The sequence below is a fragment of the Bacteroidota bacterium genome, from assembly GCA_016718825.1.
Classification (GTDB): domain Bacteria; phylum Bacteroidota; class Bacteroidia; order J057; family JADKCL01; genus JADKCL01.
The window spans coordinates 230,686-288,356 of record JADKCL010000065.1 but is presented as its reverse complement, the minus strand read 5'-3'; the positions used below and the strand labels follow the sequence as shown (position 1 = coordinate 288,356).

General features: G+C 50.2%; 55 protein-coding genes and 1 tRNA gene (2 of these 56 only partly in view). 24 read left to right on the top strand and 32 right to left on the bottom strand.

Features of this window, described 5'->3' with window-relative positions:
* The 5 genes from IPN95_30260 to IPN95_30240 form a co-directional block, all read left to right on the top strand.
* Positions 1-461, top strand: partial view of a hypothetical protein gene (locus IPN95_30260; GenBank protein ID MBK9453597.1) — the 3' portion only. Its footprint begins 58 nt before the window's first position; only the last 461 of its 519 coding nucleotides appear in the window; its start codon lies beyond the left edge, outside the window; its stop codon occupies positions 459-461.
* A gap of 177 nt (positions 462-638) precedes the next feature.
* The gene (locus IPN95_30255; protein MBK9453596.1) at positions 639-908 is read left to right on the top strand and encodes a hypothetical protein; all 270 of its coding nucleotides are present in this window, start codon (positions 639-641) and stop codon (positions 906-908) included.
* Positions 909-936: 28 nt separating this feature from the next.
* Positions 937-1,098, top strand: coding sequence for a hypothetical protein (locus IPN95_30250; GenBank protein MBK9453595.1), 162 nt, complete (start codon positions 937-939; stop codon positions 1,096-1,098).
* Between the two features lie 128 nt (positions 1,099-1,226).
* Positions 1,227-1,634 carry a hypothetical protein gene (locus tag IPN95_30245; GenBank protein ID MBK9453594.1) on the top strand — a complete coding sequence of 136 codons (408 nt, stop codon included), beginning with the start codon at positions 1,227-1,229 and terminating at the stop codon, positions 1,632-1,634.
* A gap of 264 nt (positions 1,635-1,898) precedes the next feature.
* On the top strand, positions 1,899-2,378 hold the full coding sequence (locus IPN95_30240) for a hypothetical protein (protein ID MBK9453593.1): 480 nt from the start codon (positions 1,899-1,901) through the stop codon (positions 2,376-2,378).
* A 568-nt stretch (positions 2,379-2,946) separates the two neighbouring features.
* Here the strand turns inward: IPN95_30240 and IPN95_30235 are convergent.
* From IPN95_30235 to IPN95_30225, 3 genes are read right to left on the bottom strand one after another with little or no spacing between them, the layout of a single operon-like run.
* Positions 2,947-3,801 carry a hypothetical protein gene (locus IPN95_30235; protein MBK9453592.1) on the bottom strand — a complete coding sequence of 285 codons (855 nt, stop codon included), beginning with the start codon at positions 3,799-3,801 and terminating at the stop codon, positions 2,947-2,949.
* Complete coding sequence (locus IPN95_30230; protein ID MBK9453591.1) at positions 3,783-4,184, bottom strand: hypothetical protein; 402 nt, start codon at positions 4,182-4,184, stop codon at positions 3,783-3,785. The genes IPN95_30235 and IPN95_30230 overlap by 19 nt, the downstream gene beginning before the upstream one ends.
* Positions 4,181-4,864 (bottom strand): serine/threonine protein kinase, encoded by a 684-nt coding sequence (locus IPN95_30225; GenBank protein ID MBK9453590.1) that lies wholly within the window; start codon positions 4,862-4,864, stop codon positions 4,181-4,183. Before IPN95_30225 ends, IPN95_30230 begins: the two co-directional genes overlap by 4 nt.
* Positions 4,865-4,936: 72 nt before the next feature.
* On the opposite strand from IPN95_30225, the gene IPN95_30220 reads away from it, so the two are divergent.
* Entirely contained in the window at positions 4,937-5,179 is a 243-nt protein-coding gene (locus IPN95_30220; protein ID MBK9453589.1) for a hypothetical protein, read from the top strand.
* 503 nt (positions 5,180-5,682) lie between these two features.
* Here the strand turns inward: IPN95_30220 and IPN95_30215 are convergent.
* The 6 genes from IPN95_30215 to IPN95_30190 all read right to left on the bottom strand — a co-directional run bounded on the left by IPN95_30215 (position 5,683) and on the right by IPN95_30190 (position 10,587).
* A complete protein-coding gene (locus IPN95_30215) occupies positions 5,683-5,847 on the bottom strand; it encodes a hypothetical protein (protein MBK9453588.1) in 165 nt (54 codons plus the stop codon).
* A 167-nt stretch (positions 5,848-6,014) separates the two neighbouring features.
* Positions 6,015-6,521 carry a hypothetical protein gene (locus IPN95_30210; GenBank protein ID MBK9453587.1) on the bottom strand — a complete coding sequence of 169 codons (507 nt, stop codon included), beginning with the start codon at positions 6,519-6,521 and terminating at the stop codon, positions 6,015-6,017.
* A gap of 331 nt (positions 6,522-6,852) precedes the next feature.
* On the bottom strand, positions 6,853-8,067 hold the full coding sequence (locus IPN95_30205) for a serine/threonine protein kinase (protein MBK9453586.1): 1,215 nt from the start codon (positions 8,065-8,067) through the stop codon (positions 6,853-6,855).
* A gap of 88 nt (positions 8,068-8,155) precedes the next feature.
* Positions 8,156-8,671: a hypothetical protein gene (locus IPN95_30200; protein MBK9453585.1), complete on the bottom strand. Its 516-nt coding sequence runs from the start codon at positions 8,669-8,671 to the stop codon at positions 8,156-8,158.
* Positions 8,672-8,708: 37 nt separating this feature from the next.
* On the bottom strand, positions 8,709-9,602 hold the full coding sequence (locus tag IPN95_30195) for an LEA type 2 family protein (protein MBK9453584.1): 894 nt from the start codon (positions 9,600-9,602) through the stop codon (positions 8,709-8,711).
* A gap of 100 nt (positions 9,603-9,702) precedes the next feature.
* Positions 9,703-10,587: a M48 family metallopeptidase gene (locus IPN95_30190; protein ID MBK9453583.1), complete on the bottom strand. Its 885-nt coding sequence runs from the start codon at positions 10,585-10,587 to the stop codon at positions 9,703-9,705.
* A gap of 24 nt (positions 10,588-10,611) precedes the next feature.
* On the opposite strand from IPN95_30190, the gene IPN95_30185 reads away from it, so the two are divergent.
* From IPN95_30185 to IPN95_30165, 5 genes are all read left to right on the top strand, one after another.
* A complete protein-coding gene (locus IPN95_30185) occupies positions 10,612-12,987 on the top strand; it encodes an FHA domain-containing protein (protein ID MBK9453582.1) in 2,376 nt (791 codons plus the stop codon).
* Positions 12,988-13,051: 64 nt separating this feature from the next.
* Positions 13,052-13,666 carry an FHA domain-containing protein gene (locus tag IPN95_30180; GenBank protein ID MBK9453581.1) on the top strand — a complete coding sequence of 205 codons (615 nt, stop codon included), beginning with the start codon at positions 13,052-13,054 and terminating at the stop codon, positions 13,664-13,666.
* Positions 13,667-13,671: 5 nt separating this feature from the next.
* Positions 13,672-15,234 (top strand): FHA domain-containing protein, encoded by a 1,563-nt coding sequence (locus tag IPN95_30175; GenBank protein ID MBK9453580.1) that lies wholly within the window; start codon positions 13,672-13,674, stop codon positions 15,232-15,234.
* Between the two features lie 11 nt (positions 15,235-15,245).
* Positions 15,246-16,379: a Stp1/IreP family PP2C-type Ser/Thr phosphatase gene (locus tag IPN95_30170; protein MBK9453579.1), complete on the top strand. Its 1,134-nt coding sequence runs from the start codon at positions 15,246-15,248 to the stop codon at positions 16,377-16,379.
* Between the two features lie 868 nt (positions 16,380-17,247).
* Complete coding sequence (locus tag IPN95_30165; protein MBK9453578.1) at positions 17,248-17,670, top strand: hypothetical protein; 423 nt, start codon at positions 17,248-17,250, stop codon at positions 17,668-17,670.
* Between the two features lie 812 nt (positions 17,671-18,482).
* On the opposite strand, the gene IPN95_30160 is transcribed toward IPN95_30165, so the two are convergent.
* From IPN95_30160 to IPN95_30135, 6 genes are all read right to left on the bottom strand, one after another.
* A complete protein-coding gene (locus IPN95_30160) occupies positions 18,483-18,968 on the bottom strand; it encodes a DUF416 family protein (GenBank protein MBK9453577.1) in 486 nt (161 codons plus the stop codon).
* 87 nt (positions 18,969-19,055) lie between these two features.
* The gene (locus tag IPN95_30155) at positions 19,056-19,556 is read right to left on the bottom strand and encodes a hypothetical protein (GenBank protein ID MBK9453576.1); all 501 of its coding nucleotides are present in this window, start codon (positions 19,554-19,556) and stop codon (positions 19,056-19,058) included.
* Between the two features lie 1,122 nt (positions 19,557-20,678).
* Complete coding sequence (locus IPN95_30150) at positions 20,679-21,077, bottom strand: hypothetical protein (GenBank protein ID MBK9453575.1); 399 nt, start codon at positions 21,075-21,077, stop codon at positions 20,679-20,681.
* A 250-nt stretch (positions 21,078-21,327) separates the two neighbouring features.
* Positions 21,328-21,588: a hypothetical protein gene (locus IPN95_30145; protein MBK9453574.1), complete on the bottom strand. Its 261-nt coding sequence runs from the start codon at positions 21,586-21,588 to the stop codon at positions 21,328-21,330.
* Positions 21,572-21,748, bottom strand: coding sequence for a hypothetical protein (locus IPN95_30140; protein ID MBK9453573.1), 177 nt, complete (start codon positions 21,746-21,748; stop codon positions 21,572-21,574). The genes IPN95_30145 and IPN95_30140 overlap by 17 nt, the downstream gene beginning before the upstream one ends.
* A gap of 353 nt (positions 21,749-22,101) precedes the next feature.
* On the bottom strand, positions 22,102-22,833 hold the full coding sequence (locus IPN95_30135; protein ID MBK9453572.1) for a hypothetical protein: 732 nt from the start codon (positions 22,831-22,833) through the stop codon (positions 22,102-22,104).
* Between the two features lie 1,066 nt (positions 22,834-23,899).
* Here IPN95_30135 and IPN95_30130 point away from each other — a divergent pair.
* Positions 23,900-24,331 carry a hypothetical protein gene (locus IPN95_30130; GenBank protein ID MBK9453571.1) on the top strand — a complete coding sequence of 144 codons (432 nt, stop codon included), beginning with the start codon at positions 23,900-23,902 and terminating at the stop codon, positions 24,329-24,331.
* Positions 24,332-24,704: 373 nt separating this feature from the next.
* On the opposite strand, the gene IPN95_30125 is transcribed toward IPN95_30130, so the two are convergent.
* From IPN95_30125 to IPN95_30105, 5 genes are all read right to left on the bottom strand, one after another.
* A complete protein-coding gene (locus IPN95_30125) occupies positions 24,705-25,982 on the bottom strand; it encodes an IS4 family transposase (GenBank protein ID MBK9453570.1) in 1,278 nt (425 codons plus the stop codon).
* Between the two features lie 407 nt (positions 25,983-26,389).
* Entirely contained in the window at positions 26,390-26,722 is a 333-nt protein-coding gene (locus IPN95_30120; protein ID MBK9453569.1) for a hypothetical protein, read from the bottom strand.
* 55 nt (positions 26,723-26,777) lie between these two features.
* Positions 26,778-26,851, bottom strand: a tRNA-Asp gene (locus IPN95_30115).
* A 168-nt stretch (positions 26,852-27,019) separates the two neighbouring features.
* Positions 27,020-27,874: a T9SS type A sorting domain-containing protein gene (locus IPN95_30110; GenBank protein MBK9453568.1), complete on the bottom strand. Its 855-nt coding sequence runs from the start codon at positions 27,872-27,874 to the stop codon at positions 27,020-27,022.
* A gap of 25 nt (positions 27,875-27,899) precedes the next feature.
* Positions 27,900-29,285 carry a hypothetical protein gene (locus IPN95_30105; GenBank protein ID MBK9453567.1) on the bottom strand — a complete coding sequence of 462 codons (1,386 nt, stop codon included), beginning with the start codon at positions 29,283-29,285 and terminating at the stop codon, positions 27,900-27,902.
* A gap of 197 nt (positions 29,286-29,482) precedes the next feature.
* Here IPN95_30105 and IPN95_30100 point away from each other — a divergent pair, with 197 nt between their 5' ends.
* Positions 29,483-30,511 (top strand): acetyl-CoA carboxylase carboxyltransferase subunit alpha, encoded by a 1,029-nt coding sequence (locus IPN95_30100; GenBank protein ID MBK9453566.1) that lies wholly within the window; start codon positions 29,483-29,485, stop codon positions 30,509-30,511.
* Positions 30,512-30,543: 32 nt separating this feature from the next.
* A complete protein-coding gene (locus tag IPN95_30095) occupies positions 30,544-31,050 on the top strand; it encodes a hypothetical protein (GenBank protein ID MBK9453565.1) in 507 nt (168 codons plus the stop codon).
* A 57-nt stretch (positions 31,051-31,107) separates the two neighbouring features.
* Here IPN95_30095 and IPN95_30090 read toward each other — a convergent pair whose 3' ends face one another.
* Together IPN95_30090 and IPN95_30085 are read right to left on the bottom strand one after the other, a co-directional pair.
* On the bottom strand, positions 31,108-31,488 hold the full coding sequence (locus IPN95_30090) for a hypothetical protein (GenBank protein ID MBK9453564.1): 381 nt from the start codon (positions 31,486-31,488) through the stop codon (positions 31,108-31,110).
* 496 nt (positions 31,489-31,984) lie between these two features.
* The gene (locus IPN95_30085) at positions 31,985-35,410 is read right to left on the bottom strand and encodes a T9SS type A sorting domain-containing protein (protein ID MBK9453563.1); all 3,426 of its coding nucleotides are present in this window, start codon (positions 35,408-35,410) and stop codon (positions 31,985-31,987) included.
* A gap of 129 nt (positions 35,411-35,539) precedes the next feature.
* Between IPN95_30085 and IPN95_30080 the strand changes: the two genes are divergently transcribed.
* The 8 genes from IPN95_30080 (at position 35,540) to IPN95_30045 (ending at position 44,488) form a co-directional block, all read left to right on the top strand.
* The gene (locus tag IPN95_30080; GenBank protein MBK9453562.1) at positions 35,540-36,325 is read left to right on the top strand and encodes a diaminopimelate epimerase; all 786 of its coding nucleotides are present in this window, start codon (positions 35,540-35,542) and stop codon (positions 36,323-36,325) included.
* Positions 36,318-37,229: a hypothetical protein gene (locus IPN95_30075; protein ID MBK9453561.1), complete on the top strand. Its 912-nt coding sequence runs from the start codon at positions 36,318-36,320 to the stop codon at positions 37,227-37,229. Before IPN95_30080 ends, IPN95_30075 begins: the two co-directional genes overlap by 8 nt.
* A 122-nt stretch (positions 37,230-37,351) precedes the next feature.
* A complete protein-coding gene (locus IPN95_30070; GenBank protein MBK9453560.1) occupies positions 37,352-38,899 on the top strand; it encodes an acyl-CoA carboxylase subunit beta in 1,548 nt (515 codons plus the stop codon).
* Between the two features lie 220 nt (positions 38,900-39,119).
* Positions 39,120-40,190 carry a M42 family metallopeptidase gene (locus IPN95_30065; GenBank protein ID MBK9453559.1) on the top strand — a complete coding sequence of 357 codons (1,071 nt, stop codon included), beginning with the start codon at positions 39,120-39,122 and terminating at the stop codon, positions 40,188-40,190.
* A gap of 10 nt (positions 40,191-40,200) precedes the next feature.
* On the top strand, positions 40,201-40,788 hold the full coding sequence (locus tag IPN95_30060; protein ID MBK9453558.1) for an RNAase: 588 nt from the start codon (positions 40,201-40,203) through the stop codon (positions 40,786-40,788).
* The gene (locus IPN95_30055) at positions 40,785-42,620 is read left to right on the top strand and encodes a hypothetical protein (protein MBK9453557.1); all 1,836 of its coding nucleotides are present in this window, start codon (positions 40,785-40,787) and stop codon (positions 42,618-42,620) included. The genes IPN95_30060 and IPN95_30055 overlap by 4 nt, the downstream gene beginning before the upstream one ends.
* The gene (locus tag IPN95_30050; protein MBK9453556.1) at positions 42,620-43,033 is read left to right on the top strand and encodes a DUF393 domain-containing protein; all 414 of its coding nucleotides are present in this window, start codon (positions 42,620-42,622) and stop codon (positions 43,031-43,033) included. The genes IPN95_30055 and IPN95_30050 overlap by 1 nt, the downstream gene beginning before the upstream one ends.
* Before the next feature lie 39 nt (positions 43,034-43,072).
* Positions 43,073-44,488, top strand: a complete 1,416-nt coding sequence (locus IPN95_30045) for an FAD-binding protein (protein MBK9453555.1) — start codon at positions 43,073-43,075, stop codon at positions 44,486-44,488.
* Positions 44,489-44,573: 85 nt separating this feature from the next.
* On the opposite strand, the gene IPN95_30040 is transcribed toward IPN95_30045, so the two are convergent.
* The 3 genes from IPN95_30040 to IPN95_30030 form a co-directional block, all read right to left on the bottom strand.
* A complete protein-coding gene (locus tag IPN95_30040; protein ID MBK9453554.1) occupies positions 44,574-45,917 on the bottom strand; it encodes a hypothetical protein in 1,344 nt (447 codons plus the stop codon).
* The gene (locus tag IPN95_30035; GenBank protein ID MBK9453553.1) at positions 45,914-46,933 is read right to left on the bottom strand and encodes a hypothetical protein; all 1,020 of its coding nucleotides are present in this window, start codon (positions 46,931-46,933) and stop codon (positions 45,914-45,916) included. Before IPN95_30035 ends, IPN95_30040 begins: the two co-directional genes overlap by 4 nt.
* Before the next feature lie 294 nt (positions 46,934-47,227).
* Positions 47,228-48,241: a hypothetical protein gene (locus IPN95_30030; GenBank protein ID MBK9453552.1), complete on the bottom strand. Its 1,014-nt coding sequence runs from the start codon at positions 48,239-48,241 to the stop codon at positions 47,228-47,230.
* A 480-nt stretch (positions 48,242-48,721) separates the two neighbouring features.
* Between IPN95_30030 and IPN95_30025 the strand changes: the two genes are divergently transcribed.
* Together IPN95_30025 and IPN95_30020 are read left to right on the top strand one after the other, a co-directional pair.
* Positions 48,722-49,753: a hypothetical protein gene (locus IPN95_30025; GenBank protein ID MBK9453551.1), complete on the top strand. Its 1,032-nt coding sequence runs from the start codon at positions 48,722-48,724 to the stop codon at positions 49,751-49,753.
* Between the two features lie 100 nt (positions 49,754-49,853).
* Complete coding sequence (locus tag IPN95_30020) at positions 49,854-51,035, top strand: outer membrane beta-barrel protein (GenBank protein MBK9453550.1); 1,182 nt, start codon at positions 49,854-49,856, stop codon at positions 51,033-51,035.
* 193 nt (positions 51,036-51,228) lie between these two features.
* Here IPN95_30020 and IPN95_30015 read toward each other — a convergent pair whose 3' ends face one another.
* The 7 genes from IPN95_30015 to IPN95_29985 form a co-directional block, all read right to left on the bottom strand.
* Positions 51,229-51,678, bottom strand: coding sequence for a hypothetical protein (locus tag IPN95_30015; GenBank protein MBK9453549.1), 450 nt, complete (start codon positions 51,676-51,678; stop codon positions 51,229-51,231).
* A 7-nt stretch (positions 51,679-51,685) separates the two neighbouring features.
* Positions 51,686-51,937 (bottom strand): hypothetical protein, encoded by a 252-nt coding sequence (locus IPN95_30010; GenBank protein MBK9453548.1) that lies wholly within the window; start codon positions 51,935-51,937, stop codon positions 51,686-51,688.
* 53 nt (positions 51,938-51,990) lie between these two features.
* Positions 51,991-52,629 (bottom strand): hypothetical protein, encoded by a 639-nt coding sequence (locus IPN95_30005; protein ID MBK9453547.1) that lies wholly within the window; start codon positions 52,627-52,629, stop codon positions 51,991-51,993.
* 11 nt (positions 52,630-52,640) lie between these two features.
* Positions 52,641-54,332 (bottom strand): hypothetical protein, encoded by a 1,692-nt coding sequence (locus IPN95_30000; protein MBK9453546.1) that lies wholly within the window; start codon positions 54,330-54,332, stop codon positions 52,641-52,643.
* 97 nt (positions 54,333-54,429) lie between these two features.
* Complete coding sequence (locus IPN95_29995) at positions 54,430-54,996, bottom strand: hypothetical protein (protein MBK9453545.1); 567 nt, start codon at positions 54,994-54,996, stop codon at positions 54,430-54,432.
* 5 nt (positions 54,997-55,001) lie between these two features.
* Entirely contained in the window at positions 55,002-56,822 is a 1,821-nt protein-coding gene (locus tag IPN95_29990; protein ID MBK9453544.1) for a hypothetical protein, read from the bottom strand.
* Between the two features lie 419 nt (positions 56,823-57,241).
* Positions 57,242-57,671, bottom strand: partial view of a hypothetical protein gene (locus tag IPN95_29985; protein ID MBK9453543.1) — the 3' end only. The gene runs 443 nt beyond the window's last position; only the last 430 of its 873 coding nucleotides appear in the window; the start codon falls outside the window, past its right edge — the gene reads right to left on this strand; its stop codon occupies positions 57,242-57,244.

The window sequence follows — 57,671 nt, the reverse complement described above, 5'->3', positions numbered from 1 at the left end:
AACCCATTGATGAAATCGGAGTGGCTGAAGGGCTACGTCAAATCGGATTCCAGAAGGAAAACCTTAACGGCATCAACCGCATGTTTCCTGAGAAAAACTCTCGAGTCAAGTTCGGCGTTGTTCATGGAGGTTTCGGCCCTTTCACATGGCCATCTCGACTGTACTTTGACCGCAAACGAAAGTGTGACTTTCTCTACATTGGGATTGCTAACCCAGACCCTAGCCTGACACAGGCCTACCAAGCCAATGAAGGAGGGCAACACCAGATTCGGATCCATTCACCTATTTCGAGCGGCGAAGCTATGATCAAGGCTGCTGTTAGCCGAGGGGCTGTCGCAAAGATGAATTCGAATTGGTTCCTTCCGATCAATTTTGCGAATACATCCGGTATTACACGCCATCTCAGCAACCTATTTCATAACGATCTACGATGCTGGGGTCGAAGCAAAAGGAAACACTAGAATTGCTGGGTCTCCGTGTAGATGTGTTGGAGGAAGGTGGCCAGAGCTAAAACTCTGCCGGGACTACGATCAGGAAACGATCACCGACCGCATTTGGGAAAAGTTTGTACCGAAGGCAGTGTCCGACTACATCCTTGAAAATGATTTGCTTCAACGAATCCAAACACAAAGATGACCATGGAATACAAGACCTTGGACCAGAATGCGCCGAGATCCATATATGGTGGTAAAGCTGAGGGACTTTCGTGGTTGAAATCCTTGGGTTACAATGTGCCTCCTGCAATCTTCATCCCTGCTTCCTACGGCAACGTGGGCGAAGGTGACCTCCAGCCGATTCTTGATTCCTATTTCCCTTCTGAATCGATGTTTGCAGTCCGTTCGTCTGCCTTGATGGAGGATGGAGCCGGGCATTGCTTCGCGGGGCATTTGCAACCTTCACTGGATTGAAGTCTTTCTTAGTCCTCGAAAGATCAAAGTGGTCAAGGCTTCCGGCACTTCTGGAGCGACTGAAATGGGCGTGGTGATCCAGCAATACATTGTTGCCGCCTATTCTGGTGTTGCATTTTCGTCTGATCCCAACACAGCCTCGGTGGAAAGCGGAATCATTAGTTTCTGTGGACGGCAATGGCGCCTTTAGTTTCGGGAAAAGTCGCGAAGTGATGCTAAGGTTTCCTACCAATCGCGGGAATTGAGTTCTCCCTCGATTCTACGGTAGTGCCCTGAGCTTGAAGAACAGTTGATTGAAACTGGCCTTCTGGCAAGAAGCTGGAAGCAAATGCAGGACATCCAGTAGATATCGAATGGTGCATTGAAAAGGGAAGCAATCAACTTTTTTTACTCCAATGCAGACCGATTACCACAGCTCGCTTTGCAAAATCAGAAGTCATCGAGGTCATTGCTGCGAATTTGGAGCGAATTCCTTCAGAAGTACGAGGGAATGATAAGATCAAACTCCGGCTTGCCTGCTCAGAAGCTGGCATTGCAACCACCAAGGCTTTCATCCTCAAACTCAACCGAGCCGATGCCGATCAGTTCTTTGAAAACATGGAATTCGTGATTCCCATCCCGTTCAATTCTCTGAATGACGGGTATAGCTCTATCCTGATTGCACCGCGAAACCTCGTTCGGCATGTGGTAAGAGAGTTTTCTAGCACTGACCACCACGAGGCATGATCCAATATCCGACAGATTTTTCAACGCTGCTTCTCCCAGTATTGGAGGGGAATCGTGATCACGCACGAACTCTTTCCGTTGGACTACATGGGAATGATCAGGAGAATCGGGGGCGGCTACCTGGTCGAGCTGTCCAAGGCGATCTATCCAGAAAGGGGTTGACCGATTGCTCACGTTTCATTCTTGACTCGAAGGGCGAGGTCGTGAGCAAGGAAGGGCAACCAAGCCAGCACCTTCGAAATCGGTTCTCACGGAGTTGAGAAGATGCCCTTGAACGAGCTTGTCACGCTACCGGCTACTGCCTTGGCAATGATCAAACGCACATTTGGGGACTTTCTGGCTGATGAAAAAAGGGTTGTTGAGTTTGGAATCAATCAAGTGGGGACTGAGTATCACCCGTATTTGATCGATTTTCAATCTGAAGCGGCCGGGATTGACTTGACGACGATTGAGAGAGGCGTTATCTCAAAAGGGAAGATCTCCGGAAGGTTACGATGGCTCGATCTCGATTCAGACTGGAAAAAAGGGGTGGACATGCATTTTCATGATACCCAGTCTGGAAGTTCGGCTTCTCCAGTAGCTGATCCTACAATCTTTGTTGCGGATCGCCCGGACATCTCCATTCTCGGCCTGCTCAATCAGCATGATCCAAGTAGCATCGGTTTCATTTTTCGAGGCGGGTCAATGCTATCACAATCATGTATAGTCTTTCGAGAAAGGCATTCCGGCGATCTTCCTCCGTGAAGGTATGGTTTAGAGGGCATTGAATGGTACTCATTGGAAGCTTGAGACGATTTGAAAAGAGGGCCCTTGCAGAGACACCCAACTTTACATCAGGCAGAAGCCAAGGAAACGGATCGTGTAGCCCACAACTCAACATTGATGCTGCCAAGGAGGTATTGTATTGCAGCTGAGAATTCCCTTACTTGACCCTATCAAACCCCAACAATGTTTGGGGCTGGTTTAAGAGTGGCGAAACTTGCCACCTTGAGAAGTTCTTTCTGATGCCTGATATTCAATCTACTGTGTTTAGAAACACAAGTATCAATTTATGATGAGAGTTGAGAATTCACGAACTGATTTTGGACGATTGAAGTGTGAAGTTAGGGAAATGTTGGGAATCGGTGTTGATCGAGGCGCGGGCCTCCAGCCCAAGTCGAGCCCGCGGCATCCTGCCGCAGGGCTATCGAACATTTGCCTCCGGCGAAAAATGTTCTTGAAATGTCCTCCGATTCACCCTAAATGATTGATTCTGTCGATTGCAAAGCCATTCAACAAACCAAGTGATCCGAAAAATCTAAAACCAAGGCTTCTAAATGGAATACTCCTTGAACCTCCCATTCTCGAGCAGCAGAAGCGTTGCCTTTCGATCATTCTTCGGATCCGCTAACAAAATCGGAAATTGGCCCTTGTCGATTCTATTCATGATATTCGGTTCTTCATCAAAGCTGTACCCCATCAATTTATCTTTTGATCCGATCCGAATGGAATAATCTGGATATCCGTCCAAATCCAGTGTGGCAAGCACTTTACTCTCATAGGCCTCGCCAACTTTGGTATGCTTAAAAGCGACCAACCTTCGTTCGAATGGCTTCACTCCGCGTTGTTCGAGAATAATAACATTGTCTGGTAGACGATCCTTTGGATAAGGGCCTTCTTCCAATTGCATTCCCTTGATCAGTGTATTGTATTCTGACTTTCCAGAAAATGCCTTGGCCGACCAAAGTGGTTGTCGTTCCTTCGGAATACCATACACTTTCCGAAAAACCTCTTTCGGCAGGTCTGCTTTCAAACCGGCATCATGGAAATAACGCGCCAGGGAGATTCGGAGATAGGATGTGTCAAACCATTTTTTGACCCCGACATCCATCGCATGGTTGATCACCTCGATTTCATCCAATGGTACAAGGTAATAACCATTGACATAGCCTTGTTTTCCTGACCACGCGACCTGCTTCCAGCCATTTTTAGCAGTATTCAAGACCTGTATTTCCGATCCGAATGGAATCTTGCCCAAATCATCCTTGCCATCGGGCGTCCCCTTTTCTGCATTTTTCCAAAGGTGCAAATCCTCGGGAACTACCCAGAAGGTTTCTGATTGTTGCCCGATCAAACCGCCCTTCCAAAGCGCCACAAAGCCTCCAACAATCAACAAAAATAGAACCAACGCCCAAATCCAGCCCCGTTTGCGCTTCCGCTGCGGAGGGTGCGGAGGCAACTGTTGAGGCAAAGGCGCTGAAACCGGTGCGGGAGCGGGCTCGGAACTCGGTGCGGGCTCGGCAAATCGGTGGGAGGGCGGGTGGAAACCGGATTGGCTTCGGGCAACGGCGCGGAAACCGGTGTGGGAGTGGGCAACAGTGTGGCCTCGACTTCCTCTAATTTTCCCTCCGTATTCTCGCCAAATTCCTCATCCTTCAAGGCATCCAAAAACGAGACACAGTCCTGAAACCTGTCCTCGGGACGTTTGGCGGTGGCTTTGGCGATGATGGCTTCAATGCTTCTGGGCACTCCGGGATAAAAATCAGATGCATTCGGCAGCGGATGGTTCACGATCTGATCGTAAACGAAAAATTCGGTGGTGTCTTGCGGATAAGGGCAACGGCCGTCGCCATTTGGAACAAGGTCACACCGAGCGAATAAATGTCGCTGCGGACATCAACCGTCTCGCCCTTGACCTGCTCGGGACTCATATAATAGACGGTGCCCATGTTCATGCCCGTCTTGGTGAGCTTCCGGTCTTGGTCGGTGAGAATCTTGGCAATGCCAAAGTCCAGGATCTTGACTGTTCCCGCTGCGGTCACCAGAAAATTGCTCGGTTTGATGTCCCGGTGCACGATCATCTTGCTGTGGGCATAGATGAATCCCTCGAGAATCTGCCCAAACATCTCACGCAACTTCGGCGCCGGAATCGGTCCGCTGACCTTTTGGATATGTTCGTCGAGCGGCAAGCCTTCCACATATTCCAACACGAGGTAAGCGCCCTGTTCGTCTTCGATGTAGTCGTGGAGCGCGACAATTCCGGGATGTTGCAACATCGCCAAGGTGGCAGCCTCTTGCTTGAACCGCGCCCGGATGCCCGCATTCCGCGCGTACTGCGTATGCAGGCACTTGATCGCGACCTTTCGATCCAAATGGGTATGCTCCGCCAGCCAAACGGTCCCCATCCCCCCGTCGCCGATGAAGCGCACGAGGCGGTAATTTTGGATGACAGTGCCGGGATTCAAGCTCACGGTGGCGAAAATCGGGATTTTTTTTGGATTGTTGTGCCGATCAAATTTGAACCGAATTTCGTATCTTTGAGTATGCTAGACTTGGAATTTGCCTATTTCCTCGAAAATCAAGACAAGTGGTCCAACGAGCACTATGGCAAGTATGTCGTGGTCGTTGGACAGACGGTGTTTGGTTTTTTGATGATGATTGGTGCCGCGCAGACCGGCAAAGGATCACCATCCTGTTGGAACTTTCCTGATACAACTTTGTATACTGGGCCAGAGAGCTATAAGCAAACGCTTATCACTAACGTGACTTCTCTCGATGAACCGTGAAGACATTCACGGTCCTTTTTGATCGAAAGCCAAGGATTCCGAAATCTAAACTGAGCGTTGTTTCCAGCATCTGATTCTCAAACAAGCCCCTCCCCGCCCTGTCGCAGGCCCACAACCACGGTCAAACGGCGCCAATCAATTTCCTCCATCCCTGCTGGCAGGTATTCAGGCAGGCTTGCGGCTTCCTTAAACCTTCAATATTCGATTTCTGACGCCCCTTGGCGTCTTGGTAAATGTAGCTGAGGAAAAGTGTGCATGATGAGTAAATCGTCCAGGCCGGCCCTGATCATCCGAATCTGCTTCTCGCGCTCCACCTTCCCCCCCCCGCGCCCCCCCCCCCCCCCCCCCCCCACTCGCTCCATAATACTGGTTCCCTCGATGAAATCCGGAATGATATTCCCAGAATCAGTTCCATCGTATTGATATCCAGCAATTCCAATTCATGCACGTACGTGTATCGCCGTCTTATTGCCTCAGATGCATCAGCTACTCGTTCAAAACGGTCATTCATAATGTCTAAATGCACGCAGGAAAACCTCCCAACTCACACTTTCTGCGGCCAAAATGGCAATCTTCCGGGCATGTCTAATGGGGCTTTCATCGCGAGAACATTGGCCCATGACAAGGGTACCACGGAGCTTCTTCAGCTCCTCCTGTTTCTGTTTCATGGTCATTGAATCTACCGGTATATCCGAACTTTCCGGGTACCCGTATTCTGCATTGTCCAGGTAAGTTTTCGTCGTGGTATCTACCAAACAGTCTACATACTGCACCATTCTTGCGTACCGATCATCTAGAGGTTTGGATTCAAATTCAGTTTCAAAGTAGAATGCGGTCAACGAGGCGGCGTTGTATTCATCGGCTTCTTTACGCCTAAAAACCCATTTGCCTTGATTCGATTCGATTCAGGATGGCCATAAATCCAGATGCGTTCTGAAAATTGACGACCGACTTCAACACTAGAGAATTCCACACATTCCTTGTCATCGTAGTCCTCCGTCAAGGCCTTCATTAGCAACAAGTCCTTATCGATCACGGCATTCGGATAAGCAGCAGCAAACGTTTGGATATTCGGTTGCGTCTTGAGTAGTTTCTCGACAGCCTTGAGGTCTACGGAATCAATGTAAACAAAATGCCCCTTGGCCTGCGGGAGGGAATAATAGGTTCTGGATAGCTCACAAGAGCGGAATTTGATATTGAGCGAATCAACAATGTGGTGTAGTTGCTTCATCGTTCCTTCACTGTATAGCAACTTGGTTTGTCCATTGTCCGGATTTTCGTCTTGAGCCGGAACCAACAAGGGAAGGAGGAGGAGAGCGACGAAGAGGATAGGATTTTTCATAGTGCTGAATTCAATCAAGATCGTACGATGTATTTTGGGTCTCGGGAGGATGAACGGCAAAATTCGAAAAGGGTACAACAATTGGCTTGATAACGCGTCAACTTGGCAGATATTGTTGGGCATAAAATCGAATCTGAAGTCGAAAAAATTCAGATAAATCCAAAGCAAGGCGTAAAGGCTTCCGGCATTTAAAAGTGTTTCCTGACGTCCTTCCCTGATGTAGGAAACGGTTGCATTGACTTGATCACCGGAACGGGCGTCTGCCTCCGATACAGAAAACGACCTTGAACCAGCAAAATATCCCTTCAATCCCTTGGGCTCTCAGTGGCCTTCACTGGGCCCCCTCTTGCCGCCCCAAATGCCGCACGATCCAAATCCCCAAAAAATCCCGAACGGCTTGTTCCTGAGCATCCTCTTGATCTACCTCACTGATAGCCGAACTTGCCTCCGCCCCTCCCCCACCAGCAAAAACGCCCGCCTGCCAAAGCACTACCGAAACCACTAAAACAAGCCCGACCACAATGCCCAAAATCGCCATCATCGGCATGCCTTTTTTGGTTGGCCTAGCCGCTGGGGTCGGCGCCGATGAAGCCGAACCAACCTGCGTTGCCGGAGGCGCCATCGGCTGCGCAGGAGCCGACACAACCGGTGGAGTTTGCACTACATCCACCACAGTTTTGGACAATTCCGCATTGGCCGGAGCCGCAACTTGCGGCTTCTCCCCTGCCATCAGCGCACGCTTGAATTCCGCGCAGTCCTGAAAACGATCGCCGGCTGATTTCTGCGTGGCTTTGGAAATCAGTGCCTCCATCTCAGCAGTCACGCCCGGATAAATCTGCGAAGCCGGTGGCAGCGGCTTGTTCACAATCTGATCGTAGACCAAAAACTCGGAGCTTTCAGCATTGTAGGGACATTGGCCGGTTGCCATTTGAAACAGCGTCACGCCCAAGGAGTAAATATCACTGCGAAGGTCAAGCGCCTCCCCGCGCACTTGCTCAGGGCTCATGTACAACACCGTACCCATGTTGGCGCCCGTTTTCGTCAGTTTTTGGTTGCTTTCCGTCAGGATTTTAGCGATCCCGAAGTCCAGGATTTTGACATTGCCGTCTTTGGTCACCAGAAAATTGCTGGGTTTGATGTCGCGGTGAACGACCATTTTGGCATGGGCATAGACAAATCCATCCAAGATTTGCCCGAACAATTCCCGCAATTGCCCCGTCGGAATCGGACCGGTTTGGCGGGTGATAAATTCGTCCAAGGGCGTGCCCTCCACATACTCCATCACGAGATAGGCATCGTCGCCCTCTTCGATATAATCATGTAGCGCGACAATATTCGGATGCTGCAAATGCGCAAGCGTCGCAGCCTCCTGCTTGAAACGCGCCCGGATGCCCGCATTCCGCGCAAACTGCAAATGCAGACTTTTGATGGCCACTTTGCGACCTAGCAAGGTATGCTCCGCAAGCCAAACTTGCCCCATTCCACCGTCACCGATGAATTTTGTAATGCGATAATTGCCGATTGTCTTGCCGAGCATGCTTTCCATTCGAATTGGTTTCCACCAAATTACCGCTCGTTGGGCAAAATGTCAAATGGAAGTTCGCAATGCATTCAAGAAGGCCGTACAAACGCTATCAAATCCGACTTCCCTGCTTGAAATAGTCGAATCCGCGCAAGCTGTACCAGCCCCAAAATGCGTAGAAAATCAAAAATATTGCCCCCACCAAAAGCCGAATTCCTTCTCCTTTTCCCTCGGGCTCATGAACCGCGATGACAAGCGCAATGGCAAAAAGCAGCACAAACAACGCAATCAATTCGACCAGAATACAAATCATACGCCCGAGGCTTCTGCTCCAAAGTTTTTGAAAGAAAATGCCCAAGCCGGTAATCGCCATCGTCAAAGAAAACAGAAAATACCCCCCACCCGCCAGAATCGAACCCAGCGCTCCGTTCCCATCTTTGCCATCCAGATTCAGCGCTTCGCCTTCCTCAGCGGATTTCGCAATTGCCTTCACCATCATTCCCATCGAAATCACGCCAAACCACAAGGCGATGCCGATGGTCACCAAGGCAAAAATTCGCAGATTCCAGTGGGTCTTTGCTGAAATTTGCGGCACCTGCGGATTTAAGTTGGGAACGGCATCTTCCATTTATTTCACATTTGAATGGGTGAAACCAATTGCGTGATTATTCCCATTTTCCCTTTCCGGATTTAGGGTCGATGACCATCGTTCCTTCAATGGGAATGTCAAAGGGCAATTTTGCAATTTGGAGCGTCACCGTGCCTTTGGTCGCGTATCGAATTTCTCCCGTAAAAATCGTCTTGACAATGCTTTTTCCCGCTTCCAAATGCTTGATTTTCACCGTTCCGGGGATGCGCGTGCTGTAATTGGCTTTCAACGGAACGGGCGCATCGAGCTTCCAGTTTCCAGCCGGATCCTCCAGATTGGATTCGCTGTAAAAAAAGAGTGTCAAGGCCTTCATCTCCAAGGGAATGTCCAAGGGATTTTTGACCACGGAGACAAAGGTGAATTCGGAATTTTGAAGGTCGCTCGTTTTCCAGCTCAAGTCCTCAAATTTGATGGGCGAATTTCCCATCGACCCGCCGACGATATCCTTGATAAATTTCTCGGGCTCGATTTCTGTTTGGAGGTCGAGCCCGTGCGCATAATGCAGGCGCGTGAATTCGCCTTCAAGGTGAATGTCGAGGGGACATTTGTCCTTGGCGAGCATGGATTTGTAGACGGCAAATATGGCCTGCAATTCCATTTTCACCGGCAATTCCAGTTCGGTGGTATCGCCTGCGGCGAGTGCAAAACCTTCGGGTAATTTCCCGCGGCCGATCAGCGTATCGTGGTAGGTCACAATATAGTCGAGCTTGCGGGCGGTCAATTCGAAGAAGTTGGCATTGGAAATCTTGCCTTTGACGACGGCATGCAGGTCCTTGCCCTCCAATTCTTGGATTTCAATACCGTCCAAACCGACAAATTCGGGCATTTTGAAAGTGGCCGCGACGATTCCACCACCAATCAGCAGCAGGACAACCAACCCGATAGCAGCCCAAATCAGCTTCTTTTTCATGGTTGGTTGGATAGATTTGGCCACGAAGAGACGAAGGCACGAAGAACTACACTTGACTTCGTGTCTTTGTGTCTTCGTGGCAAATTTTCAGAGGTTTCCATCACTTGTCGCAGGATAATTGATGCAAGGTGGAAATGTGACTCCGGTAACATTCAGCGCGACGCGAAGAATAAGGATGGCTGCGGAAAAAATTATCGAATTCACTCACCTGACCTTCATGGCTTTGCATCCGGTCCCAAAAGTCAATTCCGCGGCAGGCATCGTACCCACCGGCGAGCGCGAGGTCAATGCCATACAGATCCGCCTGCGCTTCATTCACCTGATTAAATCCCATCGTGACGAGTCCCACAAAACCCGCAAATGCTGCACCGGCCTCCTCCCCCAAAATGCCCTGCGCCAACTCCACTTCTTTGAGTTTTTCCGCAATATGTCCCAGTTCATTGTGCCCGATTTCGTGCCCGATGATGCAGGCCAATTCGTCGATGCTCTCCGCCTGATCGAGCAAGGTATTCGTGACATAAATCTCCCCGCCGAGCGTAAAGGCATTGACCATCTCCGAATTCACTACATAAATATTGTAGCCAATCTCACTCGGTTCTCTCCTCAATTTCAGCAATTTGCGCATCAACCCGTTCAACAGTGGCAATTTTGGATGACCTGCGATCACGGGAAATTCGCGTTCGATTTCCTTGCGACTATTGTCTCCGTATTCGTCTTGCCGTTCGTCGGGTACATCCCCGCCCGCAACGTTGATGATTTCCTTTTTAATTCCGCCAATCGCATCGAGCAAGGCATCGCTTGTGGACGTTTGCTCGCTCTTCATGCATTCCAAATCGTAGGTTGCGGGGTCACAAAGCAAGGCCGTTGCAACATCGTCCTGGGATTCGACGCCTTTTCCAGCATCGCCGTTTTCGCAGGCCGTTGCAAAAAGGAGCATCCCTCCAAGCAGGAGTTTGGAAATGTTCCGCCAATTCGTGAATATCATTGCCTGAATCATCCTTCAATTGTAATGAAAAGATCGGTAAATATCCTGACATTCTATCAAAACGGCGAAAATCTGCTCACAGTCACGGTTCCCATCGGCGAGGAGCGGCTGATTACCGTCGGCACGCAGAAAGACAAGGTCGACGTCGCTTTCAAAAGCGACCTGATTTCGAGGATACATGCACAATTGATCCTCGATGAAAAGGGAAATTGCTTGCTGATCGACCAAGGCAGCACGAATGGCACTTTTGTCCATGGCATACGTATTCCGGCGCATCAGCCGACTGCCTTACAATGGCGCGACGAGGTCAGTTTCGGGGGATCCAACGTTGGTCGGATGGTTTTCGGGGAATCGGTTCCTGCAAAGCAGCAGGCATCTCCTTCACCACGGGCTGAGGCAAATGTCTCCTCCCAAATCGGCAAAAGCCTGCTCGCCTTGCTGCAATCCAAGCCGGAAATCAGCATCGGGCGCAGCAGCGAATGCGACGTCGTGATCGATTCCAGCCTCGTGAGCCGCCTCCATGCCAAATTGCGCAAACTCCCCGACGGCAAAGTCATGCTGATCGACCTTGGCAGCACCAACGGCACGTTTCTGAATGGGCAACGCGTACACGGGACCGCGCAGGTGCAACCGGGCGACACCGTCATCGTCGGGCGCAATGTGCTTTCGCTCGACCACGGTCCAAAAACGCTGACCGGCGAAATTGCGATTCGCACCGAGGCCATCCGCAAACAATTTCCGAATGGCAAGGTCGGCCTGCAGGATACCACGCTCGAGATTCCTGCCGGACGGTTGGTCGCCATTATGGGCCCTTCAGGCTGCGGCAAAAGTACGCTGCTCAAATGCCTCACGGGCGAGGCCCCGGCCACCCAAGGCAAGGTGTATCTGCATAACCTCGAACTCGTCCAGAATTACGCCTTTCTGAAAACGCTGATTGGTTATGTGCCTCAGGATGATATCGTTCACAAGGAATTGACCGTCGAGCAGTCGCTGTATTATGCAGCCCGCCTTCGAATGGAAAAGCCGAGTCAGCAGGAAATTGAAACCAAGATTGCGGACGTTTTGCAACGCCTGCGCATCGGGCATATCCGGCACAGTCCGATTGCCAAAATCAGCGGCGGGCAGCGCAAAAGGGTGTCGATTGCGGTGGAATTGTTGACGGATCCGCTCATTCTTTTTCTCGACGAACCGACTTCCCCACTCGACCCGCAAACGATCGAGGAATTCCTCAAAATCTTGCAGGAACTCGCCCACAAAGGCACGACGGTGGTGATGGTGACGCATAAACCGGAGGACTTGGAATACATGGATTCGGTGATTTTTATGGCCGAGGGCGGCGCCATGGTCTACGAAGGCAGCATCGCCGACTACAAAACCTACTTCGGGGTGCGCACTGCCGTGGAGGTTTATGCCAATATTTGCGGCGAACGGGCGGCAGGATGGATTCAAAAATTCCGCGGCAAGGGGGTACAACCCAAACCGGTGACGAATATCTCCAATCCAAGACTCGTGAAACGGAGTGACAAGAACATTTTCGTCGAATGGTTTTGGCTCAGCCGCAGGTATTTCCGGATCAAAACCAATGACCTGCTCAACATCGGGATTTTGATCGGGCAGGCACCGATTATTGCCATTTTGGTTTGCCTGATTTTTTCCAAGTTGACGCTGTCAGTGCCGTTCCTGATCACCTTGAGTGCAGTTTGGTTCGGGACGAGCAATGCCGCGCGTGAAATCGTCACCGAGGCAGCCGTTTACCGCCGCGAACGGATGTTTAACCTGCGGATCGGCCCTTATATCCTCAGTAAATTGCTCGTTCTGGCATTTTTTGGATTGATCCAATCCGTATTGTTTTCCGTGATTATCCTGATCGGGTTCCAAAATCTCGAACCCGGATGGCATAGTTTGGGTGCGACCATCGGCTGGGTTTGGCTGCTGATTGTCTGCGCGACGGCATTGGGTTTGATGATTTCGGCATTGGTCAATACCGCCGAAAAAGCGATGACGATTGTGCCTTTGGTGCTGATTCCGCAGGTGATGTTGGCTGGCGTCGTGGCACCAATGGGCAACCAAATGATGGAAATCGTCAGCTATGTGAGTCCGACAAGATGGGGCAACGAAGGCCTGACCCTGTTGCAGGAGCGTGTGCACAACAGCAGCTACGACGGCTTGAGCAATGAAATCGAGGAGGAGGATGAATTCGCCAAAGAGGCAATCCGCGGATCCATGGACAGCACGATCACGGCCCGTGAAGCCCTTGAGGACCAATTCCATCCGACCTACGAAAAGCGCTTTGGCGCCTTGGCATTCACCTACGAATTGGATTTGTTGGTGCTCTGCGTAATGACCGGCGGGCTGTTGGCGGTGGTCGCCGTGGCGATGCGGCGGAAGGATAGTATTTAGGAAAGGCCCCTCCCCCCTATCCAATATTCTCTTATCTTTGAAACACAACTCTGAATTCAGATATATGAAAGGCTATCAACAATGCGAAAAGGGCCACTTTTACAAGGAAGAGCTCTCCGAATGTCCCTACTGCCCCAAGCCTGCCGGCGGATTCGGCGGGGATGACAAAACCAAGGTCGGCGATCACGGCGGCAATGAAAAGACCTCCCTCGGCGACAAAACACAGATTTTCGGCGGCGATGCCAATCCCAATCCGATTGCAGTGAATCCGCCGCCCAAGCGCGACCTGAACAAAACCTTTATTCAGGAGGTCGAGGAAGTGCAACAAGGTGGCGACATCAAGGAGGTTGTGCATCAGCGCGCTACCCGCAAAATCGTCGGTTGGCTCATCAGCTATACCCTCGACCCGATGGGCATCGACTACCGTCTCTACGAAGGCAACAATACGGTCGGCCGCAATCCGGGCAATGACATCACTGTCGCAGGCGATCCGAGCATTTCGGGTCACCACGCCACCATCCTCTTCAAAAAAGGGAAATTCTACCTCAAGGACGAGATGGCAGCCAACGGCACATTCATCAACGACGACGAAATCGAAGTGGGCCAACCCATGGAGGTCGTCGATGGCGATACGCTGAAATTCGGCAAGACGGTCTTCCGTTTCAAAACCCCGATTTGATCCCGATGAAAACATTGCGCTTGCTCCCTGTTTTCTTGGCTTGGCTGTTGCTTGGAAGCGGATTCGCCTGGGCACAACTCAAACAAAAAGGTGAAGGCGAGGCAGCCAAACACCCGACCGTCGCCTTTGAAGTCAATGACCGCGATCCCAACGTGCATCCGGAGGGCTATTTCAAGGTGCTGGAGGATGAAAAGGAGGTCAAATTCGAAGTCAAAAATGCCGCACCCAATGATTCCGGATTTGCCAAAAGCATTCTGATCATCTGGGAATACCTGCCTTCGAAGGCCCGCGACGCGCAAAACAAGTTTTTCAGACAACTGATCCTGAATGCCTTGCCCGATATCCTCACCGACGAAGCCGACGAAATCAACGTTGCCAGTTTTGCCTGGACCGACAAAAACGACGGATCCAAAACGCTGAATTATCTCAGCGACGGATTTGACGCAGACACAGCGGCCCTGCGAGCGGAGGTTAAGAACGTCAAAGCACCCAACGGCAAAGGCATCGACGAGGGACATGGCTCCGAATTGTATCCTGCGATTTCGGAAGCCGTCAAACAATTGGCGCGGACGAAGTCACGGGCAAAAGTGCTGATTGTCCTGAGCGCGGAATTCCCCAATATTCACAACCAAAATGTGGATGCCTCGATGGCAACCGCCGAAGCCCGCAAGGCCGATGTCGCCGTGTACAACCTGCGCTATCAGCAAATGAGTGAGAAATATTCGCTGAACAATATGGCGGATCTCACTTATGGGCGCAGCTACGAAGTCAAAAAGGATGGGCTCAACGACGCTACCAAAACCTTGCTCGAATTCACCGAAGAATCCACACAGCGGGCATTGGGCATGGATTACCAATTCTCCTTCGAATCCGCAATTCCCAAAGATGGAAAATCGCATTCGGTCCAATTGGTTGCCGGAACCGAGAATTTGACAGTGAATTACACCTCTCCTTCAAAATCTTTTGGCGAATGGATCGGCGACAATATCGCCTTGTTTATTGCGCTGATTGTATTGCTGATCGGTTCGGGTGCAGGCATTTTCCTTTGGATGCGCAAGCGCAAACAAAACGAAGAAGCCCGGCAAGCCGACGAAAGGCGCAAATTGGAAGAAGTGAAGGCCCGCGGTGCCGAAACGGAGCAACGTCTTGCCCAACAAAATCAGCAGGTGAGCCAAATGCAACGCGAGGAAGCGGAGCGTCAGCGCAAAACCGAGGAGGCCAAACGCCGCGCAGAAGCCGAATTGGAGGCCAAAACCCTGCTCACCGAAATGTATGCCAACGGCAAGCAGCCGCGCCTGACGACGATGGTCAACGGCGCACCGCTGACGATGGACCTCCCTTCGCCGGTAACCACCGTGGGACGTGATGCAAGCTGCGATGTTCAATTTAATGTCAGCACCATTTCCCGCACGCATTTTCAGGTCATTTACCAGGGCGGAAAATACCTGTTGCTGGATCTGGGAAGTACCAATGGCACAAGCCTCAATGGCAGCCGCATCAACCAAGCCGAATTGCGTCATGGCGACGAAATCAAGGCCGGCGATGCCATTCTGCATTTTTACATTTGATACACGACGCGATGGAAACACCCTTGCAGATAATTCATGTAGCACGTACCGATGTCGGCAAGGTTCGCGCGGCCAATGAGGACAATCAAGGCCATGCCGAATATTATTGGGGGCAGGTATTTGTGGTTTGTGACGGCATGGGTGGCCATGTCGGCGGTGCCAAGGCATCGCAAATTGCGGTGGACAGCATCCTCGAGTTTATGGCAAGGGACAAGGCAGAAAACCCAGCCGCTTCGCTCGAAAAGGCCATCGCATTTGCCAACGAACAAATCTACGCCACAGCCCTGAGCCAACCGGCACTCAAGGGAATGGGAACCACCTGTGTGGCCATTCTGCAAAAGGAAACTGGCTTGTGGATCGCGCACGTGGGCGACAGCCGTGCCTACATTTACACCGATGGCAAGCTGTTCAAGCTCAGCCGCGACCATAGTTTTGTGCAACGCTTGGTCGATCAAGGTACGATTGCGGAGGAAGACGCCGAATTGCATCCGCGGAAAAATGAATTGACCCGCGCCTTGGGCATCAAAGGCGACGTCGAAGTTGAGGTCACCGCAGAGCCGATTTTCCCGAAAAAGGGCGATGTATTTTTGTTGTGTTCGGATGGCTTGTATGGCATGACGGGCGATACGGGCATCCAAAAGGTGCTTGCGGGCCCCGGAACGCTGGACGAAAAGGCCAAATTGCTGATCGACGAAGCCAACGAAGGCGGCGGCAACGACAATATTACGGTTCAACTCCTGCATGTCACGGCTTCGCCACATATTGCGAACCGTTACACGGCGATCAAGCCACCGATTCACCTCGGACGCACAATGCCCGTGGAGCAGGCAGCTGCACCCGTAGCCGCGCCTGCGGCGGAGCATGTGCCGATTGTGAAGAAGTATTTGATTCCGTTGGTGTTTGGGATCACGGCATTGTTGGCATTGGGGATTGTTTTGTTGCAGGTGGACTGGGGAAAAGCGGAACGGGAGAAATTGGAGGCAAGAAAAGAATTTGTCCGTGATTCGATTGAAATGGATAGCCTCAAAAAGGTCCTGTATGCCGACAGCCTCGCCCTTGAAGCCAAAGCCGATTCGACGCATAAGGCGGATTCCTTGGCAGCATTGAAACCGGCGAAGCCGAAGGCAAATCCGAAGGGGAATTAGGAAGCATTCTAGAAGTTTCGCAAAATTATCGAAGGTCGGTGGAGCGGAATTCTGCGCTTTTGGCGGAGAAATGAGTTTAACCCTTCAGAATTGAAGACATTTATAGGCGCATCGATGGAAATTTGCACTTAGTAGCCTAGCGTTGAGATGAATGGCTACCCACGAAAAATGAAAAGGAACCACAACTATTAATTCAATTATCATGAAAATCGGAAGCATCCTTATTTTCGTCCTTATTGTTTCGTTCGTGCTGATTTCATGCGGAACCCAGTCAGAAGGCGTTAGGAATGCTAGTCTTGAGCCAAAGGAGCCAGATCAAGGCTCTACATGTCCTTATGACTCCGTAATTTATTCGAAGATCACCACGATCATGATGGGGGATACCTTGCGATATTATGGGATTCATTTCTTCACCCTCCATTGCCATAACCAATTTCTAAGTTGGATGGACAAACAATTCGGGCAAGGTACATATGATCAATATTGGAGAGAATTTCAATGGAGGTCGAAGAATCTAGATGACCTATTCCCAGATGAACGCTTGATTACCTGCCAATTAGATTCCAACTTCGCGAAGGCGGATGGTCAAAAATTCTACTCGTTTAGTTTATCAATTTTTGATTCAATGGGAAAGCCAGTTAGCCCTACGATGGAGTCGGTTTTACCCTATTGCAAGTATTTTCAATCCGGAATTGACTCCATGGAGTGCTCGAGTAGAAAAGACAACTAATCAAGCGAAGATTCAAAATTATCTAATCGCTTACCGCATAATTGTTTGACTAAAGGCAATGTCGCATTCACTACCGTTATCACATTTCAGGCACCGTAAATTGTCGATTCAAATCTCCGACGAAAACCAATCAAAGTGATGTCCAATACTAAGCTCCCAAAGCGCAATGCGAATCCCCCGTTTCACGTTGGTGTATTGGGGATTTTCCTGGTCATGGGAATCATCATATTTGCAATGGACTGGTATGAAGATCAAGCCATTTCAAGAAACCCAAAGTACGTCGATGGAATTGTTGTTTGCGAACACCCCTATCATTGGAAACGTATGGATTATGTTTGTTTCCAGTACGAACTAGACAATAAACTTTATATCGGCAAGGCCGTTAATGGCGGTGTTATTGCGAACTACTTTCCGGGTCAGAAGTGCCGGATTGTATACGATGGGGAGAATCCAAAACATGCAAGAATTACGAACTTGCTTCTCGATTCTGGCACCGCAATGGTGCCTTCAAACTTTAATGGCGAAGTGATTCTGATGGATGGAGGTTGCTCTTGCAAATAATCACCGGTTTACTTATAAAGCTGATTTCCCAACGTTTAACAAACCAAGAATCGGCAGTCGCTTACAGAGAATTGGGATCCCAATTGAATAAATTTCAGAGCCATTGTGTTTCAAATCCAACCGTGAATGAATTACCGTAGGTCTTCAGCCTACAGTAATGACAACAACTTCCCCACGGGCAGGGAATACAATGACGGTGCGTTTGTAGTGAATATCATAAAAATCAAAACGGACTTAGATTTGGCAGCAAGCTCATACAACGATGTTGTTGAATCACCCATCAAGTGAAATTCACCTACAACGCCTCAAGCGAAACCCGCGCCGATTTCGATCATGCCCCACAGGTTCAATTCTACGATTGGAGACCTTGCAGAGCGCAAAGGTATCCACTTCGGGCAATTCTTGAAAAAATTGAATGACATCACCCGACAACGAATAGGAACCGATGGTAGTATCGGATCGCATTCGATTGCATTCTTTTACGCGACCCAAAATTGAAGATGTATAATTGGTAAACACCCAAAGATAGGTTGAATCCGGGCGCAGATCAAGCTGACAAACCTCCACCCTCACCCTGTTTGCCCCAACAACTTTCGCTCGGCTGCAGTAGGTTTGGGCGGCCAATGTGCAAAATATAAGGCCCACGAAGATACCCGTCAGCGTAGTGCGCATCCTTTTAGCTTTCATATCATTTAGGGACTGATCCATTTGTTCTTAAAGTTAAAACTCTTCCAGCTCAAAGGGTTCATTAACCTATTCAAAATGCATGATCTGGGACCCCTGTTTGCCCTCTCAGGAGAGCCCAATATTACTCACCTGAAAATTCTCCGCACTTGCAAGTGCCGCACTTCAGCAAAATCACTTATTGTAATCTTCGACACAAGTTGTTCAAGATATTCGACTTCCCGGACGATTGTCGGCGAATTTCCCAGCGGCATGTGATCCTCCCACTCGCCAGTTTCCAACGAATAAACATAGGCAGTTTCAATGGTCAAATTGACTGCCCTTTTCGTTGAATCTGATGCATTTTCATCAATTAAACAAAGAATTGCATCACAAATCGCACAGGCATCTAATGCATAGGAAGCACCTACTTCATTTGGAAAGTCGCCCGTATCAGGCGAAACCAAGAGCAGTTCTTCGCGGAGTTTGTCAAAGTTCCCAGAAGGCAGGTTAAAAAATGCTTCCTCCGCAGCTGCAAAACATGCCTGAAGAATTCGAGTATCACCGAAATTCTGCAACCGTTGAAAATGGGTATAGTTGGGATACAACCGCCTCGCAAGGATCAGGCAAAACAATATCTTCTTCTCCCGGCTGAGGTTTGCGACCGTTCGATGACGTTTTTATTCTTTCATTGACCATATCTTCTCTTAGTACTTATACAATCAACAGCACCCAATAAAATTTCCGGGGTACTGCAAATTGCTGATTTTGCTTAAAAGTAACAGCCACATACTTAAAAAGAACCTACATTGCTTGAATCTCCACTCGCCGACAAAGGATTTCAATCCCCTCCGACCGCGGATGAAAACCACGAAAATCACCACTCGCCAGGACACTGTGGTGCACCTCGCCTCGGATTTGGGAGTCCCAGAGCCAATAAGTTTATCTTCCCAACGTTTGATTTGTTCCGAATCCGTCACACGATATACATCGTGTACATCAACCGGTTGTGATCCTCCTATGCCCAAGCCGATGGTTTCAAATTCGAAGCTCAAAACTTGAGAAAACGTCAGTCTCCACAACTGCCCTCGAAACCTACCATAGCCAATCTCCAACTCAACGGAAATTGTCCTCAAGTCACGGGAAATTTCGAAGCCCATCAAGGCACTGTCATGAAAATCATGTCTTTCGGGTCCATCGATGCTTGGCTTGGATTTTTTCATTTCGCTATCTTGTTGAGGAATTCAGGATCGAAACGTCCAAATTAGGCAATTGTGCGGAAGGTAAAACAATGCGCATCAATTTCCAGGAATTACGGTGTACAAATTCGCCCCAATCGACTACATTACCGCTCGATTTACCACCCGCACCAATTGATAATCCACTTCTTACGATAGACGCGATGGTTCATAGAATTTGGAGCAGCCTATTCAGGCAAAAACCTTCATCCCAGCGACTCGGAATCGATGCCTTAAAGTCCGCATAGCCAATTGCGATATGCCTGCATCCTCCAAGTGGGCATCGACAATGGGATGCTTTCGCTGATAGCCGCCCTTTCCACCACAACAATCGTTGAGATGTGCCAATAGCCGAGGATCTGTTCCGACAAATGTATGTTTGTACCAATCGAATACATCAAGATCGAGGCTTCGTCCCAAAAAGACGATCCCTTTCAAAATAAAAAGTAAATGAGTTGGGCAGGTAATCAAAGCAGCGTTTGAGATCGTCCAAGTCAAAAGTCACCCACCAATCCGGCAGTCGAAAAATGAGCGAATGGTTAAACGGGGTCGGATAGAAACGAATGATCACAACGAGCCATTGGCTGCTTTCAAATACTTTAAGTTCGTTCCAAAGCGCATTCGTATCCAAATGTCCCACAATCGCTTGGTCGGAAAGACTGCGGTCAGCTATAAATGATCCACTGCGGATACGATGGCTTCGATCCCAGGGCTATTCTCCAAATCATTTCTCATAATCCAACATCCTCACAATTAGTTTGCCATTCTCCTCGGAAAAGTTCAGAAACTTTGGAATATGGGTGAAATCACCCTGTCCTAAACGATTTCTGAAACAGGCATAAAAAATGAGCGGAAATGGCTACCTTGTTTTTGCACCACAAAAATAGTCATCCCGCTCATGAGCAATATTACAATTTTCGCACAAATGGTCAGCATCCTCGGCCTATTTTTGTTTCAAAGGGTCGTCTTCCAGTTGAAGACCGAGGATGATACCATCGACAATTGAAGCCACAACAAACACGAGGCAATTCACTCCCCGCGTGTCGCATGCACCGTGTGCCCAGGGCTGACGAAACATGAGTGCCAAAGCCCATTGAACCATCAGCATCAATGGCTTAACAGATAAAAAGCGAAAATAAAGTTCGCGACCAATAGGGACATCAAGGACACAACGATCCAGACACCAATTACATTTTTGCGTTTGGGCCACCGTTCGAATTCGGCAACATAACGTTGCCAAACCTTCCTATTTCCGAATGCGATCGAATTTAAGCCAATGACAAGAATTAGTGGAACATACACAATCGGCAAGTCAAGCCTCAATTCGATATTGAAGTCACCAATCTCAGTCCAATAAATTCCAATGGAGAACAGCAAATAGATTTCAAGAATGATCAAAAAACAGACGGCTTTAAAATCAGTTAAAAAAGCTCCCCCCATCGCCTTGGAGGACTTTTCTACAACCCGATAAATCTTGTAGAACAAGTAATAATATGCCTTCCTCATTTTATTTACAACCCGAAAAAGCCGTTGATTTACATTGAAAATACCTTTTGGCCTTAACAACTACCGATGATGGAAACAAGAACGAAGCGATACGGCAACTTTGTTGGGAAACCAAAACAACAGCCACCCATTCTGAGCAATATTACACTTTCCACCTAATAATCAGCCTCCTTGGCAGAAATTAGTTCCCAAAAAGATGTCTCCGAGTCGAAGCCTGATGATGACCCGATCGCCACTTTTGTCGCACCCATCATTCATTCCGAAAATTCCACCAACTCTGTAAATCAACGTAAGCAAGTTCCGGATCTTCCGGCAAATACGTCACTTCCAAAGTGTCACCGACATTCAGCGCATCGACAATGGATCGATTTTGGCTTTTCAAGGGTTTCAAATACTCCCACGTTTGGTGATTCGCGACATAATCAATTGTGGCTATTGTTCCTAGATTACCAGAGACAATCCCGATGGTTTTGACACCACGAGAATTGAGCTTCTCAAAATCTACATTCACCTTGTGGTACATCCAATACACCATCATCAGGAAGACTGCGAGCGCCGTGACGAAAAATAGAAATGGATGCTTTTTTAGCATACACTACCTCACTCCTGTCCTCAAAGATTTCTGAAACAGGCATAAAAAATGAGCGGTAAATGGCTGCCTTGATTTTCACACTAGCAGATTAGCCAAACCGCTGATAAGCAATATTACACGATTCTCACAAATGTTCAGCATCTGCCCCCGAAATTTGCTTCAGGATGAGGTCCACGCTTCGAATCCTACGAATCAACTGGGCTTTGGCCGTGAAGGAAACGGTGTCACTTGGGCCTCATCGTCACAGCTTCCTGCTCTCAGACGATGAATATTCCGAAATCAGAGTACAAAAAAAATTGCATCGTGGACACCCCAAGAAAGTCTTGAACACACCAACCTTCCGACAATTTCGCCAATGGATCGGCTACCAGCAATCCTCCAAACTGCGCGCGACGCGGCCTATTAGCCCACCATTTTACCTGAATTTCCGATTCAGTTCAACGCAATACCCACGACAAATCCCAGCCAAGGTTTACGCTGATAGATCCATATCTTCCGGTCAGGATTCATCAGATGATCGTATCCGATTGCGAATCCAAAACTAGCTACATTGGATTCTAGAAAACCCGCCATTCCGGTCTGAATGATCATTCCACTGTATTCATCCGTCCTTCTATTCCGGGTGGTAAAAGGGGTGATTGGTGTAGCACCCGGACCTGCAAAAACCCCAACATCGAATCCCCGGCTATTCATTTTGCGGTAACTTCTGCCCAAAGGGTCATTTTGGGTCGTAACACGGTAGTAGTCGTGCCGCCATCCGGCGTACAAAGCCAGGTTTAGATCCGTGGTCAACTGTGCAGGCAAGCCGTAAACAGACGGGCGGTATTTCAGAAGAATTGATGTGATATCAATATCGAGACTTTGCTTCCGCAAAACCAACAGGTTCATGGGAATGCTGTCCGTTGGATTGAAATCGATTGTCAAAAATTGTTGTTGATCCGGTTGTCGTTTTACCTGATGATAAACATCAATCCGTTCGTTTGAAACATCCAAATAGACATTCCGGGCCTTTTCATTTCCCGATTTCAATTGATAGTATCCACTGTTTAATCCATGCGTGGAAGCTTTCTCCAATGTATTGCAAGCAGAGAGAATTGCCATCCCCCAAATTGCAAGCGCAATGTATTTGCAACCCTTCTTCATGTTGTGGACCGTGTATTTCATACTTGCCCGAAATTTATGGGGGAATGGTTGAATCGTTCCCGCGCCTACGTCATGGAACAAGCTGATTTTCCTCAGAAGTAGGACACCATCATCCTAACGATCCCACCGCTTCGCAGCACGCAGCAGCGTGGTCGAACCTTTTAAACTGGCAAACTAAACGATAAGCATTTACGCAATTAAGAATGTAGTTCCTTGAATGCCAGAGACAATCCCGATGGTTTTGACACCACGAGAATTGAGCTTCTCAAAATCTACATTCACCTTGTGGTACATCCCATACACCATCGTCAGGAAGACAGCGAGCGCCGTGACGAAAAATAGAAATGGATGCTTTTTATCCTACGCTACCCACTTAATATGTAAAAGAGTCAAATCAAAGCCCTGGAAATGGAACTCTCATCTCCTACTGCATCTATGGGGGCAACGCATCAATTTTGCAAAATCAGCGATTTTTGATCACCTTCGCGGAATAAAACCAGATTATTCTTATGGATAAAATTGCTGAATTCTGGAAATGGTTCAAAAAAATGAGTCACGAATAGTTTCATCTACAGCTGTAGAAATGCATGGTAGTTTTCACATAAGGCGTTTGACAAAATCTGTCGTCCATATTGATCGTAAAATTCCCATATTGCCAAAAAGTACCGTCTATAATGGCGGCGAAATGAGCTTGTCAACAATGCCAATCACGATAAACTAAGCGAATTGAAATCCGATGAAAAGGATAAAACGTGTGTCAAAAAGTATCCAACCAATAGGGGCGCAAACACTGGGCATTCTTTCCTTTTGCTTTGCAACTTTGCTGTTCATTACAAATTGCAACAAAATTGATCCTGGAGTTTTTGGAGAAAATGCTCAATGCAAAAATCGAACGCAATGGCTTCAATCAACAGAAGTTTCAACGGCAGTTCAATGTCTTGCTCAACATCAGCTGGTAGGTGCCTATCTACATCGTCCCAATGGTTTTGAATGGTGGAGCGATAATGGCGAGCTACTTATTGCGGTTGATTACCAATACCTAGAAAATTCGAAGTGCTCCTTTCCAGCCCGCATCAAGGATATTTCGATGCTTACTATTGTCAGCGGAGACGAGCATCTGAAAATCGAGCTTTGTTGCGATACCACGCTGAAGGTGCGAAGTTATATACCTCGATTTTCGAAGAGATCCCGATGCGACTACCATTCCTATTTCCCAGGAGCAGGCTTGCAGTTTTCCGGACGTTTCCTTGATTCCTATCAGATCGGGAGCTTCATTGAATTCCACAGAAGCGGGTCCATTCGGTCATTTGCCTATTTTGATCCACCGAATGCCTGCATTCCCCCACCTTGCTTGAATCGCGTCTATTTCTTTGCACCCAACGGGGTTCTGTTGGATTCATTGGCTGAATCCAAGATGGGCATCAACAAGTTGGTCGCAGAGGAGATTGCAAAAGACCTCGTGAACTTGAAACTTGATTGGTATCCAGCCTTCTTATCGGATCGCTTTGGCCTGCGATAGCCTCGGCAGCGTATTGTTCTTGAAGGATTTCTGCAGGGAAAGACAAACGGGGAAACTCGTCCCCGGAATGGAATGCAACGAAGGTGAATACATCCATCAACTCAATCAAAACCAAAAATCCGAACAAGATGAGAATTGAAAGCAATGTGGTGACCGTCAGCTGAAGCACAATGTCATTAAGTTAAGGCCTCAATATTGGTTTTTGCTGTAAATTCTGGGTGTTTGTTATTTTGGTTTCGGCTAATGTGGACTTTGGGTTATCCACATTGTTCGTTTTTCTGAGTTTTGGTTGTAGAAAAGGGAATAGCTTCCCATGCCACTTTGATAGCAATTCTAAAGGGACTAGGCTTTCAAAGATCGAAGTCTCCGTGAGTTAGATGGCGTGCCTGTAGTTTGGGTAGTTGTTGTGCTTGCAGTTCCCCTGCATTTTACGCCTTGTGTGGGAGAACTTTCTTCCCTTTCGCACCGGTTCTAGATATCTGGTCATAGCCATTTGTTTCAGCAGATCCGTTAGGGCCTTGGACTGGTCGCCTTGTGCAAACAGCGTTGTAATCATTGGCTTGAGCAGGCCAAGGTTTTTGTTCCAGTCGATTTGGTAGTTGTGCAGCCGGTGCCTGGTAGCTTCATCCACCTGGGGCCTGTTTGCGCGTTCGATCATTGCTTGGAGGTTGGCAAGAAAGACCATTGCGTGGAAGTCCTGCTTGACCGCCTCCACGGACGTCCCGCTGAAGACCCCGACCTTAAGCTTGTTTTTGAGCCTGTCAAAGAAGGTCTCCACCGGCCACCTCTTGAAGTAGAGTTCCTTGAAGATGGAATGCGGGAACTTCGCGGTGTCGGTAAGGCTTGTCGCCAACACTTCGGGTTCCTTGCCTCCGATGTCCACTCTTACTAAGCGTACCGTGAGGGACTCCCCGATTTTGGCGGCGATGCCGAGCTTACGAAGCTTGGACGCGGATTTGTGGGTGGCCTCGAACTGCACCACTTCCTCGTCCTTGCCAGACTTGACGAATTCCTTGACCCTGTTGTTGGCCGTGAGCGTGCAACGCATCAAGAATTGTACACCTTTCATCTGATGCATCCTGATCAATCCCCAGCCCAAGAACAGCCTGTCATAAACCAGTAGGTCGTTGGCACCGAAGCCGCCGATGCAGTCAAAGGCCATGTCGATTTCGGATTGGATGAAGGGTGCCACGCGGGTCGTCACGGCATGGTTGTTCAGCACGTCATGGCAACAGAGAATCCGCATCTGCACAGATGTCACACCCTTGGTGTTGGTGACGCCGGGGAAAGACTTCCGCATCGCCAGATTGTCAGGCAGGGTGACCACCGAACCGTCCACACCGAACAGCCGCATGCCCATGAAGGTCTCGTGGGGACACGCATAAACCAGTTCAGACTGGTGCTCGAGCCAGCGGACGAAGAACTCGGAGAGCAGTTTCTTGCGGGCCTGCGAAAACGCCGAATCAGTGGGGCAGTCTAGGCCGTCGACAAGATCGAAAATCATCTTCAATTCCAGATCCAAAGGCCTTTTCATCGCTGAAAGTATGATGCTCACGACGCGATGGAATGGCAGCAACCTTTCACGGGTGAAGTCCTGCGGCCGGGCGCGGTAACGCACATCGAGCGATGCCTCGTGGACAAATTCTTTCAATCCGTCCAATGTCTTTTGTAAATTTGTGACCATAATAATGGGGGAGTGGGTGAGAAATAATGTAGGAAATTAAAGGTATCGCCTGCCCCCCTATTTTCAAGCAGGAAAACGACACAAGTTCTCCCCAAGAAAAAAAGACTACGCACTGTTTTCAGGATCGCCGATATCTTTATTTGGTTCGTAAGGATAGCCTTAACTTAATGACATTGAGCTAAAGCAAACGGAAATTGAGTAGCCTGCATTCTGTTCAATATTACTACTGAAATTGAGCCAAGAAAATCCAAGCACATGTGACTCAATTTCAGCGGTAATTGATCACGGCGGTTTGGCTACTCAATTACCGTAGGTCTTTAGCCTGCGGAATTGACAAAACTTCCCAAGACGACGCATTGCGCCAAATCCTGCGCCTACAATTCAAACCGTCGCAATTCCACCCGGTCCACCGAGAAGTCCTTCATGATGCTCACGCTCAGCAAATAATCCAGCCGCCCGTCGGCATACGCTTGGTACAGGGCTTTTGCCTGATCACGTAACAACTCCTCGGTGCTGTTGTGCATCAGCTCAATCATCTTCAGGAGGTACGGCCGAGAGCCCTGTTCGTATTCGATCCACCAATCGCTCCCCAAAGCCTGCCAACTACCGAGGAATACTTCGTCGCCTTCATCGCAAAGGGTGGTTTCCATGACAATCATCCGATCGCCATGCGCATGCACTTGTGGGAGATAGAATTGGGCTTTCATGGTTTAAATGTAAGCTACAACAACAAAAAAACAGCCCCTTTCGAAGCTGTTTTTGCGGACCGGACGGGACTCGAACCCGCGACCTCCGCCGTGACAGGGCGGCATTCTAACCAACTGAACTACCGATCCAGTAAAGCGATGCAAAGATAGACTTCTCAACATTCATTCCAAGCAATGCAACCAATCTTTTTTTTAAGTCTCTGATTTTTAGCGAAAAATATTCTTGCACTCCGCTTTCCAGCCATCAAAAAGGGCGCCACAGTTGCCCGTGACGCCCTTTTCATACTGCTTGGTTCTTTATTGCAGCACCACCTTGCCACTGCCCAAACGGCTTTCGCCAGCCTGAACCGTGTATTGATATGTGCCAGCTGCAAGCTGCTTTACATTCAGAATATGCCGCGCATTCGCACCGCTGCCCTTGTATTGCAACACCGAACGACCCTGCAAGTCAAACAGTTCGATCTGCACATCCTGCGCCAGCGACACGCCGCTGACGGTGAAGTTCAGGGATTCACCCGTCGCCGGATTGGGAAATACCTGAATACTGTTGCTCGCCATCCCCTGCGAAAGGCCGACTGCCACCACGGTCACGGAGTCGCAGAGCGTTTGCTCGCAGTTCGCGCCCGCATTCACGGTCAGGCATACCAGATAGGTGCCCGCATTCGCGTAGGTATGGGTGGGACTCTGTGTGGTGCTTGTGCCGCCGTCGCCGAATGTCCATGCCCAAGTCGAGGCATTCGTGCTTTGGTCGGTGAAGGCCACGGACAAGAGGTTAGGCACGGCCGAAAATGCAGCGGTGCTCGTAACCAAGGTCGCCGTCACAGGAACAGCTGCCGAACAATTCTGTGCATCCAATACCTGCAAGGAGAAGATCGTCGTCGCAGTTGGTCCAGCCATTGGATTCGGAACGGTCGGCGAATTGAGGACGTTTTGTGGTGCCCAAGAATACGCTAATGGCGCAGTTCCACCGATTCCGCTAGGATTTCCACCCAATTGGATGGAATCTCCGGCACAGAAATCGACGTTCGCTCCGGCATCGGCCATGAGCAAGGGTGCCTGATTGACGTTGTGCTGAATATAGGTCTGGGCAAATGCGGGGAGGGAAAACACCACCGTCATTGCCAGCAGGAATGTATTTTTCAAATTTTTCATTTTGCTTTCAATTAATGGGGTGGGATCAGAAAAGGATAACAACACGGCCATTGCCACTTTGAATACCCGACAAGGTGGAACCGCCACCAAGTCCGGTGATGTAGCTCGATCCGCCGCCACCGCCGCCGCCGGGCGTGGTATCAGATCCGTTTCCAGCGGCACCGCCACCGTAGTAGCCGCCACCGCCGCCGCCACCGCCACCGGTGCCATTGTGGTACAGCAGTGAACCGTTGCCGCCGAGGCCTAGTTGACCATCGGTGCCAGGGCCCCATGAGGTGCGCAAACAAGCCGTGTTGCCGGCATAAGCTCCATGAAGACCACCGGCAGATTGTGTTCCGCCCAAGCCGCCAGCACCACCGCCGCCTAGGCAGTTGCAGGGCGTACCCACGCCGTTGCCACCGGTGGAGCCAATTGTGCCTCCACCTGCGCCGCCATTGCCACCCGGTCCGGAGACCTGACAACCTGTCCAGACGCCATTGTGACCTGCACCACCGCCGCCACCTGCGACGATCGCACGATTGGCCAAGGCTGCGCCGGCTTTGCGTACATCTGATGCACCACCGCCTTTTCCACCGAAGGTGCCGATGGGGCCGCCCCCACCTGAGTTTCCATTGATACCGCCGGTACCGCCGCCGTTGTAGCCATTCTGACCACCGACGTAGACCGTCAACGTTTCGCCGGGTGTGACCGCAAGTTTGCCCGTTGCGTATCCACCGAGGCCACCCGTAGCACCGCCCACCAAGGCATTTTCTCCCTGCGCACCCCAACTGCGGATGATCACGGAATCGGTACAGGGCGGCACAACGAATTGCTGCACACCACCTGTAAATGCAAACACCGTGGAGTCAGTCCCGGGGCTTCCCGCGCCCGTGTCGACCAAAACGGTATCCATTGCCACGCATCCCATCGCGTCGGCCACAGAGAGAATGTACCACGTTGGGATCGCTGGAGATGCCATCGGATTGGCCACCGTCGCCGAACTCAGGCCCGTTCCTGGCGTCCAGTTGTAGGTATAAGGTGCACTGCCACCCGTTCCCGCCGGACTTCCGCCGATCATCACAGGTGCAGCGCAGTAGATTTTGTCCACGCCCGCATTCGCTGCAAGGTCGGAAACGACAACGTAGCTCGTATCCGAATAAAGGGGATTGCAAGTTCCTTCGGTGATCACTGCGCGGTAGGCCATTGGGCCTTGCGGCGTGACGGGAAAGGTGTCGGTGGTCCCGCCCGGAATTGCATTCCAAGTGGTGCCGCCGTCGGTGGAGGCTTCCCATTGCACCGCGCCGCGATGCGCTCCGACCGTGAGTGAGACAGCAGCATTGGGGCAGACGGTTGTTTGGGCGCTCAAGCCTTCCCATCCTCCCAAAGATGCTGTCATCAAGAGCATTAGCATCAATGTAATTTTCTTCAACATAAACCTAGAATTAAAAAATGTGACGTTTGTCTTTGCAGACTTCGAAAAGGTATTAAAAAAACTGCAATAGTCGCATGCCATCGCGGCTTTTCAGGTTTTTTATCGGATTCGCGTTCATCGTCATTTCCGATAGCACATTTCCCGCCTTCTCCTTACTTTTGTTGTTTCGGCACCTACCAAAATGGAGGATTTGATACATGAGTACGTTCATATTGGAGTTTGAGAAGCCCATCGTCGAGATGGAGGAGAAACTGGAAGAAGTCAAGCGACGCGCTGAGGAAAAGAAGCTGAAGGGTGGCAAGAAAGACCTGGAGAAGGCAGCCGAGATGGAAGCGCAAATCGTTGAGATGCAAGAGGTCATCGAAAAACTCAAGCATCAGATTTTTGGAAATTTGAGCCGTTGGGAACGGGTGCAACTTTCGCGCCATCCGCAGCGTCCCTATACCTTGGATTATATCGAGCACATTGCCGAGGACTTTATCGAGCTCTTTGGCGACCGTGCATTTGCAGATGACAAGGCGATCGTCGGCGGATTTGGCCGCATCGGACAACAAACGGTGATGTTCATCGGTCAGCAAAAAGGCCGTGACACCAAATCCCGTCAATACCGCAACTTCGGAATGCCGAACCCTGAGGGTTATCGCAAGGCCTTGCGCCTGATGAAAATTGCCGAGAAATTCGAAAAGCCCGTCGTGACCTTGATCGACACCCCCGGAGCGTTTCCTGGATTGGAAGCCGAGGAACGTGGTCAGGGCGAGGCGATTGCAAGAAATCTCCTGGAAATGGCGCGTTTGAAAGTCCCGATTATCTGCATCGTCATCGGCGAAGGTGCATCCGGTGGGGCCTTGGGCATTGGTGTTGGCGACAGGATTTATCAGTTGGAAAATACTTGGTACTCTGTGATTTCGCCGGAATCCTGCTCGAGCATCCTTTGGAGAAGCTGGGACCACAAAGAGGAAGCTGCGGAGGCACTCAAACTCACCGCAGAAGACAATCTGCGCATGAAAATCATCGACGGCATCATTCCGGAGCCGTTGGGAGGCGCACATAAAAATCCTGAGGAGGCCTATAAAGCTGTCAAGGAGCAGATCAAGAAAGATATCAAATATCTGAAAACCAAGACGGTAGAGAAGCTCATCGAACATCGCATTGCAAAATTCTCGGCAATGGGTTTTGTTGAGGATCCTTCGCAGCCTGCCAATGGGCACAATGAAGCTGATCACTGATTGATGGCCTCTTCGTTTCCAATTCGCAGCACATGAATAAAAATTCCGCCTCCAAAGTGCTCCTGTTGGTCCTGTTCTGCGGGCTAACGTTGTTGATTTCCTGCGGATCTGCGCCCAAACGCGTGGTTTGGGTCGGCGAATCGGATCCTTTGGATTTCAGCTTGAGCAATACCCGTCCGGAGAGTTTTGCCTTCGAATTGCCCTCCGATGAGAAGGGGCCATTCGATTTTGCCTTTGAGCTGACCTATTTTGACAATCAGCTTCAGGGTTGGGATGCCTTGCCGCTGTATTATACCTTGCAATATCCAGACGGCAAGGAAGAAGACAAACGCTTTTCCATTCGGCTCAAGGATGAAAAAGGCGAATGGCGTGGACAACTCAAGGAAAACATGACCGACAGGGTTCTGGAAGAGACGGTCAACGGTGGCCTCCCTCTCCTACCCGGCAAATACCTTCTCAAACTCTACGGCGACAGCAAGGATTTGGCAAAGCCGATTTTGGGCATTGTCCACGTGGCATTCAAGGTCTATTCGAATTGATTTTTGGGAATTTGGTTGAATGGCGGACTGTGCGTCCGAAGGACCTAAGTGGTCAACCTAACTTCGGAGAAAGCCTCGTGCGGTCATCTTTGCCATCATTCCACCGAGATGATCAAAGTTGTCGGTGAAAAAAATACGTACTTCTTCGCCACCGATTTCCCTCAGCGCTTGAACAATCCTTCCTTCAATGGCGATTTTGTTTGACCAATCTTCGGCACGCGTCGTTTCCCATAGCGCGATCAAGGGTTTCACCGCAGCCTGATCTTTGGTCCTTCCGATTGTCAAAATCACCCCTTCACGCTGATCTTCATTGTCATTGCCCGGTTTGCCAGTTTTCTTTCGCCGAGGCTCCACCATGGCTTCCAGTAAAAAAGGCAACGCGGCTTCCTTGTTTTGCAACAATAGGCGGGAGTTTTCTAGATAGGCATTTTCATTCATTGGATCCAGATTCCCGACCAATTTGCGAAGTTCATTGATTTCCATCGAATTGCAGGATAAGTGATTGACTCCCAAAATAATAGTTTCTACCCGCAAATGCAATTTCGAAGATCGAATGCGTGTTTTTGACTGTGGGACGGTGAATCCTCGGATGGTTGGATCGTTGGACGGTGGGACTATTTTAGAATGGAACCGTGGAACAATGCAACGGTGCGATCGTGCGATCGTGGAACAATGGAAACGTGCGATCACGGAACAATGGAACCGTGCAATCGTGAAACAATTTGACCGTGCAGAGACGGGGCATGCCCACGTCTCTACACGGTCGACCAATTATCCATTAGCTTCGCTGATTACTCATTGGCGTTCTTTTTTCAAAGGCATTGCTTGCGCGAACTACGTCCAAGAGACACCGTTTCGTGATGTGCTTCGCAGTTGCTTCGCAATTCTCAATTAGCTTCGCTGAACCCTTCGGCTTTCTCAATTCTCAATTCAACTACTGTTTGATCAAATCGCGGAATTTCATTTCGTGGCCATCCCAGATTTTGAGAACGTAGGCGCCGTTGGCGCAGTTGCTGAGGTCGATTTGGAACTGGATGAAATTCATGTTGCCGGAATCGGTTTCCTGACCCCAAACCTTGCGGCCGCTCATGTCAAAGACTTCCAGTTGCAGGTGGGTATCCAAAAAGCCCTCCATGTCGAGGTTGAATCGGCCTGAAGACGGATTCGGATAGAGGACAATGCGCTCCGGGCGTTGGACATCGTTGCCGACCAATGTGCCGTCGGTCCAGAAATCGTATTTGAAAAACTTCCCGAATTCGGCATTGAAGATCTTGCGGACGTTGCCGTCTTCGCGGGTGCGTGCAAAGCCCGTCCCGTTGTTGGGAGATGCCCAGTAATACAGGCCATCGTCGCCCAAGTCATCAAACTTGAGGGTGTAGCAGCCCTGCGGCAGGTTAAACACCTCTGTATATGTGGTGTTCGCCACCAAAAACGGCGAAGACTGCAAAATCACGGTTCCGTTTTCATCGTACAGACGCCATACATTCTGCGCCGGCTGATTGTTGGTGCGCCAGTAAAAATCCATCGTGGCGCCCACATAATTGTCCCAGGCATCGTAGGGTACTGCGTAGCCATCGTTGTCAGGCTGCTGATCAACGCCGCCATTCGGAGCGGTCAATTCCACTTCAAACACGCTTTCTGTCCCCGTCCAGAACGACGCATTGTCGACGGGCAGGGTGACTTCGGTCGATTGCAAGAAATCCAAACTGCCCGTCCAGTTGAATGTGCGGGTTGGGCCGCCTTTCATATTGTATGTGATCACCAAACTTGTGATGGTCGTCGTGCCTTCGTTGCGGATGATCACAATCGGCAGGTTGCAAGCAGGGTTGAACCGTTTGTAACGGACGTTTTTGCTCGGACGCTTGACGTCGGTCACAGCTGCGTCGAGCGTAAAATTCGCTGGACCATAAGTCACAAACTGCGTGCAGTTCAGGTAGTTGGTGGCAGAGGTATTGGATACGACGTCCATGCCATAGTCCACTTCCAAGGTGTCTCCCGGATTTCCCTGCGCGCCTACTTCAAGTTCGTAGAGGTCCGAAGGCACGCCCGGGCACCATCCGGCGCGGTCATACAACCAAGTTCCGCCTTGTGGATAGACCGGCATGTCGGCGCATTCCTTCCAAACCCTCCAACGTGCCTCTTGTGCACCGCCATTGATGTTCAACCAATGCCAACGGGCTACGAATTCGCCGTTTTGTTGGTGCCCGGTGATCGTCGAACGGATTTTCCAGCCTGCACTGTTGAGCGGCAATGCAAAATTCCGCGGCTCGTAGGCGCCATCATTGAAAATCGTCGTCATGCCATGCGACGCCAATGGCCAAATCGGCTGTATATTCTGCACTTCTCGGGGAGGCGTTCCTCTGATAAACAGGAAACGGATGTCGATTTCCTCTTGGTTTTGGCCGCCGTATTCCATCGACATCCGCTTGGCGCCGTGGAGAATGGGGATAAAGTCAGACATGTCAAATTCCCACATCACGCCGTTGATGCCAAGGTCGAGGCCGTTGCCGTAAGGCGTCACAAACGACATGATTTCGTAGCGGGCCGGGGTTTTGGCGTAATAATCCAGCGTGGTGATGTTGAGCAAACTATCGGTCACGGAGCTGATCGAATCGATCACCGCACCGGATTGGGCGTCGTAGACATATTGCCAGCCGGATTGGAAGTAATAATTGGTATCGACCGGCACGAGGTTGTTGTTGATGACCGTGTAGGAAATCACTTGATGCGGGGCATCGGCGACCGAGTCACGGATCGTGGTGGTCACGTCGTTGGTGGTCGTGTACACGCCACGCACCATGTAAATCTGCGGGCGCTGCTGCGTCACTGTGAAATTGCGGTACAAGGCACTTGCATCGACTTCGCCCCAAACAGGCGCGCCGGCGGCGGTACAGGTGGTGGCATTCGGGGAAGCATCGTTGATGGTCACGCCCGTGCCCTCGTCAAATTTGTAATAGGCCACCAAGTTGGCGTAGTTGGGGTGACCGCCGTTCAAGTCCTTGTACATCCAGTTTTGGATGGTTGGCCCATCCAAGGCAGTGCTAAACACCTGAAATTCATTGACCTTACCATAATAATCATAGCAGCAGCCCAAACCACCGCCGATGCGGAAGTTGCGAATGTCCATCGGTTTGGTCTTGCCTGTTCCCGAATGGAACAATTGGCCGTCCATCCAGATTTTCATTTCCCCGGTGACCGCATTTTTGGTGAAGGCCCAGTGGGTCCACCGTCCGCGGAAATCCGCTGCATTGACGGGCTTGCTGATGCGGTCATACCCAGCACCATCCGCGCCGCAATCCCAATAGACATTGCTGTCGCTCCATGGCAAGTGCACATTTGTTGCGCGTGCGCCGGAGGCGTTGGTGCCTTCAAAGATGCCGGTATTCGCGGGAAGATTCGCAGCGCCCCAAGACCAGAATGAGACGGTGATTTCGTTGGTGATGTTGCTGAATGCGGTGGGATCCACGTCGATATGCTCCGCGCCACTGAATTCGATGTATTTGTCAACGGAATTGGTGTAGAGGCCCATGTCGGAGCCGACATTGTAGCAATTGACGCCGTTGTTGGTGCCGCTGTTTTGATTGCGGTAGCTGAATTCGACGATCAAATTGTCCGTCCCGTTCCAGACATACGGTGCGTAGAAATTGAATTGCTGCCAGCCTGTCGCGGGGAATGGCGTGTTGACAAAATAAACTTCGGTGAATCCGCTGAGGTTGGGGCTGTTGGGATCCAAGGTCGTGGCGGACGTGGGTTTGATTTTGATGCGCATGAAGTCGGCTTGCGAACCCAGACTCGCCAGATTCAAGCGCATGCTTGTAATCTGACCTGCGGTGAGGCCTTGGCCGCTGAGTTCGGTGGCGGTCCAGAGAAATTGCGACTTGCCGACACGGTTGGCGGTACCGAATGGGTAATTTTGCGCTGCCGGCGAAGTCCCCAAGACGCCGTATGTATTCTCGGATACGACACCCGAATACGTGACGTTATGCTGCAAGTAGTCCCAATAGGAATAGGTCGTCGCATTGGTAATCGCAAATTGCTGACCCGAAAAATTGGAAATGACATGGTCGGGAGCGGTCCGTTTGGCCGAATCCGTGCGGCTGGAGTCGGTGATGATGGTATTGCAGCTGTAATCCCATTCGTAGCAGCCGACGTTGTTGGCATTGCCGATCAAAGCATCGTGGCACCGCATGGAATATTGCATGATGACCTTGCGCCAGGAATTGGTATCCGAAGGAAAGGTCCAAACACCAGCCCGCGTTGTCGAATCGTACGTGAGTGTCTGCACGACCACCGTATCTTGCGCCAAAAGCGCCATGGAGGGGAAAACAAAAGCCAAAACGAATCCGAAAAATCTCTTCATACCACAAAAATTGAATCCAGTACACTGCTAAAACGATTTAAATTACTGAAAAGTCCGCTCCAATCCCAAATCTGAACGGTGGAGAAACCAAATTTTTCGGCGCGGCGACATTTCGTAGTTTTGCAGCACATGGAAATACCATTCTATAAATACCACGGCACTGGCAACGATTTTATCCTCGTTGACAACCGGAAACAACTGCTCACGGGCAATGAAAATGCCTGGTTTGCGGCCATCTGCCACCGGAGGTTCGGTATCGGCGCAGACGGGGTCATCCTGCTCAATGCCCACGCCCACTACGATTTCGAGATGGATTATTTCAATTCGGATGGCAATCGCAGCAGCATGTGTGGCAATGGCGGCCGGTGCATCGTGCGGTTTGCGGCCGACCTTGGAATCGTGGCCGAGGAGGCTGATTTTCTGGCGGTCGATGGCGAACACGTCGCGATGATCAGTGCCGACGAAGTGAAGCTCAAAATGGGCCTGCCTACAGGATTCCAGCAATTGGAAGACGATCATTATTGGATTCATACCGGCTCCCCGCATTATGTGCAGTTGCTGGGAACGCCTGTCGCTGAGCATGATGTGGTCGCTCACGGGCGCGCCATCCGCAACAGTGCACCTTGGACAATCGAAGGGACGAATGTCAACTTCGTGCAAGCGGTTTCGGATGCGGAGGCGCATGTGCGCACTTACGAGCGCGGGGTCGAAGACGAAACGTGGAGCTGCGGAACCGGCGTGACCGCCGTGGCGGAAGTCTTCGCCCGGATTTTCCCCGGCAGCCCCTCGGTCAAAGTGCTGCATACGCCCGGCGGTACGCTCAAAGTGCATACGGCTGAAGGCGAGGCCCCGTGGCTGCAAGGCCCGGCCACTTTTGTATTCAAAGGTTCAATCCCATTCCCTGATCGTGGCTGAGACTCCCATTTCCCCGCTGAATACTGATTCACAGCCCCATTCGGGTAAAATCCTACTCCAAAGCGCCACAAGAAGTGGATTCGCAGGCCTGCGCATTCTCTTTTTGATTGGTGCATTGATCAGCATGATCGTGCAGCTGCTCACGATGCTCAAAGTCCCCCAACCCACTTCGTTTGTCTGGACGGATTATATCCTCGTGATGGCGGCTGTGCTGCTGTTTCTCTTGTTTTTGCTGGTTGGCCGCAAGGGTGGCGAAATCAGGTTGTATGCCGATCATGTGGAAGGAAAACGCTCCATGGGAGTTCCTTTCTCCTTCCCGATTGCCGACATCTCTGACATGCAATTGCAAGCCAAACGCCTCGCAATCAAAGGCAAAAGTGGCGAAATCCTGCTGATGGAGACGCCCCGTGAACCCCAAATCGGTGGCGCCATCTGGATGCGGAAACATTATAGTCATTGGGAACCACAGGTTTGGGAAAAAGTCGATTTCCGGCAGGAGGATGTTTTTGTTCGGGCTACGCGGTTCTTTCTGGGAACGGACAATGCAGCCAATTTTGGCGACAAAGGCTTTCTTGTTCCAGCTTCGGAAACACTCTGGTTTTTCCCGGAATCGTCCATGTTCCCCGTCAAAGGACAATCCGGCGAACCGACAAGACCTTATATGCGTTCGACCGAAGCTGCTGCAACGATGGTTCAAATCGAGCCCAATCCTGAAACGCTACCGCTAACAGCCCTTTGTACAGCATTGATTCGCTCCGGCATCGATCCAAAAGCCATTGCTGCCCGAATGGAAGAATTGGCAGAAATCCATGGCGGATCCTTGTGCTTTCCTTCCGATCCGGCTGGGCAATTCCTCGGAGAATGTTTGGGTTACAACGTGATTGTCGTTCCCGAAGGTGTGTAAAACGAACGGTAGCAATGCGTTGCTACGTCGATAATTTTGGTATTTTTGCCCCGCTTCAAGATGGCCACTTCCCTTCATCAGGATGGCATTCTGCGGCAATTTCATTAGAAAAATACAGCAAGATGCACGAAAAAGCCTTTGAAAAGCTTGAAAATAAAACCGCACTGAGCCTTTTGGGCGGCGGCGAAAAACGGATCGAAGACCAACACAAAAAAGGCAAACTCACGGCCCGCGAACGTTTGGAATTGCTCATGGACAAGGGCACATTCGAAGAAATTGGCCGATTTGTCGAGCACCGCTCCCATGAATTCGGGTTGGAAAAGCAGCGCATCTTGGGCGATGGTGTCGTGACCGGATTTGGCAAGATCAATGGCCGGATGGTTTATGTTTTCAGCCAGGATTTCACCGTCTTCGGCGGATCGCTTTCGGAAGCGCATGCCGAAAAGATCGTGCGGATCATGGACTTGGCGATGAAAAATGGCGCTCCTGTGATCGGACTCAACGATTCGGGAGGCGCACGTATTCAGGAAGGCGTGGTTTCCTTGGGCGCTTATGCCGACATCTTCTACCGCAACACACTCGCTTCCGGATTGGTGCCGCAGATTTCTGCCATCATGGGCCCTTGCGCCGGTGGTGCGGTGTACAGTCCCGCCATTACGGACTTCATCATGATGGTCGAGCAGACCTCTTATATGTTTGTGACCGGCCCGCACGTCGTGAAAACGGTGACGCATGAGGATGTGACCTCCGAAGAACTCGGCGGAGCATCGACCCATGCCACCAAAAGCGGCGTGACGCACTTCACCTACGCCAACGAAATCGCCTGCCTCAACGGCATCAAGCGCCTGTTGAGCTATATGCCGCAGAATTGTGAGGAAGAACCAACGATTCTGCCATTTGAAGGCGACCTCCTCCAAAAAATTCCTGCCCTGAACAACATCGTTCCGGAAACCGCCAATCAGCCTTACGACATCAAGGAAGTGATCGAATTGGTCTGTGATACCGAATCGTTCATGGAAGTGCATGCCGACTATGCCGGCAATATTGTCGTGGGCTTTGCCCGCTTGGCGGGTCGCAGCATCGGCATCGTTGCCAACCAACCTTCGGTTTTGGCCGGGGTTTTGGACATCAATGCCTCGAAAAAAGGCGCACGTTTTGTGCGTTTCTGCGATGCCTTCAACATTCCGCTGCTGGTATTTGAAGACGTGCCGGGCTTCTTGCCGGGAACGGATCAGGAGTGGAATGCCATCATCACGAACGGTGCGAAGTTGCTGTATGCCTTCTGCGAAGCGACTGTGCCGCGCATCACCGTCATCACGCGCAAAGCCTACGGCGGGGCCTACGACGTGATGAACTCCAAGCATATCGGTGCCGACATGAACTACGCTTGGCCGATGGCAGAAATCGCCGTCATGGGTGCCAAAGGCGCAGCCGAAATCATTTTCCGTAAGGAAATTTCGGAAGCAGAAGACCCGACAGCAGCACTCAACGCCAAAGTCGCCGAATATGAGCGCATCTTCGCCACGCCGTACCGCGCGGCAGGCCGCGGCTACATCGACGAAGTGATCAAGCCCGAAGACACAAGAGCCAAGCTCATCCGCGCCTTCGAAATGGCTGAAAACAAGGCAGAAAAGCAGCCGAAGAAGAAGCATGGAAATATTCCGCTTTGAGAAGTGAAAAGTGAAAAGTGAAGAGTGAAAAGTTGAGAGTGGAGAGTTGAGAGTTGAGAGCGTGGAGCGTTTTGCCTCGTGTACTTTGCGGTAATTTGCGTCGGCGCCTGTTCCGCGAGCGGGCATGTTCAACCGTGAGGGGGACTTTGCGGTTGGATGGTAAAGAGGATCGCGCGCAGTGGCCGCACTTCTATATTTTTACATGTATTCCTGAATCAATATGGACGAAAAAAGTCTGGACTTCCTTACGCGCTACTTGAATAACCCCGCACCGACGGGGTTTGAATCCCAGGGCCAGAAAATCTGGATGGATTACATGCGTCCTTATGTCGATGAATTTATCACCGACACCTACGGGAACGCCGTCGCGGTGGTCAATCCCGGCGCAAGCTACAAGGTGGTTTTGGCGGCGCATGCCGACGAAATTTCCTGGTTTGTGAGCCATATCACCACAGATGGCTTCATCTACGTGAAGCGCAACGGCGGCAGCGACCATATCATCGCCCCGTCCAAACGCGTCACCATTTTCGGGGACAACGGCATCGTCAAGGGCCTTTTTGGTTGGCCTGCCATCCATACCCGCACCAAAGGCCGTGAGGAAACGCCCAAACTCACCAACATCTTCATCGACGTAGGTGCTGCCAACGAAGCCGAAGTCCGCGCCATGGGTATCCACACCGGTTCTGTGGTTTTGTTTGACGAGGAATTTCAGATTCTGAACGACCGCTACTTCACAGGCCGCGCCCTGGACAACCGCTTGGGCGGATTTATGATCGCCGAAGTCGCCCGCAGGCTGCACGAAGCCCGTCAACGGCCTGACTATACCTTGTATTTTGTAAATTCGGTGCAGGAGGAAGTGGGGATGCGCGGCGCGCAAATGATTGCCGAGCGCCTTCGTCCCGACGTGGCATTGGTCACCGACGTGACCCACGATACCTCGACCCCGATGGTCGACAAATTCGAAAACGGCGACATTCGCTGCGGCCGTGGCCCCGTGCTGATGATCGGCCCTGCGGTGCACAACAAGTTGTTGGCCCACCTCGTCGGGGTGGCCAAGGACAAGGAAATTGCCTTCCAATACGATGCCGCGAGCCGTGCAACGGGAACCGACACCGATGCCTTCGCCTACTCGCATACGGGCGTGGCCTCTGCGCTTGTCTCCGTGCCCCTGCGCTACATGCACACGACCGTGGAAATGGTACACAAAGACGACGTCGAAGCGACAGTCAACTTCATGCACAACTTTGTCCTCAGCCTCGAAAACGGCCAAAAATTCAGTTATTTCGACTAAGTTTATTCCTATGAATCCCATTCTCAACCGCAGCATGTTTTTTGTCAAGGAGCATGTGGGCATGTTCAAAGCCTCCAAGAACTTTGACATTCTCGATCCCGAATCCAAAGCGATCATCCTCATTTGCCGAGAGGAGAACATGCCATTTTTTACCAAAATGCTGCGTTTTTCCGACTACAAACGGATGACGCCATTTGCGATCGACATCAAAACGCCGGAAGGGAAGACGTTGATCACGGTCAAACGTGGATGGACCTTTTTCCGTTCGGTGGTGGAGGTTTTTGACGAAAACGGCCAATTGGTGGGAACTTTCCGGCAGAAAATGCTGTCGATCGGCGGCAAATTTGACTTGCTCGCACCCGATGGCAGCCTGATGTGCACATTGCGCGGCAAATGGACAAGCTGGGACTTCACCTTCGAAAGAGACAATCAGCAATTTGCGCGGGTCACCAAAAAATGGGCGGGATTCGGCAAAGAGCTTTTCACCACCGCAGACAACTACATGCTTTCGATCGAACCGTCGGTCGCACCCAATGATCCGATGCGGCAATTGATCATCGCCTCGGTCATGTGCATTGACTTGGTCCTCAAGGAATGATGGATTGGAAGGCAACGGCGTTAGATCCTGAAAAAGAGGGGGTCTGGAAAAGGACGATGCGTTGGCACCTTCTTCTATTTGGCTCCTATTTCATTGGTTTCTTGTTGCTGTACTGGTGGTGGGGGCTACTTTATCCAGAACCTGAACGCTTTTTCTACCATCAACTCCGTCTGAGCCGGTTCTTTCTTGTGACTTTAGGCGGGCACCTTGGCCTTTCCATTGTGTTGCATCGGCGCCTTTGGGCTTATAGGATCAAATGCTTTTTTTTCGAATCCGGCTCTCCCTACACGGTGGCGATGATGCGGATACTGCTTTGCAGCGTCATCTTCACGCATTTCATTTTTTATGTGCCGCAATATTGGGCGCCATTGGCAGCGCTTCCCCACGCGGCGCGACAGCCCCTCCCCTTTGTCGGGTGGCTCATCGACATCCTTCCCATCTCGCCCACGCTTTACAACATTGCCTTGGCTTTGGGAATACTGCTGAGCGGCATGGCGACCTTGGGTATTTTCACCCGTATGTCCCTGATCATGCTCATTCCGCTTGTATTTTACCTTTTTGGAGTGCCGCAGTTCTATGGGAAACTCAGCCACTACCAATTTTTCTTTTGGATCACAGTAATTTTGGCCTTTGCCCCCAACTATCATGTTTGGTCCTTGGACGGCATTTTTGCACGCATCAGAGGCATCAGGATATCCAAGCAACCGGATTTGGCACATGGGCTTGTATTACGTGCCATCACATTGACGTTGGCGGGCGTATATTTCTTTAGCGGCTTCCGCAAACTCTACGAAGTTGGATTCTTTTGGGCATTGAGCGACAACCCGGTCAATCTTCTACGGACGGAATGGTTGGAGCAATTCAATGACGTACCTTGGGTGCGTGTGGATCAATGGCCTCTGCTTTGCAATGTCGCGGCGTTGGGGGTTATTCTCTTCGAATTGGCATATCCGCTGATGATCCTGACCCCTCGCGGACGGCGTGCTGCTGCTTGGGAAGCGGTTCTTTTCCACAATCTGAACGGCTATTTTCTAAAAATCGACTTCACATACTTGAAAACGGCGCATCTCTCCTACTTTTCAGTGGAGCGATGGGTGAAATGGTTTCGGCAACGGCAACGACGTTGGCTCGCCTGGCTTTTGTTGATCCTTGCGGTCATGAATCTTGGAATTTTTGTCGGAGCTTCCCAAATCATTCCGGGCCTTTTGGTTTGGGCAGTTGTGGATATTGTCTGGAACCGTTCGCCACGTATCCAACGCGGTCGGTGGCTACTCCGTTTGCGAAAAAAATTCCCCCTCAGGCCTTCCACAGCGTTTAGAAAACTATCGGCGGCAAGATGGCTTCGGGTCAGTGTTGCGACAAGTGCGGTGTTGATCACGCTCAACTGGACCTGCGGCGCCTTCGGGATTCACAGTTGGCCTTTTTCCGCCTATCCCACCTATTCGTTTTTACGCGGATCAACCGTGAAATACGGCTGGTTTATACCTGTCACGGCCCAAGGAACAACTTTAGACCTTGACCAAGAAGCTAAAGCGATCAAATTCAGAAAGGAAAATATCCTGCCGATGGCTGAACGTATTGTCACCGCCTTGGAGTACGAACCTGGCAAAGCCAATGAAGCCATCTTGCAATGTTGGTTGCGCTGGCGCACTGAGGTTCCCATTTTGCAAACAGCCACCTCTGCCCAAGTCGTGATCCGTGAATATCCCCTCGATCCCGATGCCCACGGAAAACTCATTGCTGAAACCCATTTGGGCGAAATGCAGTTGATTCAGGGCGAATGGCGTTATCTTTCCGACAGTTTGATCCAAAAATTGCAAGTCCCGAAATAATGGCCACTGAATCCGATCGCCCCATCCTGATTTTTGACGGTGTTTGCGAACTCTGCAATGCCTCCGTGGATTTCATCATGAAATGGGAAAAACGCCCCGATTTGTTGTTTACGGCGAATCAGAATCCGCCCGGGCGGGCCTTGTTGGAAAAATTCGGGGAGGATCCGGATGCAGTTTCGACGGTCTATTTGGTGCAGAATGGCAAACTCTACAAACGGAGTTCGGCGGCGTTGCGGATCGCGCGTTTGTTGCGTTTCCCTTGGTTTTTGGCTTACGGATTGATCATCATTCCGCCTTTCATCCGGGACTTTTTCTACAAGATCATTGCCAACAACCGCTACCGCTGGTTCGGCCAAAAGGAAACCTGCCGCATCCCGACGCCGGAGGAGATTGCACGGTTTTTGCTGGAGTGAGGGAAACGGGCGTAATTTTGCCAGCAAATACTTCCTTCAATGGCCATCGGCTCCTTTCAAAAAATCGAACAGCAAGACACTGAGGCATTTGCCGCCATCGTCGGCGCTGAATTTGTGATTCAGTCCGCCGAAGGCATGGAATCCTATTCCCATGACTATACCGAGGACCTGCATTTTGTGCCGGACCTGGTCGTGAAGCCTGCGAATGCGCAAGAAATCGCGGCGGTGATGCGCCATTGTCATGCGCGCAACATCGTGGTCACGCCTGCGGGCGCTCGCACGGGCCTGAGCGGAGGCATGTTAGCCGTCCACGGCGGTCTCATTCTGGCGACCGACCGCCTCAACCGCATTCTCCACATCGATGAACGCAACCTGCAAGTGACCACGCAACCCGCCGTGATCACGCAGGTTTTGCAGGATGCCGTCGCGGCCGTCGGCCTGTTTTATCCCGTCGATCCGGCAAGCCGCGGCAGTTGCTATATCGGTGGCAACATCGCGGAGAATTCGGGCGGACTCAGGGCCGTGAAATATGGCATCGTCAAGGACTATGTCCTTGATCTTGAAGTGGTCTTGCCTTCGGGCGACATCATTCGCACGGGCGCCAAGACATTGAAAAATTCGACGGGCTACAACCTCACGCAGTTGATGGTCGGCAGCGAAGGGACCCTGGGCATCGTCACCGAGGCGACCCTGCGGCTCATCCCCCACCCGACCCATCAAATGGTGATGTTGGCGCCTTTTGCGTCTGCCGAACAGGCTTGCGACGCCGTTTCGGCCATTTTCAGGGCTGGGATCACGCCTTCGGCATTGGAATTCATGGAAAAGGAAGCCATTGACCTTGCGCAAGCCTTCCTTGGCGAATTTCCCTTCCAAACCGAAGGCATCGAAGCGCAACTCCTGATCGAGGTCGATGGCAACCACCCCGAACGCATCATGAGCGAATGCGAGGCGATTTATGCCGTCCTCAGCCAATTCAACAGCGGTGAAATCCTGCTGGCGGAAACGGCGGAAGAGCAAAATCGGCTCTGGAAAGTGCGGCGCACCATCGGTGAAGCCACCCGCGCGGGCCGCATGATCAAGGAAGAAGACACCGTGGTGCCCCGCGCCGAACTCGCCAAACTCTGGACATGCATCAAAACCACCGCCAAAAAGTACGAGATCGAAGCGTTTTGCTTCGGCCACGCCGGCGACGGGAACCTGCACGTGCACATTCCAAGACCCAAGGAAAATGTAGGCGACTGGGCCGAAAGGACCGACAAAGCCGTTCGGGAGATTTTTGAATACACGGTTTCACTCGGCGGCACGCTCAGCGGCGAGCACGGCATCGGCCTCGTTCAGAAGGAATACATGGACATTCCATTTTCCAATGTCGAGCTGGATCTGATGAAACGGATCAAGGAAGTGTTTGATCCCAAGGGCATTCTGAATCCGGGGAAGATGTTTCCGGGAGTCTGAGAAATTGGCCACGAAGACACGGAGACACAAAGTCAAGCAGCATTTCTTCGTGCCTTTGTGTCTTCGTGGCCGGAATTCAAAAAAACTACCTTCTAAACCACTCCTCCACCAACTTTTCACTGGGTCGGCCGAGCGGCGTGAATCCACGGAGGTCGTATTTAGCGTCGTCCATGTAGGCCGGCCATTTCCATAGGTAAACACCTTTGCACCAAGGTCTTGCTGACAATCCTTGGATCATGGACTTGTAGCACATTTCTTGCGATTTAAAATCTGAAGCGCGGTCATCGGCCTCGGCATGGGGATTTTGCCAGGTACGTTCCACGGAACGGAAGCCGATTTCAGTGAACAGCACTTCTTTTTGTGCGGTTTTTGCAGCGATTTCGACTTTGTCCAGAATCTCCGAGAATCCCCGGTCGAGGTCCTTTTGGCTGGGTTTGTCCTTTTTGGTCAGCGGATAATAACAATTGATGCCAATGTAGTCGACCGCATCCCAAAACTTGCATTGTTCAAATTCGTCACCCCAATTGGCAGCGTAGGTGATTTTCCCCGAGAATATCGGTCGCAAGCGTTGGATCATCCGCCGCCAATCGTCGGGGCGCTGCAAGGTCGCCTTGCTGAATTCGACGCCGACACAAAGCACATCTGCGCCATACATTTCGCCCATGATCGCATAATGCCGGATCCAGCGGAAATAGCGGTCAAAAAAGATGGCCCAATCCTCTTCGGATTGCATGGCGATTTCGCCGGTCCAGCTGTTCCAAGGCCAAACTTGTGGCTTGAGCATGGTTTGCATACCCGCCTGTTGGGCACTCCAAAGGCTGTGAACGATACTTTCGTCGTTTTCCGCGCCCGCGCCGTCTGAAAATTCGAGCCAACTGGGTTTGTTCACGTCTTGATAACCCGAATAGGGAATCACTGCCACGATATTGCAATGCAGGTTTTTGGCCAGATAATCCATGGAAACGGTCGCTTCCGTGGAAGCATAGCCGTTAAAAATCTGGTAACCTTCGTGGGCGAAATTGAAGGCTTTGTGGAAATCCGGCAAAGCAACGCGATGGGGCAAGTTCTGATGCTTGGGCGGCGCTTGCGAATAGTTTTTCAGATGTGCCAGAAATTCAGTCTCCAAGTTAGGAGCCCGCAATTGGTCCAAGGCATTCTTATCCGAATAGACTTTCAGAAAGGCCTCTTTTCCCCATTTCGAGATCAGAAAATCCACCAAAGCCGCTGACATGCAGCCTTTCAGATAAGGTGATTCATGCGCCCAAATCTCGGCATCTGTCAATTCACGAATCGACAACGCGTTTCCACCATTCGCCAACAGACCCGCCCAATAGCGCCAGCCTGTGAATTCCCAGGAACTTTGCGGCCAAACTGCCAAACCCAATTCCAAACAGGGAAAAGCTGTCTTCGGCAATAGTTGGCGAATCATGGGGAGATGCACTTCTGGAAAATCGCGGCCAACGAATTCGGGATGAATCGCCAAAAACAGGCTTTTGCCATCATTTCCGCTGCTGATGGGTCGGGTATCACCTGTGGCAAGCCCTTCAACTCGATCGACGGGTACAAATGCACCTCCATCTTCCGCTGCGGAATCGCCAATCCCAATAGTTCCCCGATTTCTTTTTGTTGCCAATCCAATTGATTGCCAACGGAGTCAGCCAAGGCCTTTGCATAAGATTTCGTCCGGAATTTGATTTGATGGTTGAAAAAACGCATTCCCTCAAATTCTTCCTCGATCACTTCGCCGTCGTGCGTAAAATCCCAATGCGTTTTGCCGCCGATTTTCCATTGTTTGGGATCTTCCTCGTTGAAAAATCCCATGACTTTGCGCGCACCGCCGTCATAGAGTTCGTAGCCCCATCCCGAAAACGCAAACCAGAAATACTGTCCTTTGAAACGTGCGGTGATGTTGTCAAGAATGTCCTGATCGTCAAGGCCTGTCATCAAACTGAGCGGCAAACCCGGCGCCAACGGATTCGGATAAAATCCCAGACTCAAAACGGGATGGTCGCCGTATTGCTGTTGGTTGAAATCGACCGTTTTTTCAGCGACGTAAAAGGGCAATTGTGGCAACAAACGCGCCAAGACAGCGTTGTTGGCGGGCGTTCCGAGCAGATATAGCGGGTATTGGTGCAATTCGGCATCGGTCACTTCTTTGTCGCTGCGAATAATGGCTTTGGTGCGGCGACTGACCGACGAAATTTCGCTGAGGAGCTTGCGGTAGGCAGTCGCGGCCGCGGAGTCCCCTGTTCCATAGACATAGAGCAAATTCCCATTTGCCCGGAACGCATCGACCAAGGCTTCGCGGCTATGGCCACCGTCACTGTCTACGGCTGTTCCTCCCTCCTGCCCTTGCGTCGTGCAAGCAAGTAAAAAGAGGGGGATCAACAAGACGCCCACCCAACAGGAAACCCGTCGAAACAATTGCTTTTGTGTTGTGTCCAAATCTTTGCTGCGCTTTGTGAGGGTGAAAATTAGCGAATTTGCCTCGGAATTGCTGAGATGCGCAAGGTTTTTACGCCGAATGGATCCCCTATAAAAAAGGCATGCCGACCCTTGGGGAGCCGGCACAATCCTATATCAACTTGGGTTAAAGAACGGGGCAAGCATTGCCTGCTGATCTCCCCGATGGACGTTGGGGGATGATTCTACACTAAATTTAAGGAGGTGACGGGGCAAAATCAATCTGCAAGGTGTCGTATGAATGACGTTGCAGGAAAATCCCTGAGCTTCCGGACCTTATTGTCGCCCAAGCGTCGCTTGTAAGGGCTGGATGACCTCTCTTTCAAACATTGCTTTGATCATATTTTCAGGCTGATCACCATCAGGGATATGCATCAAGTTCAAGCAGTTGAGGAGGTGAATTGACTTCAGCGAGAGTTTTGTTTGGTTTGCCTTACCCTCTAAACCCAAAAACGCTTCAAGCGAAAGGCATTCACGGACAGAATCTGGAACTCCAGCCTCCAAATTGCTGAATCGCCATACAAAATCACCTTCGGGATTCAGGTAAATGCTATCCACTTTACGCACCTCGTAGGTGCGAATTTCATCAATAAACACACTGTCATCCATGGACGCCCACGTGGTGTCGTTTCGCAATTCGAAATCCTTACTATGGCGATAATAGAATCGAAGGTCACCTTCTTGTCGGAAATCGTTGGCGTTTTCGTGGTGAATGCTTAACTCAGAATTCAACTCGCCGTGCATTGCGTCGATCCGATTCAGCTCATTGACAACCGATTGCAAGGGGCGTTCGAAAGAATAGGTGTCTTTGTAGGCAAATTCCTGCTTCGAGCTTGTCGCCACAAATGCAAAAATTGATACGGTTGCCACTAAACAAGGAACAGCAAGCGGCAAGGCAACTTGCCAAGGCTGAATTTGCTTTCGGCCAAATTTCCAAACGGCAAGCGGGAGCACAACCAAGGCAAGGCAATCCCACATGTCCACGACGCGGTCGATCCTCCACAAATCCAACCCATTCCAAGCATCGATGGCCAATTGGGAAAATGTCGATTTCCACCAACAAAAGAGGATGCCGACCAACCAAGGCAGCCATTTTTTCGATCGCGGCAAAAGGCACAATCCAACCCAAACGAAGGCATACAGCCCTGCAAAATCGCTGAGCTTCCCCGTGATACTGTTGTGAAAAGCTGCTTTCCAAACAAGATCATTGAGCAACAGCAACGCCAAGGCCATCAAGAAGAGCGGATCGACGAGCCTCGCCATGGCCATTCTGCGATTGTTTTGATTCATGTGGTCAATTTCCTTGGAATTGGAGGGAATTGCAAGGTATGCGGGGGGAATTCTTGGCGTCATCAGGTGACTACGGCTATGGTAATGCATAGCTCCCCTCTGTCATGCGGTGCGCCCCCCGGGTCATGCAGAGCGAAGCGATGCATCTGTAAGCAGGGTAGCAAGCTACGGTGGTCAGCGTGGGGTGTTTCAGTAGCTGTAGACGCTTCGCTTCGCTCTGCGTGACAACGAAGCTCTGCGTGACTGGGCCCCCGGTCATGCAGAGCGAAGCAGCCTGTCCAGAGCGGAGCGTGGGAATGCATCTGTAAGCAGGGCAGCAAGCTACGGTGGTCAGCGTGGGGTGTTTAAGTCGTTTCAGACGCTTCGCTTCGCTCTGCGTGACAAAAGGCCACAATCCACATTTGTATAAAATTATGTGGATAACTTGCATTTATCCACAAAGCCACTTAGTTTAGCCAAGTATTAACCTCCTCGTATTCAATGAAATTTTATAAATTCACCCAACTTGCGCTTGCGTTATCCACATTTCTGGGAATGTCGATGTTCGGCGGGGAGCTCCATGCCGCCGGAAAGTCCTGTCACCGAGGCTTTATCGTCTTTGCCGGGCAAGATGCCAAAGGCAAAGTCGTATTTGTGATGGAAAACACCCAATCACGCGGCGACAAGTGGGATTGGACGCAGGCTTCGCAGGCAGCTTGGTTGTATGATGAAAACAGCGGTTGGGTCAAACTCAAAAACCCCTACGGCAAGCCGTTTCAGAAAAACAGCGGCAAACGCATCGGCGGCGAATGGCAATACCAATTCGCAGCAGGTTACCAACCCAAAATGTCGGTTCACAGTGATGAAAACGACCTGCATCTGAGTGTTCTCGCAGATCAGGTGGCACTCAAAAGTAAAAGCCGGAATGCGCAGATGGTCATTGCCAATGGTGCGGGTTCCCTGACTTGGAAGGACCGGAAGTTGACCGGCAAAGTGTATATGCGTGACGACTTGCACCTTGGTATGGGAAGCTCAGACCTTTATTTTGCCAATGCCAAAGGATCTCACCGCGAGGCCTTTCATGTGGGTGTCGGCGAATCGGGCATCATGAGTATGGTGCGCACAAATGCGAAGGATTTTGTGCCACTTGCTGGCGAAATGAACTTGTCGCTCCTACTTGATAGCGTTTCGGCTCTTGCTGAAAACTTGCAGGTGGAAGCGACGGCTTGGAAGCGCCTCGGATTTTATGAGTTTCCGACCGAATGGCAGGGAACCTTCAGCATCGAGGGCCGTCAAGCCATGTTCAAGCTGATTTCGCAAGACTTTCAAACGACGGAATACCTGTTGCTTGCGGGCACACGCATCGCAGGCGCGCGCGGATTCCTTTGCTTTGACGGCGAAACCTATCCGCTGTTTGGGGTGACGGAAGTTGAAGGGCGATTGGAAGGTCGCAAACAAATTGAGGAGGCGCAATGGCGCACGCGTCCAGCGGCGATCACACCGGGCAAAACCTGGGAAGCGACGGTGAGGTGAGTCGATGCATTCGGGGAATCAAATCGGCGACGCCTTTCCCTCACGACACGGTGGGGCAAAATTGAATTGGCCGATCCTCGTCGCATGCCTTTTGGGCTCTTTGGTTTTCATTTCCCAGGCCCCTGCATTCGCACAAGCAGACAGCACGCGGCTTCACAAACTCGAGGCACGGCTGAAAATGCTGGAAATGCAGACGGCAGCCAACAGTCACAAGATCAACATTTACGAAAAGCAGACCTTTTACCTCTATCAATCGCTTCCTGAGGGAGATTCCACCGAATCCAAATTCAAAATCGGCGGATTCGGGGAGGCCTATTTTGCCCTTTACAGCGATTCGACCGGCACCGAATTCCAAAAATTTCCGACGTCAGCCCCGCGCAACCGCCAATTCGGGCTCAATATGCTCTATCTCTCAGCGCAGTATTCGAGCAACAAGGCAAGGGGTAATCTTGGCCTGCAATTCGGAGACATTCCACTGAGCAGTTGGGATCCACGATTGAACATGATTCAGGAGGCCAATATCGGGTTGCGTTTTCATCCTAAAATCTGGCTCGATGCCGGCTTTTTTCGCACGCATATCGGCATGGAGAGCATTCAACCGCGTGAAAACGTGACCACAAGCATTGCGGTCACCACCTATTTCGAGCCTTATTTTCTGAGTGGGGCGAAGCTCAGTTTCCTGGCCTCGGAGAAATTGACGCTGCAGGTGCAGGCATTCAACGGATTCAACAATTTCATCGAAAACAACCGCAACAAAGCCTTTGGCGCCTCTGCAATCTATGTTTTTGGTCCGAAGGCGGCTGTCACGCTGAATTCGATTTTCTCGAACGAGGCCACAGACGGAATGGTGGCAAAAAACAGACTCTACAATGATATCTACTATGTCTACCGCGGGGAAAAGGTGGATTTCGGTGCCGAATTCAATTTCGGAATGCAGACGAATTCAGGGTTGGCGGATAGCACGGCAATGGCATTCATCTACAGTGGGATCCTCCTTGCGAAATACAAATTCGAGCATTTTGGCATCTATGCGCGAGGTGAATTTTTTGAGGACAGCGACGAAATCCTGACGGGTCCCGTCGAAAATTCCAACCACCAACTGGTAGGCATCAACCTTGTCGCGGGAACGTTAGGAATCGAATTCAAACCCCTTCCCAATGCCTATTTGCGGCTGGAAAGCAGGTACCTGCAAACGACAGAATTGGAGGACATTTTCTATTGGAAAGGCGAATTCCACCATTACCGCCTCGAAGGAATCACCGCGCTTGGGGTTTGGTTTTGAAGGACTTCCTAGCTTTTTTCGACTGAGGATGCGCAGATCATCCGATGCACCGCCAATTTGACTGCAATTCTCAAGGGCGCGACGGGCTGATTTTACTAAATTGGCCCTCGATGAAATTCACATATGATGATATCTTGATACAGGGATTCGACTGCTTATCCAGCATGAGGCTGCCTACTGTCGCCGCTGTCGATTAATAGTTTAGTGGATGACGCCTAAGCGTTTGCTTCCCATAGTGAATATCCAATGCTTTTTGTTGTTTTTTCCAATCCTTTAAATTCAGTTGTCCCAAGTATCCTGCATCAAGGTCAAAATAATCGTAGAGAATAAGATTCATCGCATAGTCATTCAAAGGGTTACGAAGCAATCTCAGTATTTGTTCCCGGTTAAGCCGAGAGAGACATTTCTTTTCCCCAGCATCCAGCCTCACCATCACAATTAATTTTGTATATCCTACAACATCCCATTTCCCTTCAGCATCGATGGTATCATGTGGGCTCTGATAGCCAAAGAGATAGTCTATGGCGGCATTATTCGCGAGGCACGATTGATTTTGTGCGAATACACCACCTCCCAAGTTCAGACAAGTACCCAAAACGGCAAAGACCATCCAAATAGCGATTGATCCAGTGTTCAAACCCATCTTTTTTTCAATGTTGTACCTGATGATCACGTAAATATTGCGCCCTATACATTTCACCTTTCCGTCGGCAGTGTTCAATTGCAGGCAATCCGGTTGCTCTTATTGTCCCTTTCTTCCATTTCCGAATACCATCAGTCAATTTTTCTTCATCGTCCTCAGTATGATTGCTAATTTTATAGGTGTCATACGCAGCTTTCAGCTCAGGATCAGATGGCTCAAGACTAATCCCCAATTCAAAGGCAACTACCAAATGCAACATTGTTCACTTCTAAGAGTTTCACATTGTATTGAGCAGAATTGTGCATCCTCTGATCAATCACTTTTCCTTCTGCCCAATATATCTATCGGCAAATTTTCGCTTTTCCATTGGTATTCAATAGTCGTTTTTTGATTCACAATAAACTGTCGAAGTCGTACATCGTGGCCGAACAAGACGAAATGCCGGACAATTCCAATTTGGGGATCAAAATAGATATTTTCAATGCATTTTCGGAAACCATTACTATTTGCATAGACATAAAACGCATAAAGTTGATGACCAGAAACAAGAGTGTCAATTTGGGAATCAGGAACCAACTCATAGTGGTTGAATCCCAAGTATATGGAGCTATCAAGGTGAGCATATCGGCAGGTGGCCTTCCCTAGATTAAAGTACTCCTTAGAAAAAAAGACACTTCTAACTCCGTGAAAATGTTGATACCAAATACCATTGTCAACTTCAAAAGTATCACAATAAGAAAAGCGCTTATCACTTGCTAGAAACACACTGTCCACCCACATGGAATCTTGCAGATAAGTCCGGATGACCTTTTCATCCAATCTTTTGCCTTGATAAAGCTGATATTCGATTGACTTCGTTTGGCAATGTGAATTTCCAAGTACCACAAAAATTATCGTCACGGCCGACAATAGACTTCGATTGAACGCCAAAGCAAAAAATTCGATCATCATAACCCGACAAATTATTCAGGACACTTTTTAAGAAGATAAGCCCGTTTCGCCCTGTATGAGTTAGAACTAACGTCTCCAAAGCCATTATTGGAAAATTCCAGTTTGATTACTTCTAGGGAATGACGTTCTCGATCCTCTAACGTAGGGAATTGCTTTTGGTATTCATTGGTTTGCTGCAGACCTACCCAACTTAGAATATCGAAATCATGATCCGATAGGCCATCAACGCCTGCGTCATTTGCAAATTCTTTCATGCCTTCGATGAGCACATCTCGAAGCTTTGATGCCATATATTCATGCTCATCTCCATCGTAATCGTTGACCAACTCTGCTTTGAACCACTCATCGTGATCCGTTTTCCAACCTAGATATGCATGAATTGCCTCATGAATAACCGTTCGTGCAATCGCAAGGTCCGTTCGTATAAGAAAATTATCATTTGCGCTCATCGGTTCCATTGCCTCATTGGGAGGTCGAAAGGCTTTGCACCTTGATTCAAATGTGGTTCTTGCAAAGTCAATATCCTTCCAAGGCACGCCTCGGCTAACAAATAAATGAACGGTATTTGCAGATTCTTTCCGGTCACCAAGTTCGTCAAATCTTAGTTCATACATCGCATCAAAATCAGCACCGTTTCGATATGGATTTAGATATTTCTGCATTACACTATTCGTGATCAGCAAATAATCAAAATATCTTTCGATAATAGATCCTACAAATCCAGAGTACTTTTTGATATTAAAGCCTGACCGGCGTGTTGATTCCGACAGGTCGTTTGGGACCGAAAAATCCATCACCCCCTCTAAAGCCTTGATCCCACTCCTACTCAAAGGCAAACTCTCCCCGATCCCTTTCATGAGTTTCCGCTGGGCGCCCGCGCTTAGAGAAGTTGTACAACAATGATCCACTTTACGAAGTTCGTTTTGCAAACTGATATCCTTCCTGAGCATATCGATCACGTTTTCAAGCGCTGGCACTGCATCATGGGGCTTGCCATCCAAATTGAGATGGCTATGGTTGGCACCACTTTTCGAATCCCCGCTTTTGCAACCACAATCCTCATATTTGTGTTGCCAATCTTCTGTCCTGAACTTGGGTTTGGGCGGGCAGTCACAATCCTTGGTGCGTCGATGGAGCTCACGGTTCAAATGTTCAGGTCCTTTTTGTGCGGCGGACCTAAGCACCCGCCCCGAATCCCCCTGCAAAAACGGCCGTAAGGCCTGCATCGCACCCAGCACCCCAGCCAAGGCTCCCCCGCCACCTGATGCCGCAGCAGCTCCTGCACCTGCAGCAGGCACCATAGGCGCTGCCATCAAAGTCGAGTCCACCAAGCCAGACACTGCCTCCGCTTGCGTGAGCATGCCACCGGCCGCCTCAGCAGATGTTCCCATGCCTGCACCGACACTGCTGCCGATGCCGCCACCAGATCCAAGGCTGCCACCAGCCGTCCCAGCACCACTTCCAAGGCTTCCACCAGCACCTGCGCCCCCGCCAGCACCCACCAATGCGGGCGCCACCAAAACCACAGCCAGCACCGCCAATTGCATCAAGGCCTCCTCCTGGATTTGCTCCTTGGTCTTGGGGTGGAAGAACTCATTTCCATGTCCCCAGCCATAGTTCAGGCCGGGCTGCGCCCAAGGCATCCGGGGAGACATCTGCCCCCCTGGAGACCATGGATTTTGGATGTCCTCAAAGTATCCCATCGTTGCCTCTATTTTAAATGTTGTAGAAAACCTTTGTTTTCAAGTGACAATTAGTAAAAAGATCTTGAACCAGATAAGGACGATTCGGCATTTCCCTTCAAAGACCGTCGACACATATCGCCCTTGGGCTGTTCAGCTTGGAATTCCTGAAAAGCTTGTGCCATCGCTGAAATTCCTTACAAATAAGCTCAATATCACCTCGTTCATAGGAGGTCAATTCAATTTTGTACTGGCGCACAAAGGATGAGCCCCGACTGTGATGTGAGAAAACGAGAAAATCCCCACTTTGCTCCAATTCGAAATAGGACGGGGTATCGTCAGCATGATTCATCTTTGTCGAATAAAATTCCTTAAGCTGAATCCCATCTGAACTTACTTCAAAAAATGCAAATGCAATATTGGTTGTTCGTCCCAGCTCAGAGCCGAATGCGTAAGAATTGATAATGAATAATTTATCACATGTCAATTGAAACATTGGCCTTGGGCCAACCTCTAAAACAACTGTATCGAGCCTTGCAACAATTCGAGCGTCAGTGTCCATTCCCCACAATACTTGCGGAGTCGCAACACCGAAGGAATCCGCAACAAACTCCAAGTGGGATTGGGCGGTGGTGACCTGAGAAATTGATACAACCAAGAATGATAACCATGCAAAGCGTAACATAATCATCATCGTTGGAGTTCAAGAATTCGAGTACAATCACTTGGCGATCTAACCCAAACAATTCCGGTGACAATGCGATCGGACGTTTCTGGCATTCTCCTTCCCAAGACAAACTTATCAACTTTGTTCAGAACCAGCATTGGGTACTTTTCAGAATCATTGGAGGTGGCATACGCCAGCGTTGATTTCACACCTTCCTTAAATTCCCCGAGCTTGAAATAAGCAGCAGAATATCGGTACTTGAGGAGAAACTCTTTTGGGGTTAGTTGCCTTACCGTGGTAGGGAATGGGTTCCTAACTTCCTTCATGTACTGAAATGATAAGCCAGTGCTTGGATTATCTTGATTGGGATTCAACAACAAATATCCATTCACTCTGCCTTCCTTCGTAGTTAAAAACTCGCCTCTTGATTTTTCATCTTTAAGAATCACATTTCGAATATAAGCTTCTGTCGCCCTAAGTCCTCCGTCTTGGGATTCGATCTCATCCGCTACATCATAACCCACCGGGATTGCCTCCTTTTTGCCAGTGGAAATTGTAGTTTCAATGTATGCCATTTCTCCAGTTTCAAATTGAAGACAATGCTGAAACTCGTCACCCAAAATAGCTACGGTCTGGGAATAGTCAACTTTTCCCTTTGAATCTAAATAGTCTAGGTATTTCTTTGAAATTAGCAGATCAATTCGATTCAGATCAAAATTAAAGATTGTACCGCCTTCTTCTCCTTTGGCGGGAAGATCGTTGAAACTTACATGGTACCTTGTAGTGCAGCTATTACTAAGCTTCAAGATAGTATCTTTATCTTCTTTGGACATCGCTGGAAAATAAACATTCCAAAACCAGGCCTCCATTTCTCCGTCTTCAAAGGTGAGCTTCTCTCCATGTTCAATAAGATTTACCTTTCTTGGCAGCTCTGCCATAGGGGTCGGTGAATTGCTATATTCCCAAGGATTCAAAGGCCCCCCAATCTGCCGCTTCATGACCGATCGAACCTCCCCAGTTGCCTGCACCGTCAACACCGGCGCACAACAATTCTCCCGCATGACCTTCCGCAACTCTGCCTGCAGTCTTGGCCGCCGCCGGATCTCCTCCTTCAACTCCACCAACATCGGTACAGATTCATGGAACGGCAAGTCCTGCCGCATCCCCAATCTCCGAGGCGTCATCCGATCCACGGGCGATCCGCCGAGGCGGCCGAGCCCCTCTTCCAGCAACTCTACGCGCTGTGTACCCGGCCTTGAAAGCTGATGCAAGCCGCGGTTCAGTTCCTCCTCGCCCATTGCCGCCGCCTTTTGTAGCACCCGCCGGGAATCCCCCTGCAAAAACGGCATCAAAACCTGGGCAACACCCAGCACCCCAGCCAAGGCTCCCCCGCCACCGGATGCCGCCGCAGCGCCTGATCCTGCACCTGCAGCAGGCACCAATGGCGCCGCCGACAAGGTCGTGTCCACGAAGCCAGACACTGCCTCCGCTTGCGTGAGTATGCCACCGGCCGCCTCCGCAGATGTTCCCATCCCTGCACCGACACTGCCGCCGATGCCGCCACCAGATCCAAGGCTGCCACCAGCCGTCCCAGCACCACTTCCAAGGCTGCCACCAGCACCTGCGCCCCCGCCAGCACCCACCAACGCGGGCGCCACCAAAACCACAGCCAGCACCGCCAATTGCATCAAGGCCTCCTCCTGGATTTGCTCCTTGGTCTTGGGGTGGAAGAACTCATTTCCATGTCCCCAGCCATAGCTGTGGCCTGCCTGTGCCCAAGGCAACCTAGAGGCCATTTGACCTCCAGGTGCCCAAGGATTATTGATTCCGTCGAAGAGTCCCATCTTCCCTAAAGATATAAAAATCGTGAGCGTAAATCAAGGTGCTGGATTCAGGATCAAGACTTTTTCTAAAAAGAGCAAGGTGCTCAATTACAATCGTTAATCTTCAGCCGCTCCAAACGAAATTGATTTTTGCCCGGGTCATAGACGGCTTGACAGATGTGGCCGCGATCAATTTCATGACAGCTAACAATTGAACCTGCACTTGCCATCGATGTCGTGTTGGTCAATGAATCCCCGACGCAACATGCGATTAATCCATCGCTAAGGTTTTGTAGATATTTCCCATCCGTACCTTCGGCTATACTCCATTTATTTGAGACATTGAGGACCGTTTTTCTGTCTTCGACTTTTTTTACCCGTTTTCCCAGTGAAAATGAGAAAACGTGATATTCCTGGGTTTCTAGGTAGGTTGAATCGTATCATGGGTGCAAATACGCCTTGCGTGGAATTGGAAATGTTTCTTGGTTACATTTCAAGGTATTGATTTCAGATGCATCTCTTACAAAAATACGCGTCCATAGGTGCAATTGATCCTTCATCAGAACCAAGGAAGCGTCGACAAATTGATGCCTAGACATCCAAGGATCTTCCTGAAATTTGAAAAGTGAGTGGTACTTCCCATTTCGTAAGTGGCCAATTTCAAGTTGTTCGTTTGGAGTGCAGACATTGTAGCGCTTGGCAAGTTGTGGATCAAATACATTTCGAATTAAAAACCATCCACCCTGAGGATTTGAGATTACATGAATACCGTTGTCACGTACGGGATTGTATTGCAGTATTGTCCTCACCGAGCCCGTTTCATTCGGAGCGACCTCCTCAAGAACAGTTCCTTTGGTCACATTGTTATTG

Coding starts and splice junctions, on each gene's coding strand:
- IPN95_29995 (MBK9453545.1), bottom strand. CDS start 54,996: ATGTTACGCTTTGCATGGTTATCATTCTTGGTTGTATCAATTTCTCAG.
- IPN95_30065 (MBK9453559.1), top strand. CDS start 39,120: ATGGACGAAAAAAGTCTGGACTTCCTTACGCGCTACTTGAATAACCCC.
- IPN95_30255 (MBK9453596.1), top strand. CDS start 639: ATGGAATACAAGACCTTGGACCAGAATGCGCCGAGATCCATATATGGT.
- IPN95_30010 (MBK9453548.1), bottom strand. CDS start 51,937: ATGTTGCATTTGGTAGTTGCCTTTGAATTGGGGATTAGTCTTGAGCCA.
- IPN95_30190 (MBK9453583.1), bottom strand. CDS start 10,587: ATGATATTCACGAATTGGCGGAACATTTCCAAACTCCTGCTTGGAGGG.
- IPN95_30220 (MBK9453589.1), top strand. CDS start 4,937: ATGCTAGACTTGGAATTTGCCTATTTCCTCGAAAATCAAGACAAGTGG.
- IPN95_30185 (MBK9453582.1), top strand. CDS start 10,612: ATGAAAAGATCGGTAAATATCCTGACATTCTATCAAAACGGCGAAAAT.
- IPN95_30045 (MBK9453555.1), top strand. CDS start 43,073: ATGGCCATCGGCTCCTTTCAAAAAATCGAACAGCAAGACACTGAGGCA.
- IPN95_30170 (MBK9453579.1), top strand. CDS start 15,246: ATGGAAACACCCTTGCAGATAATTCATGTAGCACGTACCGATGTCGGC.
- IPN95_30000 (MBK9453546.1), bottom strand. CDS start 54,332: ATGGGATACTTTGAGGACATCCAAAATCCATGGTCTCCAGGGGGGCAG.
- IPN95_30130 (MBK9453571.1), top strand. CDS start 23,900: ATGCTTACTATTGTCAGCGGAGACGAGCATCTGAAAATCGAGCTTTGT.
- IPN95_30090 (MBK9453564.1), bottom strand. CDS start 31,488: ATGAATGAAAATGCCTATCTAGAAAACTCCCGCCTATTGTTGCAAAAC.
- IPN95_30195 (MBK9453584.1), bottom strand. CDS start 9,602: ATGAAAAAGAAGCTGATTTGGGCTGCTATCGGGTTGGTTGTCCTGCTG.
- IPN95_30005 (MBK9453547.1), bottom strand. CDS start 52,629: ATGATGATCGAATTTTTTGCTTTGGCGTTCAATCGAAGTCTATTGTCG.
- IPN95_30030 (MBK9453552.1), bottom strand. CDS start 48,241: ATGAATCAAAACAATCGCAGAATGGCCATGGCGAGGCTCGTCGATCCG.
- IPN95_29990 (MBK9453544.1), bottom strand. CDS start 56,822: ATGGGACTCTTCGACGGAATCAATAATCCTTGGGCACCTGGAGGTCAA.
- IPN95_30155 (MBK9453576.1), bottom strand. CDS start 19,556: ATGAAAAAATCCAAGCCAAGCATCGATGGACCCGAAAGACATGATTTT.
- IPN95_30085 (MBK9453563.1), bottom strand. CDS start 35,410: ATGAAGAGATTTTTCGGATTCGTTTTGGCTTTTGTTTTCCCCTCCATG.
- IPN95_30105 (MBK9453567.1), bottom strand. CDS start 29,285: ATGTTGAAGAAAATTACATTGATGCTAATGCTCTTGATGACAGCATCT.
- IPN95_30215 (MBK9453588.1), bottom strand. CDS start 5,847: ATGAAACAGAAACAGGAGGAGCTGAAGAAGCTCCGTGGTACCCTTGTC.
- IPN95_30165 (MBK9453578.1), top strand. CDS start 17,248: ATGTCCAATACTAAGCTCCCAAAGCGCAATGCGAATCCCCCGTTTCAC.
- IPN95_30205 (MBK9453586.1), bottom strand. CDS start 8,067: ATGGAAAGCATGCTCGGCAAGACAATCGGCAATTATCGCATTACAAAA.
- IPN95_30240 (MBK9453593.1), top strand. CDS start 1,899: ATGCCCTTGAACGAGCTTGTCACGCTACCGGCTACTGCCTTGGCAATG.
- IPN95_30015 (MBK9453549.1), bottom strand. CDS start 51,678: ATGGGTTTGAACACTGGATCAATCGCTATTTGGATGGTCTTTGCCGTT.
- IPN95_30095 (MBK9453565.1), top strand. CDS start 30,544: ATGAATAAAAATTCCGCCTCCAAAGTGCTCCTGTTGGTCCTGTTCTGC.
- IPN95_30100 (MBK9453566.1), top strand. CDS start 29,483: ATGAGTACGTTCATATTGGAGTTTGAGAAGCCCATCGTCGAGATGGAG.
- IPN95_30210 (MBK9453587.1), bottom strand. CDS start 6,521: ATGAAAAATCCTATCCTCTTCGTCGCTCTCCTCCTCCTTCCCTTGTTG.
- IPN95_30040 (MBK9453554.1), bottom strand. CDS start 45,917: ATGATTCGCCAACTATTGCCGAAGACAGCTTTTCCCTGTTTGGAATTG.
- IPN95_30175 (MBK9453580.1), top strand. CDS start 13,672: ATGAAAACATTGCGCTTGCTCCCTGTTTTCTTGGCTTGGCTGTTGCTT.
- IPN95_30025 (MBK9453551.1), top strand. CDS start 48,722: ATGAAATTTTATAAATTCACCCAACTTGCGCTTGCGTTATCCACATTT.
- IPN95_30110 (MBK9453568.1), bottom strand. CDS start 27,874: ATGAAAAATTTGAAAAATACATTCCTGCTGGCAATGACGGTGGTGTTT.
- IPN95_30080 (MBK9453562.1), top strand. CDS start 35,540: ATGGAAATACCATTCTATAAATACCACGGCACTGGCAACGATTTTATC.
- IPN95_30180 (MBK9453581.1), top strand. CDS start 13,052: ATGAAAGGCTATCAACAATGCGAAAAGGGCCACTTTTACAAGGAAGAG.
- IPN95_30050 (MBK9453556.1), top strand. CDS start 42,620: ATGGCCACTGAATCCGATCGCCCCATCCTGATTTTTGACGGTGTTTGC.
- IPN95_30135 (MBK9453572.1), bottom strand. CDS start 22,833: ATGAAATACACGGTCCACAACATGAAGAAGGGTTGCAAATACATTGCG.
- IPN95_30055 (MBK9453557.1), top strand. CDS start 40,785: ATGATGGATTGGAAGGCAACGGCGTTAGATCCTGAAAAAGAGGGGGTC.
- IPN95_30060 (MBK9453558.1), top strand. CDS start 40,201: ATGAATCCCATTCTCAACCGCAGCATGTTTTTTGTCAAGGAGCATGTG.
- IPN95_30120 (MBK9453569.1), bottom strand. CDS start 26,722: ATGAAAGCCCAATTCTATCTCCCACAAGTGCATGCGCATGGCGATCGG.
- IPN95_30070 (MBK9453560.1), top strand. CDS start 37,352: ATGCACGAAAAAGCCTTTGAAAAGCTTGAAAATAAAACCGCACTGAGC.
- IPN95_30150 (MBK9453575.1), bottom strand. CDS start 21,077: ATGAGGAAGGCATATTATTACTTGTTCTACAAGATTTATCGGGTTGTA.
- IPN95_30200 (MBK9453585.1), bottom strand. CDS start 8,671: ATGGAAGATGCCGTTCCCAACTTAAATCCGCAGGTGCCGCAAATTTCA.